Annotated in this window: 40 protein-coding genes and 1 tRNA gene; 21 read left to right on the top strand and 20 right to left on the bottom strand. The window is 46.4% G+C overall.

Annotation, left to right across the window (positions count from 1 at the left end):
• The 7 genes from QUA57_RS18420 to QUA57_RS18390 all read left to right on the top strand — a co-directional run.
• On the top strand, window positions 1–893 hold an 893-nt coding region (locus QUA57_RS18420; protein ID WP_333251244.1), incomplete at its 5' end, for a tetratricopeptide repeat protein.
• Window positions 894–1041: 148 nt separating this feature from the next.
• Complete coding sequence (locus QUA57_RS18415) at window positions 1042–1260, top strand: DUF3285 domain-containing protein (protein WP_333062727.1); 219 nt, start codon at window positions 1042–1044, stop codon at window positions 1258–1260.
• A gap of 206 nt (window positions 1261–1466) precedes the next feature.
• The gene (gene ybeY, locus QUA57_RS18410) at window positions 1467–2003 is read left to right on the top strand and encodes an rRNA maturation RNase YbeY (RefSeq protein WP_333062729.1); all 537 of its coding nucleotides are present in this window, start codon (window positions 1467–1469) and stop codon (window positions 2001–2003) included.
• 161 nt (window positions 2004–2164) lie between these two features.
• Window positions 2165–2674 (top strand): diacylglycerol kinase family protein, encoded by a 510-nt coding sequence (locus QUA57_RS18405; protein ID WP_333062731.1) that lies wholly within the window; start codon window positions 2165–2167, stop codon window positions 2672–2674.
• Between the two features lie 181 nt (window positions 2675–2855).
• Entirely contained in the window at window positions 2856–3443 is a 588-nt protein-coding gene (locus QUA57_RS18400) for an aminodeoxychorismate/anthranilate synthase component II (protein WP_333062732.1), read from the top strand.
• A gap of 323 nt (window positions 3444–3766) precedes the next feature.
• Window positions 3767–4546, top strand: coding sequence for an MBL fold metallo-hydrolase (locus tag QUA57_RS18395; RefSeq protein ID WP_333062734.1), 780 nt, complete (start codon window positions 3767–3769; stop codon window positions 4544–4546).
• A gap of 165 nt (window positions 4547–4711) precedes the next feature.
• Window positions 4712–5407, top strand: a complete 696-nt coding sequence (locus QUA57_RS18390; protein ID WP_333062735.1) for a fasciclin domain-containing protein — start codon at window positions 4712–4714, stop codon at window positions 5405–5407.
• A 138-nt stretch (window positions 5408–5545) separates the two neighbouring features.
• Here QUA57_RS18390 and QUA57_RS18385 read toward each other — a convergent pair whose 3' ends face one another.
• Together QUA57_RS18385 and QUA57_RS18380 are read right to left on the bottom strand one after the other, a co-directional pair.
• Entirely contained in the window at window positions 5546–6481 is a 936-nt protein-coding gene (locus QUA57_RS18385) for a cobalamin-binding protein (protein WP_333062736.1), read from the bottom strand.
• A 66-nt stretch (window positions 6482–6547) separates the two neighbouring features.
• A complete protein-coding gene (locus QUA57_RS18380; RefSeq protein WP_333062737.1) occupies window positions 6548–9256 on the bottom strand; it encodes a glycosyltransferase family 39 protein in 2709 nt (902 codons plus the stop codon).
• Between the two features lie 132 nt (window positions 9257–9388).
• On the opposite strand from QUA57_RS18380, the gene QUA57_RS18375 reads away from it, so the two are divergent.
• Window positions 9389–9461, top strand: a tRNA-Phe gene (locus QUA57_RS18375).
• Entirely contained in the window at window positions 9432–9626 is a 195-nt protein-coding gene (locus QUA57_RS18370) for a hypothetical protein (protein ID WP_333062738.1), read from the top strand. The genes QUA57_RS18375 and QUA57_RS18370 overlap by 30 nt, the downstream gene beginning before the upstream one ends.
• Before the next feature lie 18 nt (window positions 9627–9644).
• Here QUA57_RS18370 and QUA57_RS18365 read toward each other — a convergent pair whose 3' ends face one another.
• From QUA57_RS18365 to QUA57_RS18350, 4 genes are all read right to left on the bottom strand, one after another.
• Window positions 9645–9800 carry a GYF domain-containing protein gene (locus QUA57_RS18365; RefSeq protein WP_333062740.1) on the bottom strand — a complete coding sequence of 52 codons (156 nt, stop codon included), beginning with the start codon at window positions 9798–9800 and terminating at the stop codon, window positions 9645–9647.
• A gap of 16 nt (window positions 9801–9816) precedes the next feature.
• Window positions 9817–10329, bottom strand: coding sequence for a caspase family protein (locus QUA57_RS18360; RefSeq protein ID WP_333062742.1), 513 nt, complete (start codon window positions 10327–10329; stop codon window positions 9817–9819).
• Between the two features lie 118 nt (window positions 10330–10447).
• Window positions 10448–14566 carry an nSTAND1 domain-containing NTPase gene (locus QUA57_RS18355; RefSeq protein ID WP_333062743.1) on the bottom strand — a complete coding sequence of 1373 codons (4119 nt, stop codon included), beginning with the start codon at window positions 14564–14566 and terminating at the stop codon, window positions 10448–10450.
• Between the two features lie 63 nt (window positions 14567–14629).
• On the bottom strand, window positions 14630–15187 hold the full coding sequence (locus QUA57_RS18350) for a site-specific DNA-methyltransferase (RefSeq protein WP_333062745.1): 558 nt from the start codon (window positions 15185–15187) through the stop codon (window positions 14630–14632).
• A 170-nt stretch (window positions 15188–15357) separates the two neighbouring features.
• On the opposite strand from QUA57_RS18350, the gene ribBA reads away from it, so the two are divergent.
• The 7 genes from ribBA to QUA57_RS18315 all read left to right on the top strand — a co-directional run bounded on the left by ribBA (window position 15358) and on the right by QUA57_RS18315 (window position 26509).
• The gene (ribBA, locus tag QUA57_RS18345) at window positions 15358–17073 is read left to right on the top strand and encodes a bifunctional 3,4-dihydroxy-2-butanone-4-phosphate synthase/GTP cyclohydrolase II (RefSeq protein ID WP_333062747.1); all 1716 of its coding nucleotides are present in this window, start codon (window positions 15358–15360) and stop codon (window positions 17071–17073) included.
• Between the two features lie 264 nt (window positions 17074–17337).
• On the top strand, window positions 17338–17790 hold the full coding sequence (locus tag QUA57_RS18340) for an HAD domain-containing protein (RefSeq protein WP_333062748.1): 453 nt from the start codon (window positions 17338–17340) through the stop codon (window positions 17788–17790).
• 48 nt (window positions 17791–17838) lie between these two features.
• Window positions 17839–19278 carry a pentapeptide repeat-containing protein gene (locus QUA57_RS18335; RefSeq protein ID WP_333062749.1) on the top strand — a complete coding sequence of 480 codons (1440 nt, stop codon included), beginning with the start codon at window positions 17839–17841 and terminating at the stop codon, window positions 19276–19278.
• A gap of 98 nt (window positions 19279–19376) precedes the next feature.
• On the top strand, window positions 19377–21110 hold the full coding sequence (locus QUA57_RS18330; RefSeq protein WP_333062750.1) for an ATP-binding protein: 1734 nt from the start codon (window positions 19377–19379) through the stop codon (window positions 21108–21110).
• 878 nt (window positions 21111–21988) lie between these two features.
• Window positions 21989–22993 carry an RNA polymerase sigma factor, RpoD/SigA family gene (locus QUA57_RS18325; protein ID WP_333035894.1) on the top strand — a complete coding sequence of 335 codons (1005 nt, stop codon included), beginning with the start codon at window positions 21989–21991 and terminating at the stop codon, window positions 22991–22993.
• Window positions 22994–23378: 385 nt separating this feature from the next.
• On the top strand, window positions 23379–23876 hold the full coding sequence (locus QUA57_RS18320) for a hypothetical protein (protein ID WP_333062752.1): 498 nt from the start codon (window positions 23379–23381) through the stop codon (window positions 23874–23876).
• Entirely contained in the window at window positions 23837–26509 is a 2673-nt protein-coding gene (locus tag QUA57_RS18315; protein ID WP_333062753.1) for a CHASE4 domain-containing protein, read from the top strand. Before QUA57_RS18320 ends, QUA57_RS18315 begins: the two co-directional genes overlap by 40 nt.
• Window positions 26510–26558: 49 nt before the next feature.
• Here the strand turns inward: QUA57_RS18315 and cobO are convergent, their stop codons facing one another.
• The 3 genes from cobO to QUA57_RS18300 form a co-directional block, all read right to left on the bottom strand.
• Window positions 26559–27194: a cob(I)yrinic acid a,c-diamide adenosyltransferase gene (gene cobO / locus QUA57_RS18310; protein WP_333062755.1), complete on the bottom strand. Its 636-nt coding sequence runs from the start codon at window positions 27192–27194 to the stop codon at window positions 26559–26561.
• A 70-nt stretch (window positions 27195–27264) separates the two neighbouring features.
• Entirely contained in the window at window positions 27265–27843 is a 579-nt protein-coding gene (locus QUA57_RS18305; protein WP_333062757.1) for a Uma2 family endonuclease, read from the bottom strand.
• A gap of 159 nt (window positions 27844–28002) precedes the next feature.
• A complete protein-coding gene (locus QUA57_RS18300) occupies window positions 28003–28620 on the bottom strand; it encodes a hypothetical protein (RefSeq protein ID WP_333062759.1) in 618 nt (205 codons plus the stop codon).
• A 117-nt stretch (window positions 28621–28737) separates the two neighbouring features.
• Here QUA57_RS18300 and QUA57_RS18295 point away from each other — a divergent pair, with 117 nt between their 5' ends.
• The 3 genes from QUA57_RS18295 to rimM all read left to right on the top strand — a co-directional run bounded on the left by QUA57_RS18295 (window position 28738) and on the right by rimM (window position 31720).
• Window positions 28738–30012 carry a molybdenum cofactor synthesis domain-containing protein gene (locus QUA57_RS18295; RefSeq protein WP_333062761.1) on the top strand — a complete coding sequence of 425 codons (1275 nt, stop codon included), beginning with the start codon at window positions 28738–28740 and terminating at the stop codon, window positions 30010–30012.
• Window positions 30013–30225: 213 nt separating this feature from the next.
• The gene (locus tag QUA57_RS18290; RefSeq protein WP_333062763.1) at window positions 30226–30858 is read left to right on the top strand and encodes a response regulator transcription factor; all 633 of its coding nucleotides are present in this window, start codon (window positions 30226–30228) and stop codon (window positions 30856–30858) included.
• Window positions 30859–31078: 220 nt separating this feature from the next.
• Complete coding sequence (gene rimM, locus QUA57_RS18285; RefSeq protein ID WP_333062764.1) at window positions 31079–31720, top strand: ribosome maturation factor RimM; 642 nt, start codon at window positions 31079–31081, stop codon at window positions 31718–31720.
• A gap of 171 nt (window positions 31721–31891) precedes the next feature.
• Here rimM and QUA57_RS18280 read toward each other — a convergent pair whose 3' ends face one another.
• The 8 genes from QUA57_RS18280 to QUA57_RS18240 form a co-directional block, all read right to left on the bottom strand.
• On the bottom strand, window positions 31892–32350 hold the full coding sequence (locus QUA57_RS18280) for a phosphate-starvation-inducible PsiE family protein (RefSeq protein ID WP_333035904.1): 459 nt from the start codon (window positions 32348–32350) through the stop codon (window positions 31892–31894).
• 360 nt (window positions 32351–32710) lie between these two features.
• Entirely contained in the window at window positions 32711–33022 is a 312-nt protein-coding gene (locus QUA57_RS18275; RefSeq protein ID WP_332948676.1) for an RNA recognition motif domain-containing protein, read from the bottom strand.
• Window positions 33023–33634: 612 nt separating this feature from the next.
• Window positions 33635–35806 carry a nitrate reductase gene (locus QUA57_RS18270; RefSeq protein WP_333062766.1) on the bottom strand — a complete coding sequence of 724 codons (2172 nt, stop codon included), beginning with the start codon at window positions 35804–35806 and terminating at the stop codon, window positions 33635–33637.
• A gap of 374 nt (window positions 35807–36180) precedes the next feature.
• The gene (locus tag QUA57_RS18265) at window positions 36181–37821 is read right to left on the bottom strand and encodes a nitrate ABC transporter ATP-binding protein (RefSeq protein WP_333062768.1); all 1641 of its coding nucleotides are present in this window, start codon (window positions 37819–37821) and stop codon (window positions 36181–36183) included.
• Window positions 37822–37926: 105 nt separating this feature from the next.
• Window positions 37927–39951 carry a nitrate ABC transporter ATP-binding protein gene (locus tag QUA57_RS18260; protein WP_333062769.1) on the bottom strand — a complete coding sequence of 675 codons (2025 nt, stop codon included), beginning with the start codon at window positions 39949–39951 and terminating at the stop codon, window positions 37927–37929.
• Window positions 39952–40118: 167 nt separating this feature from the next.
• The gene (gene ntrB / locus QUA57_RS18255; protein ID WP_333062771.1) at window positions 40119–40988 is read right to left on the bottom strand and encodes a nitrate ABC transporter permease; all 870 of its coding nucleotides are present in this window, start codon (window positions 40986–40988) and stop codon (window positions 40119–40121) included.
• 159 nt (window positions 40989–41147) lie between these two features.
• Window positions 41148–42473, bottom strand: a complete 1326-nt coding sequence (locus tag QUA57_RS18250; protein WP_333062773.1) for a CmpA/NrtA family ABC transporter substrate-binding protein — start codon at window positions 42471–42473, stop codon at window positions 41148–41150.
• Window positions 42474–42563: 90 nt separating this feature from the next.
• A complete protein-coding gene (locus QUA57_RS18240; RefSeq protein WP_445251961.1) occupies window positions 42564–44447 on the bottom strand; it encodes a ferredoxin--nitrite reductase in 1884 nt (627 codons plus the stop codon).
• 612 nt (window positions 44448–45059) lie between these two features.
• On the opposite strand from QUA57_RS18240, the gene QUA57_RS18235 reads away from it, so the two are divergent.
• Window positions 45060–45275, top strand: a complete 216-nt coding sequence (locus QUA57_RS18235; protein ID WP_333035914.1) for a hypothetical protein — start codon at window positions 45060–45062, stop codon at window positions 45273–45275.
• Between the two features lie 833 nt (window positions 45276–46108).
• Complete coding sequence (locus tag QUA57_RS18230; protein WP_333062775.1) at window positions 46109–46996, top strand: PEP-CTERM sorting domain-containing protein; 888 nt, start codon at window positions 46109–46111, stop codon at window positions 46994–46996.
• Between the two features lie 96 nt (window positions 46997–47092).
• Here QUA57_RS18230 and QUA57_RS18225 read toward each other — a convergent pair whose 3' ends face one another.
• From QUA57_RS18225 to QUA57_RS18215, 3 genes are all read right to left on the bottom strand, one after another.
• Window positions 47093–49747 carry a C39 family peptidase gene (locus QUA57_RS18225; protein ID WP_333062777.1) on the bottom strand — a complete coding sequence of 885 codons (2655 nt, stop codon included), beginning with the start codon at window positions 49745–49747 and terminating at the stop codon, window positions 47093–47095.
• Window positions 49748–50181: 434 nt separating this feature from the next.
• Entirely contained in the window at window positions 50182–50622 is a 441-nt protein-coding gene (locus tag QUA57_RS18220; protein ID WP_333062778.1) for a peroxiredoxin, read from the bottom strand.
• A gap of 329 nt (window positions 50623–50951) precedes the next feature.
• The gene (locus QUA57_RS18215) at window positions 50952–52442 is read right to left on the bottom strand and encodes a catalase (protein ID WP_333062779.1); all 1491 of its coding nucleotides are present in this window, start codon (window positions 52440–52442) and stop codon (window positions 50952–50954) included.
• Window positions 52443–52749 lie beyond the last annotated feature (307 nt).

Here is a 52749-nt window from a genome sequence, read left to right as displayed (position 1 = left end):
AAGCTGCTACTTTGCACGGTCTAGCAGGAATTTATGCCAATCAAGGGGAAGTAGCCAAGGCGATCGCATTTTATGAACAATCTCTCGAACTTACGGAAAAGATTGGCAATGTTCAAGGGAAAGCTGCTACTTTGCACGGTCTAGCAGGAATTTATGCCAATCAAGGGGAAGTAGCCAAGGCGATCGCATTTTATGAAGAATCTCTCGAACTTCAGGAAAAGATGGGCGATGTTCAAGGGAAAGCTGCTACTTTGCACAATCTAGCAGGAATTTATGCCAATCAAGGAGAAGTAGTCAAGGCGATCGCACTTTATGAAAAATCTCTCGAACTTCATGAAAAGATTGGCGATGTTCAAGGGAAAGCTGCTACTTTGCACTGTCTAGCAGGAATTTATGCCAATCCAGGAGAAGTAGTCAAGGCGATCGCACTTTATGAAAAATCTCTCGAACTTCATGAAAAGATTGGCGATGTTCAAGAGAAAGCTGCTACTTTGCACTGTGTAGCAGGAATTTATGCCAATCAAGGGGAAGTAGCAAAGGCGATCACATTTTATGAACAATCTCTCGAACTTCAGGAAAATATTGGCAATGTTCAAGGAAAAGCTGCTACTTTGCACCAACTAGCAGGAATTTATGCGGATCAAGGGGAAGTAGCAAAGGCGATCGCACTTTATGAACAATCTCTCGAACTTCAGGAAAAGATTGGCAATGTTCGAGGAAAAGCTGCTACTTTCGCAATGTTAGGACTGTTGTTAGCAGATAAGAAGAGAGATTTTGACACAGCCTTGAATTATTTACAGCAATCCTTGGACATTTTCCAGCATTTGCGATCGCCACAGGCGGAGACAGTGAGGCGAATTATTGCTGAAGTTCAGCGGATGGCTGATGGCTGAAGAAAGTTTAGCCCGATTCTCTGCAGCCCGAAACCAGCCTGCAGCAATCTGAAATCTAAAAACTCCTACACAAAACGTTACATATTTGTTAACATCGGGACGAGCCTGTCCTCAGCAGCCCCTTTGTTAACCTTCTAAACTAACCACTATGAGTCAACCTCCCTCAGCAATTCCCGCCTCCGAAGAGTCCGCCGAAACCCAGACAGCGCCGACAAACACTGCACCTCCACCTAGTTATGTCAAGCTGGCGATGCGGAACATGGTTCGCAAGCGGGCGACTTCTCTGTTTCATTTTGCCTTGACAGCGGCGGGACTTTTAGGCGTACTCGTCGGTTTGGCTTTTCTCGATCGCTATTTCAATTCTTAATCGAGGATTCCAACAATCAGCCTCTAATTTCTGCTGATGTTTTTGATCTTTCTTAATCGCGAGTTAAGCTGATTGTTCTGCCTGCCTGTTGCAATCTCTAACAGATTACTGTATCTTTCCAGCAACAGCAAAATCCCCTGCCGTTCGATCGCGCAATTGGAATTTGTAAAAAAATTGAATATATCCCTTGACAGGAGAGCAAAAAAATGTTAATTGAGGTGAACGTCGAAGACTGTTACGGGCTCGCCCAGGAGTCAGCCGACGCTTCCAACCTCCCTGAGAGTGCAGCCAGCGGGGAGATTTCAGCCGAAACCTGGGAAAATTGGTTTAGCGTTTGGCTGGAAAACCAGGAAGAGTATGTGCCAGTCGCTCCGGGCTACGAAGTCAGTCTGCGTTTAACCGCCGATACGGAGATGCAAGCGCTCAACCTCCAGTACCGCCAGCTCGATCGATCGACCGATGTATTAGCTTTCGCAGCTTTAGAGGTAGACTGTCCTCAGCTAGAGGAAATGCAGTCATCTGAACCCCTATACTTGGGTGATATCGTCATCTCGATCGATACAGCTAACCGACAAGCTCAGCAGCAAGGACATCCCCTGAAGACCGAACTAGCTTGGCTGGCAGCCCACGGTTTTTTGCATCTTTTGGGCTGGGATCACCCGGATGAAGAAAGTCTGACTCAAATGCTCGATCAACAAGAAACATTGCTGCAGGCGATCGGTCTTGCGATCCAAACAGCATAACTGAAGTTGATGGTGATTTAACAAATCATGTCAAGCCCAACATAACTTTCTGAAATTAAACCATAACTTTAGTAAAAACTTAGAAAAGTTACCTAGACTTGATGAAGTTAATTTGAAAAGTTTAGCTTTCATTCATCTCTGTAAATTAAAGTTGGTTCTTTATGACACTAGATAGACCCTCAATTTCATCACAAGTCGCACAGTTTCTGCCCATGCCTCAAGACTCTTCTAGCCAGACAGTCCACGAGCCTAAAAAAGCCTTGAAATACAACCGAGAGCTATCCTGGAAAATCGCATCTAGCTTAGCTACGAGTTTTAGATACGCTTGGGGGGGTCTGAGTTATGCTTTTGAAACTCAGCGCAATTTTCGGATTCACACTGTTATTGGCACTTTGGCGATCGGACTCGGCCTATTTTTGCAACTGAAACCTGTAGAAATATCGGTGATCGGCGTCACCATTGGCATAGTTTTAGCAATGGAACTGTTGAATACGGCGATCGAATCGGTGGTAGACTTGACAGTCGGGCAATCTTACCACGAACTAGCCAAAATTGCCAAAGACTGCGGTGCCGGAGCGGTTCTGGTATCGGCAATGGCTGCGATCATCGTCGGTACTGCACTTCTGCTTCCTCCTTTGTGGGCAGTCGTTCAAATTGCGATCGGCCGTTAGTAACTTATTGGGCGATCGCAAATTTTAGGTTTTAGATGACCAATTTGAGATTTTTAGTTTTATTCGTCTATATTGCAGCTATTTTTATCTTCGGCATCTATCTAAAATCTTGAAACCCTTGCTTTCAGACAGCGAGTTAACCTAAAATCTAAAATCTAAAACCTAAAATCTAACTTAACCCGTGATTATAGTCATCGATAACTACGACAGTTTTACATACAATTTGGTACAGTATCTAGGAGAACTGGGTGCTGAGTTGCAGGTAGCAAGCGAAGTGCAAGTCTACCGCAACGACCAAATCTCCTTAGCAGAAATTCGCCGATTGCAGCCGGCAGCAGTGGTGATTTCTCCAGGCCCGGGGCGACCGGAAGATGCGGGAATTTCTCTGGAATTAATCAAAGAATTGGGGCCGACTATGCCAATTTTAGGCGTGTGCCTCGGACATCAAAGTATTGGTCAAGTATTCGGCGGCAAAATTGTTTCTGCACCCGTGTTGATGCACGGCAAAACTTCTCAGGTAGAACACGCAGGAGTCGGAGTTTTTCAGGGCGTGGAATCGCCGATGATTGCAACTCGCTATCACAGTTTGGTAATTGAAAAGCAGAGTTGTCCAGAAATTTTGGAAATTACCGCTTGGGTTGAAGACGGAACTATTATGGGCGTGCGGCACCGGGAATATCCACACATTGAAGGTGTACAGTTTCACCCGGAAAGTATTTTGACGATTGCGGGAAAGCAATTATTGCGAAATTTCTTGGAACGGCTTTAGTTGGGTTGGGAATTTTGAGTTTTTATCTGCATCTTTCGGGTGCCGAATCCACACCTGACTGTTTAAATTATCTAAATTTTTAGGGTGGGCCCTGCGAACTTTACGGTAAAACTAGGGTGCACATTTTCGCATCTCAGGCGCCCACAAAAGGATACAAGCCCCCGAAAATGCTCGTGGTTAACCCCAAATTTTAGACGAAAGTTCCATATCCCAGATTCATCTGTGGAGTAAATCTAAAATCTAAAATCTAAAATCTAAAATCGACTGACGGTGTTTTGTGATATAACAACAAACGACCAACACCCGATAACCGCAACCACAAGATGAAACGGCGACAATTAATACGTTACGCACAGACGGGTTTGCTAGCAGCTTTAGCAACTGGTTTACCATCTGGATGGGAAAGCTATCAAGCTCAAACTGCTGATTCTTTGTCGATTCAGTGGTTGGGGCACACTTGCTTCTTGTTCGCCGGAGGCGGTGCGAGGGTGCTGGTGAATCCTTTTCGCCCCCTGGGCTGTACCGCAGGCTATCGCTCTCCTAAAGTGCCGACAGATTTGATTCTGATTAGCAGCCGGTTGCTCGATGAAGGGGCGATCGACGGATTTGCGGGCAATCCCGGCCTTTTGTACGAGCCAGGGGCTTACAGGTCTAACGGGCTGCGGATTCAAGGGATTCGGACGGAAAAAGACCGTGAGGGAGGAAGGCGATTTGGGGTCAATGTGGCTTGGCTGTGGCAGCAAGCGGGCCTTAAGATTTTACACTTGGGCGGAGTTGCTGGCCCGATCGGCATTGAAGAACAAATCTTGATCGGGCGGCCGGATATCCTGCTGATTCCCGTGGGCGGAGGGCCGAAAGCTTACACTCCGGCGGAAGCGAAGCAAACTTTGCAACTTCTCAAACCAAAGATGGTGATTCCGACACATTTCAAAACCCAAGCCGCCGATACTGCGTGCGATTTGGTGCCGCTAGATGAATTCTTGGCGCTGATGGATGGTACGCCGGTGCGCCGATTGAATAATGACACGATTTCGATCAAATCTGGTGACTTACCCCAAACTGGTTCGGTGATTGAGGTTTTGAGTTACAGATTTAGCGGTTGATGCCCGATTTCTCAGCTTGCGTTATAGTAAGGAAGTTTTGGTCGATCGGGGATGCAAGAGAAATTTCTCTCTACCTTAGCCTCTGGCAACCTTGCCTTTTGTCGAGATTTGGCTAACATAACAATTCATGTTCACTGTTTTATCTCCTAAGGAAATGCAAGCGCAATGAAAAATCAAAATTTACCTAGCTGGATGAAACAACTGACAGGTTTCGCAGGAGTAATCGGCGCTAGCGCGTTGATTGGTTTCCCGGCTTGGGCCCACATCACCTCCAACACCAATGTTGCTAATGCAACTCAAACTTCACAAGTTGCAGGAAACGTAAAAACCACTGCTTCACCGACACCAACTGGCGTTTCACAGGCACCAACTGGCGCTTCACCGGCACCAACTGGCGTTTCACCGGCACCAACTGGCGCTTCACCGGCACCAACTGCCGCTACTAAGGATATTGTTGCTATTGCATCTGGTGACGCTCAATTCAAGACGCTGACGAAGGCTTTGGGAGCAGCAGGTTTGGTTACAACTTTACAAGGAAAAGGTCCTTTCACTGTTTTTGCTCCGACTGACGCGGCATTTGCTGCTTTGCCAAAAGCAACTGTGGAGGATTTGCTCAAACCGGCCAACAAAGCCAAACTTACTAAGATTTTAACTTACCACGTTGTTCCTGGTGCGGTTTTATCTACTAGCCTGAAATCCGGCGATGTTAAAAGTGTCGAAGGCAGTTCGCTCAATGTGGCTGTTAGCGCAGGCAAAGTTACTGTCAGCGGCGCTAATGTTGTGAAAGCTGATATCAAAGCTAGCAACGGCGTTATTCACGTAATTGACAAGGTATTGATGCCCCCTGCTTCAACAAGGTAGGACGAGCGTTTTTTGCATCCATTGATGTCAGATTCGGTTAAATGAAAGCCAAATAAGGACACAATATTGTTGTGTCCTTATTTGTATCGCAGGCAATTCAGAATTAATATACATAAAGCTTTAGCTAGCTGCAGGTATTTACAAAAATGGCTGCCAACCCTTACCTCGATAGCCAAAATAGAAGATTTCGGGATGGAGAATTTCTGCTAAAATTTCTAACGAATCAACCAATCTCGGTCCCGGCCGATTAAAGTAAGAATTGCCGTCAGTTATGTAAACTTTCCCCGTTTTTACTGCTGGCAAATTAGGCCATTCTGCGTATTTAGTTATCTGCATTGCTTCGCTGCGAGTGCGGCTTAAATCAAAGCCGCAAGGCATGAAAATAATTACATCGGGATTAGCTTTTACTAGCGATTCCCATTTTAACCAAGGGGAATGTTCTCCGACAATTCCAAATAGCGAATTGCCTCCCGCCATTGCCACTAATTCGGGAATCCAGTTACCTGCCGCCATCAAAGGCTCAATCCACTCGATGCAGGCTACTTTGGGAAGTCTCTCTTTTGTGGTAATAATAGAGGATGCTTGTGTTTTCGAGGTAATAGCATCGATGCGGGATTGCAAAAGGTCGATCGCACTTTTGCCATCTACGCCCAAAGCATCAGCAACTCCCTGAATATCCGTCCAGATTTCTGCTAGCAGATTCGGCTGCAAAGAAATAATTTCCGGCTTGCTATTTACCAGCGTGCTTACCGCTTGTTCAACCTCTGTTAGAGAACAAGCGCAGACTTCACATTGAGCTTGAGTAATAATGTGAGTCGGCTGCAATTTTTCCAAAGTATCTATTTCTATTTTATACACGCTGAGGGCATTTTGCAACAATTCTGTCACGCGGTTGTGAATTTCGCTGCTAGTTCCTTCGGGATTGAATTTAGGCTGAGTGCAAACAGGTAAATTTTGGATTTCTGGGGGATAGTCGCATTCGTGGGAACGGCCCACAATTGCATCGGTTAATCCTAAAACTGCTACAATTTCGGTGGCACTGGGAATTAGAGAGACAATTCTTGGTTGGTTCATTGATTTTCTGTTTTTTACCGATTCGGAAGCACAGGCGTGACGCCCGTGCCACAATAAAAGGGATTGTTAAATTTTTAGTTTTTTTAAGTATTGCAAATCTTGCCATGCTTGAATGAGATTACCTTGCATCAGTTGCGCTACACCGTTTAAAACTCTAATTTCCGGTAGGTTGGAGTTGAGAGCGAGAGCAGGTTTTAAGGCTGTTTGAGCGGCTTTGGGATGCCAGCCGTACAGGTGTACGAAAGCGAGATAGGCGTAAGCGTAAGGGTTTTTTGAGTCGAGTTGAGTGACTTTTTCTAAGGCGGCGATCGCACTTTTGACATTCTGCTGCAATACTCTAGAAAATGCCAAAGCATAAGCCAATTCTAGATTATTTGGTTCCTGCTGCAACCGATATTCTAACGATTGTTCCGCTTGCACGGTATAATCTTGAATTGGATCGTACTGATTGATGCGCCCAATCTGCTCGAACACGGGTTCTAAACCTGGCAATCCTTTCGGTAAATTAACCGCCATCGCCCGCAATTGAGTCACCAAATCTAACTCAGGCTTATCTGTATAATCCTCGTTTCCAGGCTCTGCCTGAGAACGCATATCTAGAGGCTCTGCCTCGATTTTAACACTAACTGCCGGCCCATTAATCGGATAAGTTTCGCCGGTTTTCCGATTTAGATAAGTAGCTTGCAGATTGTAAGTTCCCGGTGCAATATTAGCAGGAGGAAGCATCGCGGTGCGATCGACAACTCGAAACCCCACAGCAAATTTATCCGCTTCCAGAATCCCCGGATGCAAAGTCGCCCCGGCGATCGCGCGATCGTGTAAAATCCTGAAAGTCTGTCCCGGTGGAATATCGCCAGACTGCTGATTTTGCCACGTTACCAACACTAAACCAGACTGCAACTGCTGCCAAGGCCCCGACCAAGTATAAGTAACCGGTAGCGCCACTCCGGGAACTGCTTTTGCAGCGACAGTAACTCGATCTAATTGTACTTGCGATCGCGCTTCATTCAACGGCTGTATTTCGACAGGCTGCACTCGCTTCCGATAAAGATTTAAATTAGTATAATCGGGCAAAATCCAAGTTTTATCTAACTCAAACTTATCACCTTTTTCAATCGCCGTTACCGCTGCATTTTGAGCTTTTTTAATCCGTTCGCGAATCGAACCTTGCGGGCCAGTTTTGGTTACAAACCAAGAGAGTGATCGCACATCTTGCGGCACTTCTTTTAAATTCGTTCCCACCTGCCGCCCGTAAACCTGAAAATTAGCCAAAGCACCGTAAAAATTCAAATTATGCTGGTTAATTTCCGGCGTCGAAGGCAACACGCCTAAAGTAGATTGCAAATAAGGTTCCCTATCAATAATTTCTGCAATTACCTCTCCGTGCGGCCACTCTTTCCCCAAGTAAGGATAGTTAGAATTGCCGGGACTGATAATTTGGGCTAAGCTATTTCCCACAGCACCTCCCAGCGGCAAGATATGGAACAGCATCGCCAGAATTGCCAAGCCAATTGTACCCCAGCGAATTTGTCGTCCCCACCGAGAAGGCCACAGCGTTAAACAGTAGGCTAAGAAAATAGATAAAACAGGCAAATAAGGTATCACATAGCGGTCGTCTTTGTTGAGATTTAGAGAATTAATTAAATAAGCTCCTACCCAGAAAACAGCCAGCCACCGACAGGAGTTGAGATGCAATATTGACGAACTATCTTGCCGGCGACGCCAATAAAGTATCAATCCTACTAAGGGAACAAGTAACAGAGGCCAAGAAACGTGTTCGGGTAAGTGTTGACCGTAGTAAATCCAAGCGTCGATCGTATTGATGCCCGGATCTCCTTCGGCGATCGCAGAATCCAGCGTTGCCCGTTTTCCCCCGGTCAAAATTAACAGCCAATTGGTTTTCGCCCACGGGCCAAACACCGCCGCCGATAGCAACAGAGCACCAGTTAATTGACCTAATCTACCCCAAGCTTTTTGGCGCACAGCACCCACAGCCAGCCACACAATCGGGGTAAACAGAAATAATACGGTAGTGTGTTTAACTAATATTGATAAGCCGAGAGAAATTCCAAAGGCGATCGCCCAAAAGAAAGATGACGGGGAGAGGGGGAGAGTGGGGGAGGGGGAGAATTTATACTTTTTCTTTGTTCGTTCCTCCAACAGAGTTCTATCGGTTACATCCGTTAAATCCGTTGCCGAACTTCCTTCTTCCTGACATCCGTTACATCCGTTACAGAATCCGTTGCTGAACTTCCTTCTTCCTTCAGAAGCCTTCCACATTGTCAGACAATAGAAAGCAAAAGTAATCGCAGCAGTGAGGGGATAGTCGAGCAAAAATTGCAAGCGGAACCGATAAAGTCCCGGTAACAAAACGCAAATTGCAGCGGCCCACAAACCGACTTGCCGGTTAAATAGTTGGACGCCCAGACTGTAGACTGAGGCGAGGAGAATAGCACTAAATAATAGATGAACGAGGGTTGCCCGATCGCCCCCAGTACCGAAAACCTGAAGAAACGGAACCGTCAAGATGTATGCCAAGGGCGGAATTTTCGTCGAAAGCAGCCAGAAGTTTGTCCACCACTCCCCGGAAAACCACTGAGGATGCTGCAACGCCTGCAAGTATTTCAGGGTGCTAGTCAGGTAGTCTGCTTGATCCCACGCCGGGACAGATCGATCGAGGGCAAACCAGAGGCGATCGCTAATTGCCCCCAGCAGCCAAATTATGCCCAAGACAAGCAGACTCTTACTCCCGCTGTCCCGATGTTGCTGTGCCATTGCGATTTTTGGATTTTAGGTTGCAGCTTTTAGCTTACAGGCGGGCGGTTCCGGGCGATCGAAAATTAATTGAGAAAAGTGCTTGCTAAATTCTGTATGTGTCTGCTAAGATAGTAAAGCGCGAAAAAACAAGCCGGGATAGCTCAGTTGGTAGAGCAGTGGACTGAAAATCCACGTGTCACGAGTTCAAGTCTCGTTCCTGGCATCGCAAAGCCCTCACAAAGTTGAGGGCTTTTTTTTAGGCAAAATGCGGGCAATGCAGTCATTTATCGAACTCGATTTGCCTGAAAGTTTAGCTTACGAGGTTGATGAATCTGTTCGACGTGAATATTTGAAGCTGTGGAGAAGCGTTCAACCCCGCCGAGAATAGTTTTTTCGGGATAGCGCCTTATTTTTGAGTCAGGTACGCCGCTAGTTCTGGAATTTCACCGGCGCGCTGCCACTCCGCTTCCCCGCGCCGGACTTGGGTTGGGGCTGTGATTTCCTGAACCTCCCATAATTGCAATTTGGTATAGGGCCCCTTGGCTTCTCCGCTGCGAAACACGTACCATTGAGGAACTTCAGGAGTTGGCTGGGTCGAGTACCCGCGTTACAACTAACTCTTTTTCCACCATTTCTTCAAGCAGTTTAGCCAATTCCAAGTCGCGCAAATAGCGTGAATAGGGTTGACCGATATCTGTGGGAACCAAAGCTTCATCTAAACCCATAGAACCCTTGACATCTTCAAAAATTGTTGTCGCCCGTCCGTCGTGACCGGAGTAGTGAATATAGACTTGATCTTGCGGTTGGGCTTTGGCTGTTAGTTCCTTGAATTTGGCAACAATATTTTCATACGTGGGTAAAAGTTCCGGGGGCTCTTGGGGTTGATTTGGATTCTCGGAAGCAGTTGCAGTGAGTTTAATAATTTGGTCGGGAGTGAGGTTCAAAGTGGTTTTTAAATAGGTTTCCACATGGTTAATATCTTGAACGCATCCCCGCAAGTTTTTGTAGTAGTTACCTTCGGGCAAACGATGGGGAAAATAGAAATCGATACCGATGAGGAGGGCGTAGAAGTTGGGGGTTTGGTCAGTCATTGTTGATGGTGGGTAAGGGGTTTTAGAAAGGTTTGATTTTTATATGAGGTTGAGGTGGCAGTTTTTATGCAGTTTTTGAGATTCACTTGTTATTTTAAACAAACTTTCTGGCAAAAGCCTATTGATTTGTGGGAATACCATCACACAGGTGTCGGTCGCTATCGCTAACATCGGGACTGCTTTCTAAATAGCCACGTACCCAGTCACAACCACGCTTGAGTAAATCATCAAAATCCAAATTCCATAAAATTATTGTTTTGTCAGAGCTGGCGGAAGCCAAAGTCTTGCCATCGGGACTAAATGCGACGCTACTGACCACATTGCTATGGCCGGCAAGGGTGGCAATCGGTTTTTGGCTTTGCAAGTTCCACAGTTTGATGGTGTTGCCATCGCTGCTGGCGGAAGCCAAAGTCTTGTCATCTCGACTAAATGCGACGCTGCTGACCCAATAGTCATAGGTGGCAAGGGTGGCAATCGGTTTTTGGCTTTGCAAGTTCCACAGTTTGATGGTCTTGTCATTGCTGAAGGAAGCCAAAGTCTTGCCATCTCGACTAAATGCGACGCTAATGACCCATTCGCTATGGCCGGCAAGGGTGGCAATCGGTTTTTGGCTTTGCAAATTCCACAGTTTGATGGTGTTGTCATTGCTTGCAGAAGCCAAAGTCTTGCCATCGGGACTAAATGCGACGCTATTGACCCAATCGCTATGGCCGGCAAGGGTGGCAATCGGTTTTTGGCTTTGCAAGTTCCACAGTTTGATGGTCTTGTCACCGCTGGCGGAAGCCAAAGTCTTGCCATCTCGACTAAATGCGACGCTATTGACCCAATCGCTATGGCCGGCAAGGGTGGCAATCGGTTTTTGGCTTTGCAAGTTCCACAGTTTGATGGTCTTGTCACCGCTGGCGGAAGCCAAAGTCTTGCCATCTCGACTAAAGGCGACGCTATTGACCCAACTGCTATGGCCGGCAAGGGTGGCAATCGGTTTTTGGCTTTGCACGTTCCACAGTTTGATGGTGTCGTCAAAGCTTGCCGAAGCCAAAGTCTTGCCATCTGGACTAAAGGCGACGCTATTGACCACACCGCTATGGCCGGTGAGGGTGACAATCGGTTTTTGGCTTTTATGGCCGGTGAGGGTGACAATCGGTTTTTGGCTTTGCAAGTTCCACACTTTGATGGTCTTGTCACCGCTGGCGGAAGCCAAAATTTTGCCATCTCGACTAAAGGCGACACTATAGACCTCATCGCTATGGCCGGTAAGGGTGGCAATCGGTTTTTGGCTTTGCAAGTTCCACACTTTGATGGTCTTGTCATAGCTGGCGGAAGCCAAAGCCTTGCCATCTGGACTAAATGCGACGCTAGGGACCCCTTCGCTATGGCCGGCAAGGGTGGCAATCGGTTTTTGGCTTTGCAAATTCCACAGTTTGATGGTGTTGTCATCGCTGGCGGAAGCCAAAGTCTTGCCATCTGGACTAAATGCGACGCTATTGACCGCATAGCTATAGCTATGGCCGGCAAGGGTGGCAATCGGTTTTTGGCTTTGCAAGTTCCACACTTTGATGGTGTTGTTAACGCCGGCGGAAGCCAAAGTCTTGCCATCTGGACTAAATGCGACGCTATTGACCCAATCGCTATGGCCGGCAAGGGTGGCAATCGGTTTTTGGCTTTGCAAGTTCCACACTTTGATGCTCTTGTCACGGCTGGTGGAAGCCAAAGTCTTGCCATCTCGACTAAATGCGACGCTATTGACCGACTCGCTATGGCCGGCAAGGGTGGCAATCGGTGTTTGGCTTTGCAAATTCCACACTTTGATGGTCTTGTCAGTGCTTGCCGAAGCCAAAGTCTTGCCATCGGGACTAAATGCGACGCTATTGACCGAATAGCTATGACCGGCAAGGGTGGCAATCGGTTTTTGGGTTTGCAAATTCCACAGTTTGATGGTGTTGTCACTGCTGGCAGAAGCCAAAGTCTTGCCATCGGGACTAAAGGCGACGCTCCAGACCGAATCGCTATGGCTTTCTAAACGGTGTTCGTTCACTCCATAAACTGCTTGTCGCAAAGCAGTCAAAACTTGCATTGAAGGTTGAGCTTTTGTGCGTTTAATTGGTATGGCTCCTCGTAAACTTGCTATAAGTGCCTCGAACTCTTGATTTTTATTAAAAAGTTCGTTTGAATACTGACTGAGAGCATCACTTTGACCTAACTGAACTCTTTGTACTTGCCACCACTGCCAATTAGCAAAAATAGCCAAACTAGAAACAACGATAAAAGCACCAGACACTCCAAAAGTAGTAAATTGCCGCCTACGTTTTTGCATCCGAACGCTAACCTGAATAAAATCTCGTTCCTCCTGCGTCATTTCACCGGCGCGTTTACGCAACCAGTCTGCTGCCACATTTAACGGTACACCTCGCAACAATGCCCCAGAGTCATGATTGTTATTTTTCCACTCCCGCAGGGCCACTTTCAGCCGTTCTTGCCAAGTCCGAAAATCACGGTTGGCATTGATCCACTCACGCAGTGTTCCCCATTCCCGAATCAGTGCTTCATGCACTACTTCTACCGTATCTTGCGGTTCTTGCCGGCCTGTAACTACCAAACGCGCTTGATATCCCGCTAAATAACTGACCAAATTCCAGTTATCTTCCCCCACTTCCGCACGAGTAGCAATGCGCCTGGTATCCTCTGTTCCTTCCCCTGGACGCACTAATTGCACAAATATTCGCTGTGCCTGCTTTTTCTCTGTTTCGCTTAGTTTTTGATAAATTTGCTCGGCATGATTAGCAATTGCTTTTTTTACCCCACCAATTTCTTCGTAAGCTTGGTGAGTTAACTCTCGGTTGATTTGCTTTTCCCACAAACGAGTCAGGGCAAATTCTAATAAAGGTAAATTTCCCGGTTCTTCCCCCACATCATCAAGAATGCGTTGGGTTAATTGAGCCTCTAACTGTACTGCCAATTTTTGAGCCGGCAATTCAATGGCTTGTTGTAATTCCTCCCGTTTCATGGAACTAAGCAATTGTGGTGTAAACTCCTGCAAAGCATCCCGAAACGGACGATAGGAAAGCACATAACCGTAAAAGTCAGCGCGTAACGTCAAAACTAATGTAATATTTTGTTGAGTAATCGCCGTTAGCAACTCATTCACAAAACGTTCCTGTTCTTCCTTCACCCGACAAAGGGTGTACAGTTCCTCAAATTGATCGGCAACTAACAACAACCTTTTACCTGGGTTACGCTCTAAAATGCGAGATACAACTTGCTGTAAAGTGATTCTCCCATTTTGTAAATCGCCGGCTAGTCCTACCGCTTCCCGCAATTTTTGAGTTTCACCCGCTTCGGGTTCTAATTGCCGCACTAAGGCAGAAGCCAAAGGCAAAAATGGTTCTTGTCCGGGACGAAATGATTCAATTAACCAATTTCCTTCTTTTCGCAATTTGGGAATTAAGCCGGCATACACCACAGAAGATTTACCACTTCCACTTGGTCCAACCACAGCTACTAAGGGTTGTGTCTGAGTGACTTCTACTAACTTATTTACAAAATTTTCTTGTCCAAAAAAGAAATTTGCATCTTCTTCACTAAATGCAGACAATCCTTGGTAAGGGTTAGGCGGGATAACTTCTTCAAAATTAATTAAAATCTCATCAATCGCAGAATCAGTTAACTTTTTTCTTTTAAAAAAAACAGGAGTTTCATGCTCTAGGAAACTCCTCATCTGCGAACGACCTAATTCATAGGCTTCTTCAACTTCACATCCTGCGAAAATCCCATCATAAAATGCCACCGCAAAGGCAAGTGCTGCTCTATCTCCCACGGCTCTATTCATGCCAACTACATACTTAACGTATTGGCTAATTGCATCAGCTTGTACTTCCGAATAACAAGCATTGAGAATTACGCACTCTACCCCTTTTTTGGAAAATATTTTAAACATACTAGCGAGGGCATTTGTCTGCACCAGCGCCATTTTTCCCGTATCATCTTCTAGGACAATTCCATCTTCTCCCGCACCATGCCCGCAAAAGTGAACAGTGTGCGGTTGATAATCTAAGATAGCCCGGTAAAAGTCACGGGAACGCACCGCCCATTTTTGTTCTAATTTATACTGTTCTCGTTTGTTTGCCCTTCGCAATCCTTCGTCAATTTCCCGGATTTCGTGATCCAATCGCAAGGGAACCGTATTTTTGGGATTGGCTGCCAGAATCAGAATTGTTTTGACCGGGGCGTTATTACTCATAAGACAAACGAATGATAGGATAATTTTTTAATAGCCTATACGGTTCTCCCGAGTTTTAGGTGATTATAAAAATAAAACTTCCCGTGGTACAGGCCCGAAAGCCTGCGCGAGCGAGACGCTCACACTATCCTTTCCACCACAAACCCAGAATAGCCCTTCATCCAAATTAAATGTATACTTGTATTGATTTTTTACATACCAGAGAAACTTTTCATTGCGGGGTGAAAAGAACTTGCTGCCCGCAACTCCCGCGCCGTAATTCCATACAACTTCTTGAATCAGATAAAAAGGCACTTTGTCCCAAAGCAGGTAGGAAATCGGAATTGCTTTTGCCCGATCGCGAATTGACAAATAGCCTAAATTCAGCCAAAATGCTCCTCGATCGAGCGTTACCCGGTAAACCTCGGCTATCCACTGCTCGCACCAGTTTAAATACTCATCTAACACCAAGGATTTTTCGTACTCTTTGCCGATGTTATAAGGCGGGCTGGTAACGGTTAAATCTATCAATTGATCGGGCAGCAGCTTCAATCCTTCCAAGCAATCCATGTTATAAATTAAGCAATTAGGAGCTTGAAAGTACGGTTTACCTAAAATCTTCGCGATATCAGTCAAGCTCATGAAATATTGGGGAGATATTTTGTTGACAAAGTGTAAAATTTATAGTAAGTGAGTTTAGAAATATTGTCAAACTCATCTGGACTGGGGAATCGCCCTGTCGGAAACAAAAGGTTACAATCACAAATACATTCTATTTCCATAACATTACTGTTTATAGCTTGAACTCCTCAGTGCCAAATAACAACACCTCAACTCAATCCTTTCAATTTGACTCGATCGACAGCGCCCTCGCAGACCTCAAAGCAGGTCGCATGGTGGTAGTAGTCGATGACGAAAATCGCGAAAACGAAGGCGACGTGATTTGTGCCGCCCAATTCGCCACCCCCGACAACATCAATTTCATGGCCGTGAACGCGCGGGGTTTGATTTGTCTGGCATTGAGCGGCGAAAGGCTCGATCGCCTGGAATTGCCCCTCATGGTCAGCAAAAACACTGACAACAACCAAACTGCCTTCACTGTTAGCATCGATGCAGTCAACGGCGTCAGTACCGGTATCTCCGCCGAAGACAGAGCCCGCACGATCCAAGTAGCCATTCACCCGGACACCAAACCTCAAGACTTGCGCCGTCCCGGTCACATTTTCCCCCTGCGGGCGATCGACGGTGGCGTCCTCAAACGCGCCGGTCACACCGAGGCCTCGGTTGACCTTGCCAGACTCGCCGGCCTGTATCCCAGCGGCGTCATCTGCGAAATTCAAAACCCCGACGGTTCGATGGCGAGGTTGCCCGAATTAATCGAGTACGCTAAACTCCACAACCTCAAAATAATTAGTATTGCCGACTTAATTAGCTACCGACTCAAGCACGATCGATTCGTCCGCCGCGAAACCGTCGCCAAATTGCCCACTCAATTCGGCGAGTTTATGATTTACGCCTACCGCGACACCCAAGACAATTCAGAACACGTTGCTATTGTCAAGGGCGACCCGGCAGAATTTAAAGACAAACCCGTGATGGTGCGGGTGCATTCCGAATGCCTGACCGGCGATGCTTTGGGTTCCCTGCGCTGCGACTGCCGGATGCAACTGCAAGCGGCACTGAAAATGATTGAAAATGTCGGTTCTGGCGTCATAGTTTACTTGCGCCAAGAAGGTCGAGGTATTGGATTGGTAAATAAACTAAAAGCTTACTCCCTGCAAGATTTGGGATTGGATACGGTAGAAGCCAACGAACGGTTGGGATTTCCCGCCGACTTGCGGAACTACGGCGTCGGAGCACAAATGCTCAACGATTTGGGAGTTAAAAAAATTCGGTTGATTACCAACAACCCGCGCAAAATTGCGGGTTTGAAAGGTTACGGCATTGAAGTAGCCGATCGCGTCCCCTTACTAATTGAAGCCACAGATTACAACTCGATCTATCTGGCAACAAAAGCCGAAAAACTCGGTCATATGCTACTGCAAACTTATTTAGTAACAGTGGCGATTCAGTGGAACGACACAAAGGAAGAAGGTAGAAGCCAGAAACCAGAAGGAAAAGAGGAAGATTCTGCCATTCAAAATCGGTACGAACACCTCGAAAAACTGCGGCATTTGGCGGCTAACCAGCACTTGCTGCTGCAAGAAGAAGCGCGGCCGGTGGGAATAGCCCTTTTCGGAGAAGGCTCCCTCATCGTTCACCTCGGCTTCGATCAACCCGGACTCGCAGCCCCCGACTGGTACAAAGATCCAAACCATCCTTACGTCAGGGCGATCGGTCAAATTTTGGGCGAAATCAGCACTGAGCCGAATTTGCAAACATTAGAATTCATGGTTTCCTCCGGTGGAGATCCGCTCAAGACCCTGCAAGTCCAGCTCGATCGCGAGACATTTCTTTTGTCGGAATTAACCGGAATTTGCGATCGGCTCGAACCTCAAAAAATCTACAGTTTTGCTCCTCTTGCCTGAAGGCAGAAGGTAGAAGCCAACCCCCCCTACCCCAGCAGGGGGGAAGGCCGAAGCCAAGAAAAACTGTGAATTTCAGAATAATACTTGTTGATACCAGCATCTTCCTTTCCTTAGAAAGCAGCCACCAATAAAAACAGTGAATAACAATGTTGATTGCAGTCTAAAAAGTCGATGTAGCGAACAATTGAGAGAGAATCGTCGCTGCACATTATATTATTCAGCAGTATTAATACTCATTAAATGATTCACTAGGACTTTTAGTTAATGTTAATTTTTTTAGACATTGATGGTGTACTTATTCCTGACAGAAGAAATGGATCGAGTTTGCAAACAGATATAATGAAATTTAATTCAGTTTGCCTTAATCACTTTGAAAATGTTCTTCGTTCCTATCCTAATGCGCGAGTAGTAATTTCATCTTCCTGGCGTGAAATATTCCCATTCGAGGTAATCCCGCCATTATTTTCACCAGATATCGCTATCCGTATTATCGGATTCACCCCTTTTCTCAACCCAAAAAATATTCACCAACACAAATATTTACGACACCAGGAAGTTCTTGAGTATCTTCGACAAAATCAAGCAGAAAAATCACCTTGGGTAGCCATTGACGATATTCCAGAACACTATCCGCCAGATGCACCAGTTGTGGCTATTGATGATTACAATGGTTTTGACCAGAACTCAGCAAAGATACTTTCAGAATATCTAACTTGATTTCAAAGGTTAGGAAAAAAGTATCGGAATAGAGAGGGTGAATTTGACATGGAAATGAACGTTGGTGACTTTCTGCACCGACTCGATCTCAGGGGACAAGCACTTAAAGGCACCAACCTTGGCGGTGCGGAACTCCGGGGAGCCAACCTCCGAGGCACGGATCTCCGAGAAACCAACCTCAGCGGCGCTATGCTCAGGTATGCAGACCTGATCGAAGCCGACCTCAGCGGCGCTAATCTCAGCGGGGCGGATTTAGCTGAATCATTTCTTAATTTAGCTAACCTCACTAGAGCCGATTTGACTGGTGCTTTCCTCCGAGAAGCTAATCTCGTAGGAGCCGAATTCACGGGCGCCAACCTCAAACAAGCAAGTTTGATCAAAGCTAATTTAGTTGGAGCAAATCTCCACGAAGCCAACTTAACCAGAGCCAACCTCAGTGGGGCCGATTTGCGCGGTTCTCAGTTGAGCGGCGCCATTTTAGACAAGGCGGTATACAACAACCGGACTATCTTTCCCGAGGATATCGATCCGGGTGCAATGGGAGCATTTTTGCTAGCTCCCAATGCTTCGCTCCCTGGCTTAAATCTGGCTATGGTAGATTTGACCGAAGCCGATTTAAAAGGAGCCGATTTGCGGCGGACAAACTTATACAAAGCTATTTTATTTGGCGCAAAACTCGATCGGGCAAACTTAGCAGGAGCCAACCTCAGCGCAGCGGACTTGAGGGAAGCTAGTTTGAGCGGTACGATTTTGGAGAAAGCTGTTTACAGCAACAAAACATTGTTTTCAGAAGGCATTGACCCCGCTCTGGGCGGAGCTTATTTAATTGCTCCCAATGTATCGCTGCAAGGGGTAAACTTAACCGGAGCCGACTTAAACGGGTCAGATTTAAGCGGAGCTAATTTGAGCGCTTCTAACTTAAGTTCGGTCAATCTCAAAAATGTAGATCTCAGCAGAGCTAGCTTAAAAAAAGCTTACCTCAAAGGTGCAAACTTGGAGCAAACAGATTTGAGAGGAGCCGATTTAAGCGGCGCAATTTTACACCAAGTAAACTTGAGTTCTGCTGACCTTCGGGGTGTAGACTTAACAAGGGCTGACCTCAGCGGTGCTAATTTAAGAGATGCCGATTTGAGGGAGACAGATTTCACCGGAGCTACTTTGCTGTTCGCTAACTTGAGCGGGGCCGACTTGAGAGGTGTAGACTTGACAAAAGCTAACCTCAGTGGCGCTAAGTTAAACGAAGCTGATCTCCGAAAAGCAGATTTGATGAGAGTAAATTTGGAGGGAGCAGATTTAACTGAGGCAGACTTGAGCGATGCTCATTTATTCCGAGTTAATCTCAGAGGTGCTAACCTGAAAGGTACTAACCTCAAAGGCGCAAGTTTAAAAGGGGTATTTTTGACCGACGCTTATTTGAGCGAAACGGATTTGACCGATATACATCTGAGTCCGAGTTTTTTTGAATTGCCATTAGAATCGGAATGGTAATTAGTTGACTGTTAACAATCAAAAATCTACAATCAAAACTCGCCCCGCGAAAATTGCCCGATTATTAACAATCGAAAATCTAAAATCTAAAATCTAAAATGGATCGACCGTTAGGCTCTGTTATTCAAGGTTCCCTGAGCAAGGGATTAGAAGTGCGACTGCACGCCGATGTTTCGGTGGAAGATATGAGGGTGGGGAAATTTCTAGTAGTGCGGGGGGTGCGATCGCACTTTTTCTGTATGCTCACCGACGTGTCTCTCGGAACTTCTAGCGCCCGCATTTTATCGAATCCTCCCAATCCCGACGACGATTTTCTGCTCGCAGTGCTAGCAGGTAGCAGCACCTACGGTACGATCGAATTGTCGCCGATGTTGATGTTGACTGCTGAGAGAGAAAAACAGCAGGCAATTTTCGACCCGACGAAAAACGGGGGAGTTCGCGAGAATAAGCTGGCGTTAGGAAATTTGGCTTCTTTTGAGTCACAAACCGGCGCGGATATTGAGTTGCTGCCTGTCAAAACTATTCCCAGCCACTTTTCCCAGGTGTTTGATGCCAAAGAAACCGATTTTCGGGCAGTTTTTGGCTGGGAAGATGACCCGTATCGCCGCAATTTTGCGATCGGCAAACCGATTGACATGGACGTTGCTGTGTGCTTGGATTTAGACCGATTTGTGGAACGCAGCAACGGGGTTTTTGGCAAGTCGGGAACGGGAAAATCTTTCCTGACGCGCTTGCTTCTATCGGGAATTATTCGCAAGCAAGCTGCTGTCAATCTAATTTTTGATATGCACTCGGAGTACGGGTGGGAAGCGGTTTCGGAAGGGAAACAGTTCAGCACTGTTAAAGGTTTGCGGCAGTTGTTTCCCGATAAAATGCAGATTTATACCCTCGATCCAGAATCGACAAAACGCCGGGGAGTCCGCGACGCTCAAGAGTTATTTTTAAGTTTCGATCAAATTGAAGTGGAAGATATCGCGCTAGTGCAACGCGAGCTAAATTTGTCGGAAGCTAGTATCGAAAATGCGATTATTTTGCGAAATGAGTTGGGAAGTGGTTGGATAAACAAGTTGCTGGAAATGAGCAACGAAGATATCCAAATGTTTTGCGAAGAAAAGCGGGGAAATAAGTCTTCGATTATGGCTTTGCAGCGAAAGTTAGAGAGATTGAATGATTTAACATACATTCGGAAACGCTGTCCAAAAAATTATGTAACTGAAGTTTTGCAGTGTTTGGATGCTGGGAAAAATGTAGTAATTGAGTTTGGTTCGCACTCGGATTTGCTGTCGTATATGTTGGCGGCAAACGTGATTACTCGTCGCATTCACGGATCTTACGTGCGAAAAGCTGAGAAGTTTTTGCAGAGCAAAAATCCGTGCGATCGCCCGCAGCCGTTGGTGATTACCATTGAAGAAGCTCACCGCTTTCTCGATCCGGCGATCGTGCGATCGACTATTTTCGGGACAATTGCCAGAGAAATGCGAAAATACTTTGTCACCCTACTGATTGTAGACCAGCGTCCCTCCGGCATCGATGCCGAAGTCATGTCGCAAGTAGGCACCCGCATTACAGCCTTGTTAAACGACGATAAAGACATCGACGCTATTTTCACCGGCGTTTCAGGAGGGCAGAGTTTGCGTTCAGTGTTGGCAAAACTCGACTCCAAACAGCAAGCATTAGTTTTGGGGCACGCCGTACCGATGCCCGTAGTCGTGCAAACTCGCCCCTATGACGAGCAATTCTACAGGGAAATCGGGGATATTGACTGGCAAGAAATGCCCGATGAACAAGTATTTGCCGAGGCAGAAGCTGCTAAAATGGATTTGGGATTTTAGATTGACAACTGCTAGATTCATTACAGAACTTAGGCAAAGGTTACTGTAAATTAGTCGGGGCGCAGAATTGGCGATCGCTGGCAATGACAGAAATATCAGATTTTTGCCTCAGTTATAAACGAAAAAGTGCGATCGAACCTCAAAAAAATTCGCCCCCAGCTTTCCGTCAGAAGCTTTTCCCCTTTCACCCCCTCACCCCTCATCCCTAACTGCCCAAAATTTGCCTAAGCTTAAACATGATGGAGATGATGGAGCCTCGCAGCACAATGAAAGTCAAACAGGGCAACAGCCAGCCTTTATACACCTTGTCGTTACTCGTAGCAGAATTGGATTAGCATATTTAAATAAAAATGTCAAGAAATATTTTAAACAGTTACTCCCATCTAATACGGCGATCGAGTTCGGTTATCTCGCATCCCACCATCTAGGCAGCGAGAAAATTTCAAGCGATGATGGAACAGAGAGCAAAACAAAGCCCTCGAATTGCATGAGTCTGTTTGCATGAGTATTGTGAAGTTGAGTGGCAGTTAAAACTAACAGGGAATTCAAAACCTTAAGGAAAAATGTAGAATCTTGACCTTAAGACAGAGGTTTTTACCCTTTACGATCCTCAAAATTGGGAATAATATTGAGAAAACTAAACTCTTGCTTCACTTCGCCTTGAACTAGCCGTTAAAGCTAGCGAGCTACCGAAAATCGACAGGGATTACTGGAAAATCCAGCACAAAAGTAATCCCAAACAAAAAGCTTCTACCGATCGTCACCGATAAACAGGAGGGGAAACATCCCCTTTGTCGCAGTCTTTATCCCACTTGCAAAAGTGGGACAGGGTATCACCAACTTTTTATCTGTTGTTACAAGGAGTGCAATACTCACCCATGTCCACCACAACCCCCAAAAACAAAACAGTGAAAGCCGATCGCATGGGCAGCCGGCCATACTCCTCAACGGATACGGTTCGTACCTATCTGCACGAGATCGGTCGCGTACCCCTGCTAACCCGAGAAGAAGAAATTGTTTTCGGGAAGCAGGTGCAGCAAATGATGAAATTAATCGAAGCAAAACAAGCACTTGCTAAAGAATGGCAGCGGGATCTGACGAATCAAGAGTGGGCTGCCGAAATGGAGTTGACCGAACCTGAACTTAGCCGCATCTTACACATAGGGCGGCGGGCAAAGCAAAAGATGATTGAAGCGAATTTGCGGCTAGTAGTGGCGATCGCCAAAAAATACCAGAAACGCAATATGGAATTCTTGGATTTAATTCAAGAAGGCACCCTCGGTTTAGAACGAGGAGTCGAAAAATTTGACCCGATGCGGGGATACAAATTTTCTACATACGCCTACTGGTGGATTCGCCAAGCAATTACCCGCGCGATCGCCCAACACGCCCGCACAATTCGATTGCCAATTCACATCACCGAAAAACTCAACAAAATCAAAAAGGTGCAGCGGGAACTCACGCAGCAGTTGGGCAGATCTCCCTCCCCCGGGGAAATTGCCGCAGCCTTGGAACTGCACCCTTCCCAAATTCGGGAATACCTGCTGATGGCAAGACATCCAGTTTCTTTGGACTTGCGGGTAGGAGACAACCAAGATACCGAATTGCAAGAACTCTTAGAAGACGAAACGGCATCTCCAGACAACTACATTACCTCGGAATTACTGCGGCAAGACCTCAATACTTTGATATCAGAACTTACCCCCCAGCAGCGAGATGTAATAATTCTGCGCTTCGGTTTGGAAGACGGCACGGAAATGTCTCTGGCGAAAGTCGGAGAACGGTTAAATCTCAGCCGGGAACGGGTGCGGCAGCTAGAACATCAAGCCCTTGCCCACCTGCGGCGCCGCCAATCTCAAGTCCGAGAATACTTGGCTAGTTAGTCACTAAAAAAGTTGAGATTTCCCAAAATCTCAACTTTTTTTTTCATGTTGGCGCTGCTGGGAAGGATACTTTTCCAGTTAAAAAAAGAATGCAACTGTAGACCCGTGATCCAAACCCTTATGAAATACGTCACGCCAAATTATTCAATTCTTTAATCTAAAATTAAAAATCTAAAATGGTATTATTTGAGGGGTCGATCGCGCGATCAGGGCGGAGGCAAAATTGGTCCAAACTAATCTTAGATTTAAGTTCAGGAACCGGGCGGGCGATCTTTCCTTCAAGTTAATAGCCAACATTAAGCCAAATACCCGGTTTCTCTCCGATCTTTGTGAAACTGGTACAAGAGGCGCTTGGAACCAGCTATTTTAAATTTTGGGGTCTGGAGTGGTTTTGACTTATTTGATATTGACAGGAAGTTTAGAAGCGATCGCGATCGTGCTTGCTCTCTCGCCCGGTAACTTGAGCATCGCATTCCCCGCACACCGATCACAGGACTCGGAAATCAAATCCGACATTTTGAGCTGGCAATCCCCCCTAAATCCTGCGCCAGATACAGTTACCACAGGTTTAGCAGAGGGAATTTACCTCTACGGCCAGTCGAGCAACCCAGATGAAATTAAACAAGAATATTTTGTATTTGAAATGCGGCAGAGTAAGGTAGTAGGCGCTTTTTACCTGCCTCGGTCTGCTTTTTACTGTTTTTACGGCACAAGCGATCGAACTCAGTTAAATTTAACAGTAGTGGACACTTACGACGGCAGTCGCTCTCCCTACTCCGTAAACCTGGAACAGTATTACCCAATTTCTACCATCAGCGAGAACGATAGGCGCATCTTGGGTATTTGCAAAGAATCTCACAAACAGCAGGTGTGGGAAAAGTAGGAAACACGCGCTGCGCCACAAGTCAGGGTTCAGGAAACAGTAGTAAAATTGCTCCTGAGTTGAGAATTTCGGACGGACACCACACACAGGGCAAGATGAAACTGCGTCGGAAAACACTATCGATCGTTGGCATTACCATCGCTGCATTGACTGGCATTCTGTATGTCGCCTCCTCAAGCATCCTCTTGGGCAGCCTGATCAAAGCAGAGGAACAAGAAGCCACACAGGTTGTCAAGGGAGTGCTCAGCGTGTTCGGGCAAACCGCAGATGACTTCAACTCGCGCTTTGCCGACTGGTCGTCCTGGGACGACACCTACACTTTCATCCAAAACCGCAACTCAAAATTCATTGCCTCCAATTTAATTCCAGAAGGGCTGGCTAATATAAGAGTTAATATAGCCATTTTTGTCAATACTTCTGGCAAAATAGTTTACAGTACGGGTTTCGACAGCCAAAAGCTGAAACTAACGCCTGTTCCAGAAGCATTAAAACGCCGCATTTCTCTCAGCGACCCGCTGTTGCAGCACCCCAACGCCAAAAGCAGCCTCGCTGGTATCCTGCTACTACCGTCAGGGCCAATACTGATTACTTCCCGCCCAATTCTCACGACTAAAGGCACCGGCCCGATTCGCGGTACGCTGGTATTCGGGCGCAATTTGGATGCTGCGAGCATTGCGAAGGTTTCTAAAATTACTCGCTTGCCACTCATTGTACACAGCGTTAATGAGGCTCAGTTGCCTGCAGACTTCGAGAAAGCGCGGGAGAAACTGTCGGAAAAAAAACCGATTTTTGTGCGTCCTTTAAGCGAAGAGTCGATCGCGGGTTACGCCCTGATCCGCGATATTTACAACCAACCTGCGCTGCTGTTGCGGGTGGATATCCCCAGAGAAATATATCGGCAAGGTCAAATTAGTTTGCTGTACCTGCTGGGGTCTGTAGCGTTAGCGGGAGTTGGGTTGGTCGGCTGCACTCTGCTACTGCTAGAACGTCTGGTGCTGTCTCGGTTGAGCGGTTTGTCGAAAGCAGTGAAGCGCGTCAGCAGCAGCCAAGACCTCTCGGTGCGACTGCCGGTTACGGGTGAAGATGAGTTGTCAGACCTTGCCCATACTATCAACGGAATGTTGAGTGCGATCGCCCAAGCCGAAAGCGAACAACTTGAGGAAAAAGCCCGCTACCGAGCCGTAGTCGAGCAAGCTACAGATTGTATATTCCTGTGGGACGCTCAAACCAAAGGCCTTTTGGAAGCCAATACAGCGTTTAGAGACTTGCTCGATTACAGTCCTGAGGCGATTTCGCAACTAACTATTTACGATATCATCGCTTACTCTAAAGACATAATTGACAACAATATCGAGTTGCTGCTGACGGACAAACAATTCAGAATTGGCGAAGTTCTCTACCGCCGCCGAGACGGTTCCTGCGTGGACGTGGAAGTGAGCGGGAGCGTGATTTCCTACGGCGGCCGCGAGATTATTTGCACGGTTGTCCGCGACATTACCGAGCGCAAACAAGCCGAAGCCAAACTGCGAGCCTCGGAAGAACGCTACAGACTTTTGTTTAAAAAAAATCCCCATCCGATGTGGGTTTACGATTTAGAAACTCTGGAATTTATAGCCGTCAATCAGGCTGCTGTCCAACACTACGGCTACACTCGCGACGAATTTCTCAACATGACCGTTGCGGACATTCGTCCCCCCCAAGAGCTGCCGAGATTGCTAGAAAATATCTCCCAAGTAGATGCCGGTATTGAGTTTGCAGGTGTGTGGCAGCACCAGAAAAAAGATGGAACAATTATTGATGTAGAAATTACTTCTTATGCTCTGGTATTTGATAGCAGAAATGCTGAATTAGTGCTTGCTCACGACGTGACCGACCGCTTGCAAGCCGAGGCAGAACTCTACAAGGCAAAGGAAGCCGCAGAAGCAGCTAGTTTGGCTAAAAGTCAGTTTTTGGCTAACATGAGCCACGAACTGCGAACTCCTCTGAATGCGATTATCGGTTACAGCGAGATTCTGCAAGAAGAGGCTTTAGATTTGGGCGAAGAAAATTTTGTATCGGATTTAGAGAGAATTCACAGTTCAGGCCAGCTTTTACTTTCCTTAATTAATGATATTCTGGACTTGTCGAAGATTGAAGCCGGTCACGCGGAACTTGAATTAGAAACTTTTGACGTGTCGGAGGCAGTTCAAGATGTAGCCAGAACTGTTGAACCCCTATTTTTGCGAAATACTAATCGCCTCAATGTGGAGTGTCCAAATAATATGGGCGAATTGTATTCCGATCAAATTAAGTTTACTCAAATTTTGTTTAATTTGCTCAGTAATGCAGCTAAGTTTACTCATAAAGGAACAGTTACACTCAGCGTGGAAAAAATTAAAAATGACGAGAATATTAGGGATTCGGAACTGTTAATTATTAAGTGTACTGATACGGGGATTGGGATTACTCCTGAACAGCTACAAAAATTATTTCAACCTTTTACGCAAGCTGATGCTTCGACTACCCGCAAGTACGGAGGTACGGGTTTGGGTTTGGCAATAGCGCAGAAATACTCTCAGATGCTGGGGGGAGAAATTACTGTGAGTAGCGAGTTTGGCAAGGGATCAACTTTTACTCTGATGTTGCCAGCATAGCTCTTTTTTAAATTTTAGAGGGGCGCAAAAGTCTTGACTACAAACAACATTAATACTCAATGCCTGGTTGAGCTTTAATCCCTTGTTCTCGGAATGGATGCTTAACTAAAGTCATTTCTGTCACCAAGTCTGCCCGTTCAATTAGCGCTGGCGGGGCGCCTCTGCCTGTTAAAATAATGTGGGTTTCTTCTGGTTTTTTGTCTAACCCGGAAAGCACTTGCTCGACTTGCAAATAACCTAGTTTTAATGCTATATTGACTTCATCTAGAAGAACTAATTTAAATTCGGGATTACAGATAAAAGTTAGGGATTTTTCCCAGGCTTTTTGAGATGTTTCAATATCTCGGTCGCGGTCTTGCGTGTCCCAGGTAAAACCTTCTCCCATTGCGTGAAATTCTAGCTGTTTTTCCCAGAGTTGAAAAACGGCTTTTTCTGCGGGTTCCCAAGCTCCCTTTATAAATTGTACTATGGCGACGCGGTATCCGTGACCGAGCGATCGCACAACCATTCCCAAAGCGGCCGTGGTTTTGCCTTTACCGTTACCCGTATTGACTATAATTAAACCTTTTTCTTTGGAGGAGTTAGCGATTCGCTGTGATTGCACTTCTTGGCGCCGCTGCATTTTCTGTTTGTGTTGTTGGGCTGTTAACCCAGTGGTTGCAGTGGTTTCTATATTGGTTTCCATAGTATTTTTTAACCGCAGATGAACGAGAAAGATGAACGCAAATAAACGCTGATAGATGCCATATGTCTAGTTATTGCCACAGTGTTTTCAAGTTTAGCACGAAACCGGGCAAAACATCTTCTCCTGAAAGTTCTGTTGGACATTCCAAAACTTCTATTTCTTGTCCTTGCCGATAGATTTCGACTCTGCGGGTTTTGCGGTTGATTAACCAGCCGAGTTTTACTTGATTATTCATGTATTCTTGCATTTTGTCTTGGGTATCTTTTAAACTGTCGGTTGGCGACATTAACTCTAAGACAAAATCCGGGGCAATGGGAGGAAATTTTTGTTTTTGTTCGGGAGTGAGTGCATCCCATCTTGATTTTTCAATCCAAGAGACATCGGGAGAACGATTGGCACCGCTTGGCAGTTTGAAGCAAGTTGAAGAATCGAAACAAATTCCCAGTTGAGTTTGTCGGTTCCAAATCACAAAATCCGCATTAATTTCTGAATTGTAATTTCCGGTTTCTCCTCCTGTGGGTGGCATGACGATTATTTCTCCTTTGGCGTTGCGTTCAAATTTGACATCGGGGTTTTCGCGACACAGTTGATAAAATTGGTCGTCGGTTATTTTGGCGATCGAGTTGAAGTTGATGGTAACTGCTATCATGGTATTTTATCAGGATGCGTGGGGATTTTTAAGCCACATAATGTATATAAAGGCGGATAAATGCCGATCAATGCAGATGTTGTAAATATTATTAATGGTTAAGAGGATTTCAGGGATATCTTTTTATGCACTTGCGCTCATTATATCACATCGTTATAACTAGCTATTAAAAGTTTTATCAAACGCTTTTTGGAGGAAACAGTTACAGACATACCAATAATAAAATGCAATGTTGATTTCGCTAAGCAATTTAGGTACTCCCTCTAGTAAAGTGGAGAATATCTTGTTTTTTAAATGCAGGGAATCCACGCCGATCGCAAAAAACAACAAGCCTACACCCGCTAACAATATTTGGTAGGGAGTTAACTGTAGTTCTCGCCGAAAAAACCATCCGTAGGAAGACAAAACCACGGCGTATAAAAGACTTACTCCTAGCTTAGGAATTCCCCCTGCTACCATATATATATGAATTCTGTAAATTTCATTTAGTAAAAATCCACCTGTTAACAAAGCCGAAAACAGAATAAATCGATTGTCTGAAGTGCGCGGTTGAATACTTTGAGCTAATTTATAGGTGAAAGTACAAACAATGACGGGTACAGAACATAAAATTTGGAAAGTCCGAGTTAACAAGGCGACATTGGGATGGGGATAAGAATAAGGCGGAAAGAATAAATCGCTGACTTTTAACCCTGAAAGCTGAGTGAAAAATATCAGTATCGCCACCAAAAATAAGGATAAACAATTGAGTCTAACAACCAAACGAGAAATAGTCATAAGCAATTAACACCAAAAATTAGGTTGACTGCCCAAATACAAAAAAATTATATCACCAATATCTGTGGATATTTTGCTAAACTTAATCATGAGTGTTATCAAAACAAGGAGACAGTCATGCTGTCAGTGAAAGAAGCAGAATCGATCGTTCTAAATTTGGCGCAACCCCTCGACAGTCAGCGGGATGTAGAAACTGTAGACTTGCTGGCAGCATCGGGGCGAATTTTGGCTGCACCAGTCACTGGTTCCCTGGATTTTCCTTATTGGGACAATTCGGCAATGGATGGGTACGCGGTGCGGTTTGCTGATGTGGAAAACTGTAGCGCCGAAAAACCAGTGGTACTCGAAGTAGTTGAAGAGATTCCAGCCGGATATCAGCCTCAAAATACCGTTCAATCGGGGCAAGCGGCGCGAATTTTTACCGGTGGGGTGATGCCTGCCGGTGCTGATACGGTGGTAATGCAGGAAGAAACGAGGCGTGAGGGCGATCGCATTTTTATCTTAGTTTCTCCTGAAAAACCGCAAGCATTTGTCAGGCACAAAGGCGCTTTTTATCAAACAGGAACACCTTTGCTAACTCCCGGTACAGTTATCAACGCCCCAGAAATGGCGGTGTTAGCAACTGCCCAGTGCATTCAAGTTCCAGTTTATCGGCGGCTGCGGGTGGCAATTTTTTCTACGGGTGACGAATTGGTATCGCCTGACGAACCTTTGGCACCGGGGAAACTGGTAGACTCGAATCAGTATGCTTTGACAGTTTTGTTAACCCAAATGGGATTTGAATCGGTTCGATTGGGGATTGTTCCTGATAATGAAGATGCCTTAAACAAGGCGATATCCCGGGCGGTTGCGACGGCGGATGTGGTGCTTTCTACGGGGGGCGTCTCGGTAGGAGACTACGATTATGTCGAGAAAATTTTGGCGGATTTGGGAGGAAAAGTTCACATTAGTTCTGTCGCGATTAAGCCAGGGAAACCTTTAACGGTTGCTGAGTTTAAACGAGGTGAAAAAAGTGATGATTCTCCGAGTTTTAGTTCGGATTGTCTCTATTTTGGTTTGCCGGGAAATCCGGTTTCTGCTTTAGTCTGCTGTTGGCGGTTTGTTGTGCCTGCTTTGAGAAAAATTTCTGGGCTTGCCGCCGATGCTTGGGGGCCGGAGTTTGTCAAAGCTAGGTGTAATGCTGAATTGCGATCGCCCGGCAAGCGCGAAACTTATGTTTGGGGTAAACTACATTTAGTTGCGGGAGTCTGGGAATTTGAACCTGCTAGCGGCAGCCAAAATTCAGCGAATTTAATTAATCTCGCCAATACAAGTGGTTTAGCAGTTTTGCCACCGGGGGACACCGGGATTTTACCAGGCGAATTCGTGGAGGTTTTAAAAGTTAGTCATTAGTTAGTTGTTATGGGTTATTTGTTATTGGTTCGGTATAAGTTCATGTAAAATATTAACAACTAAGTAATCTTCCTTCTTCCGACGGACATCGGACTGACATCCGTTACATCCGTTACATCCGTTACATCCCGTACATTGCTCGTTGCCGAACTTCCTTCTTCCTTCTATCCTTTACATCCGTTACACAATCCGTTGCCGAACTTTCTTCGTATTATGAAAATTTTAATTGTTGAAGATGACCCGATGATGCAACTGGGATTAGAGCAAGTTTTGGCCGATTCCCCAGAAATAGAAATAGTAGGACAAGCAGAAGATGGCTATTTAGGCGTAGCAGCCGCACTGAAACTCAAACCTGATATTATTGTAATGGATATCGGTTTGCCGCGGCTAGACGGCATAGCAGCGACGCAGCAAATTAAAGCACAACTGCCAGAAGTTCGAGTAGTAATGTTAACTTCTCACACGGCAGAAACTGAAATTATTGCTGCCCTTTCTAGCGGGGCTGATGCTTATTGTATTAAAGGTGCTTCCGTAGACAGGCTGTTAGCAGCGATTGCAGCCGCAGCAGAGGGCGCTACATATCTTGATCCTCAAATTGCCCGGACTGTCATCGAACACCTGAAACCCCCGACACCTGCCTCTACAACTACTTTTGGCCAGTTGTCGCAGCGGGAATTGGAGGTGTTAAAATTAATGGTGGAAGGTAACAGCAATCCAGAGATAGCAGCGGCGCTTTACTTGAGTCCAAATACTATTAAAACTCACGTTCGCGGTATTATGAATAAGTTGGCAGTGGATGACCGCGTGCAAGCAGCAGTTGTAGCACTGAGAACAGGATTGGTGTAAAGAAGGAAGTTCGGCAACGGATTGTTTAACGGATTTAACGGATGTAGCCGATGGATGTTGATGGAAGAGGGAAGTTCGGTAACGGATTTAACGGATTTAACGGAAATCCGCAAGAGGTTCGATGGAATAATTCTTAGTTACCAATTCCTAATTACCAATTACCAATTAGCAATTTCCAATTACCAATTATCAATTACTAGCAATTAGAGTGATATAATCTATGTCTGAATGGATAGAAATCGGTAAAATTGTAGCAGCTCAAGGTTTGGACGGGGAAGTGCGAGTCTATCCCGATTCTGATTTCCCCGAAAGGTTTATCGAACCGGGGAAGCGGTGGATTTTGCGCCCTAACAAAAGTGAACCGGAACCGATCGAGTTTTTGGGCGGTCGCTACATTCCCGGCAAAGGGCTGTATGCTGTAGAGGTAGAGGGTGTGGAAGACCGCGACGGTGCTGAGGCGCTGCGGGGCTGTAAGTTGTTTGTTGAAAAGACCGATCGACCTTACCTCGAATCTGATGAGTTTTACGTCCAAGATTTGATCGGTATGGAAGTTTTTAACCAGTTAACCGGGGAAATCCTAGGCAAGGTAAGTGATATTATTCCCGCAGGTAACGACCTTTTAGAAGTAGAAACGAATCTAACGGCGCCGGAAACTGTCGCCGCAGAATTAGAAAAGCCAAAACAGCCTGAAACTCCACAAGCCAACGCTGACCCCAGAAATACCCGCAAACCACGGAAAATTCGCGTTAAAGAGCCTAAATCCACAAAAATATTGATTCCTTTTGTGGAAGAGATTGTGCCAGTTGTTGACTTAGAACAAGGCAGAATTGAAATTGTGCCGCCTCCTGGTTTATTGGAATAATATCATTTCTGGTCAATCGACCGGATATGATAGATCAATTCTAAATAAGTCGTAAATTTTTTACTCCACCCCAACCCTCCCCGCGGGTTCGGGGAGGGAGTAAGAAATTCACAAATGATGCGAGGATTGCTATATTAGTTTTTTTAAATTCCCACTTCTCAATTCCCGATATTAATCCTTTCCTCTATTTGTGCACCGCACTATCAAGTAACTGATAGAAAGCGCGAAAATTGCAATCGCCAAACCAATCAAGTCGGCTGCTGTTTTCTTTTCCAGGTCAAGAATGATGATTTTTCGAGATACTGCTATCAAAGAAGTTACAATAACTAGCTCTACTTGAATTACGTGCTTTTTCAGATAAGCTGTAATATTTTCCAAGATTTCCAGAGCAATTAAAACATTTAAAAATAACCCAAATATGACAAACAACGTGTCTTTTAACAAATTATCAGTGTGGTTTACCAATTCTTTTGCTAAAAAAATCAGCAAATCGCAAACGCTGAGGAGAATTACCCAAATCATCGCCAGTGATAAAATTTTCGATATTACTACTTCTACACTTTCTGTAAAATGCAGAAAATTTTCATCACTACTTGACTTAGAAATTTGCCTAAATATTTTTTTCAGCATAAAAGTGATTTAGTCTTTATTCTTAATGATTCTGTCATTGTTCGGTACACTTTGCAAGCGCCAAACTCTGTGATTGCCTGGTTTTACGGGGCCACCCGGGCACTGGGGAAGGCGACTCTCTCTGCTTGTTATATTTTCTAGTTTTTCCTGTCAGCTAGGAATCGATCGCACGCCATCGACCTCCTAATTAATATTTTTTGCCATAAAAAAACCTCAAACTATTGTCTAGCAATATTTTGAGGCTTTTAAGGCGCGGTGCTACCACTGAGCTAATTATCTATTCTCAACAGAGAATGATTGTTGACTCCCAGCTTGCTCCGACGGAATACACAAGTGAGCTAAAAATTTAGCTCGGGTGGTTTAGTAGCGACGAGAATTGCCACCGCGATCGTTGTTACCCCAGTTACCGCTGTTAGAAGAACCACGTTCTTCGCGGGGTTTTGCCTTATTGACCTTGAGGTCGCGACCCATCCACTCAGCACCGTCAAGAGCCTCAATGGCTGCAGCTTCTTCGGCTTCAGTAGACATTTCTACAAAAGCGAAGCCCCGCATCCGACCTGTTTCCCGGTCAGCAGGCAACTGAACGCGCTTTACTGTTCCGTACTCTCCAAAAGTTTGGTTGAGGTGCTCCTGCGTTACTTCGTAGGATAAATTGCCGACATAGATTGACATTGAACATTCTCCAGAATCAGAGGGTGTAGAGATTTAAATCCGGAGGAACGCCGATCGAACGAACTGTACTGCCGAAAATAAAGCCTTGTAAAACGATTATAGCACCTATAGGTGCAAACTGCAATTGTCTGACTCAATTAATTAAAAAGAACGCACAAGGCATCCACCAGAAGACATTCTCCCGAAGGAAAAACCCCCCATCAAGAAGGAACAACTCAGAATAAATAAATTTAATTTTCCTTGTTTCCGAGCTCTGGCGGGGAAACGCAGTTTTTAGGCTGCGTAATGGCATAACGATTTTAGCTTTTAGATCTGGGATTTGGGATTTAAGATTTATGTGTAGGGTATGTCCGGGTTCAAAATTGCTCGATCGAGAGAGGTTGTTACCCCAAAAACGGATACAAGCCCCGGACTCCTGTCGCGAAGAGTGCAAAATTTTAGAGTCTTGTTCAAGAGCCCAGATTCATCTTTGGAGTAAATCTCCAATAGTTCGACTGAGGGCGATAGACTGAGCGCTCGCCGAACGCCAACCACGTTCCTCCCCATGTCGATCGCCCGCGGCTTCCCGCTCGTTCTTCGGTGATTTGTAACATCCAGTAGTTGGGCGGCAGCTCAAGAAGTGACGGCCAGGGTGGATTTTGCCCAATTAAATTCCTCAACTTCTGCTGATGTTTCTGCCCCAACCAGCACCAACTGCACCGCACAAGCTTTTAACTCGGGCTGTTTGGAATCTGGACAGCTTGCAGCATGAGTCATAGCATTGGCTTCAGCACCTTCAGCCCACAGAGAACCCCAGTGCATCGGTACAAATAGCGTACCTGGGGCGATCGCCTTTGTGACTTTTGCTGGAAACTGCGCCTTGCCGCGGCGCGATCGAACTTCCAGCAAATCCCCCTCCTTAATCTGCAATTTGGCAGCATCGCGGGGGTGAATTTCCAAAAACGGATCGGGGTGCAATTGATTAATTTTTTCTGTTCTACCCGTCCGCGTCATCGTGTGCCAATGTCCGTAAACTCTTCCTGTCGTCAACACAAACGGATAATTCGGATCGGGAGGTTCTGCCAGTCCCCGCGAGTGATAAGCCGAAAACCTCGCCCGCGCGTCAGGAGTGTGAAAACGCCTGTCAGTGTACAGCCGTTTCGCTTCTTGGGCGGGATGCACAGGCTCGTTTTCCCGGCAAGGCCACTGCTGCGGGCCTTCTTGGCGGATGTATTCGTGGCTCAGACCGGTCATGTCGCAAGGCTGGCCCCGCGTCAACTGCGCGTACTCTGTAAAAACCTCCGCACTGTTGTCGAAAGCAAAGTGTTCGGCAAAACCCAACCGCCGTCCCACCTCGGCGAAAATCCTCCAGTCGTCGCGGGCTTCCCCGGAGGGAGTGTCGAAACCGGGACAAAACGTAACGCGGCGTTCGGAATTCGTCATCACCCCAGTTTTTTCGCTCCACTGCGTTGCCGGCAGCAGGATATGAGCGTAGGCGGAGGTTTCAGTGGGATAGTAAGCTTCTTGATAAATAGTAAAGGGCGATCGCAGCAAAGCGGCTTTAGTGCGTTCCAAATCCGGCATACTCACCACCGGATTCGTAGCTGCAATCCACAGCAACTCGACTTCGCCAGTTTCCAAACCGGTAATCATCTCCCAAGCTGTGCGGCCCGGATTCGGGGAAATGCTTCCCGGTGCGATTCCCCAAAACTCCTCGACTTGGGTTCTGTGTTCAGTATTTTTCACAAATCGGTAGCCTGGGAGCAAGTGAGACAGTCCTCCTGCTTCCCGCCCTCCCATCGCGTTTGGCTGGCCGGTGAGGGAAAACGGGCCACTTCCCGGTTTGCCGATTTGACCAGTCATCAAGTGCAAATTAATCAGCGATCGCACCTTTGCCGTGCCTTCCGACGACTGGTTCATTCCCATCGACCACAGCGACAAAACCCGCTGCGACTGTTCCCAGTAGTTTGCTGCCGTTTCTAACTCGCTGACAGTAATGCCGCAGCGCGAGGCTACAAACTCCGGCGTGTAGCTGCTAATAACTTCAGCAAAAGCTGAAAAATTCGCCGTGCATTCTTCAATAAACTCAGAATCTATTGCTTGTCTGCGTAACAGCAAATATGCAATTCCATTAAGCAAATCTATATCCGTACCCGGTGTAATTGCTAAGTGCAAATCCGCCGCTTCAGCAGTCGGAGTCCGCCTTGGATCTACCACAATCATTTTGACATGGGGATGCTTTTTGTGATATTTTGCTAATCTATTGAATACAATCGGATGGCATTCCGCTGCATTGCTGCCAATAATAAAAGCGCAATCTGTTAATTCTAAATCGTCGTAACAGCAAGGCGGCCCGTCCGAGCCAAAACTTTGAACGTATCCAGAGACGGCTGAAGACATACACAAGCGAGAATTAGCATCAAAATTATTAGTACCCAGACAACCTTTCATTAGTTTCTGGGCAACATAATAATCTTCTGTAACGAATTGACCCGACCCGTAAACGCATAAAGCATCGGGGCCGCTGGTGCTGCGAATTGTTTGGATGCGGTTAACAATTGCATCGAGAGCTTCGTCCCAGCTAGCGCGGCGGAACGGTTGGTCGAGAGTATCTCGCATCATCGGATACAGTAGCCGATCGCTCCGAATGGACTCTGCTACGGTTGCTCCCTTAATACAAACCATGCCCTGACTCGATGGGTGATTGCGATCGCCCCGCACTTTCCAACTTTGTTTTTTGTCGGGAACAACTTCTAGACCGCAACCTACACCGCAGTATGGGCAAAGAGTTTTTATAGTTTCCATCTGGTGATTTTAGATGCTAATTTTTGAAAGCTAATGGGTAATTAGTAATTCGTTATTATAGTCGGAACTGAGGGCTCCTGCAAATAACGTGAGAATAATTACTAAATTTCCGCATATATGCTTCCCAGAAACGGACAATACCCTGATTTAAAATTACCCGCTATCTTACTAAAAATCCCGCTCGTTCTCGCTTTTAGTCAGCTTCTGGCTGCTACTAAATCTTCTTCAAACAGAGGAAGTTCCCACCTAACTCTTGTCACCCCCAAGGATGGGGGATAGAAGTAATTTTTGCATAAGTCAAACAGCGGGCAGGTAATACTTTTGACCTACTTGTTGATAGCAATGTGAGATTTAGTGCGGGACTATTATGTCGCCTACTTCCCTGGTTTAACTTCAAATACGCCACCGTTGGTCGGGCTAAAAGTTACTTGGAACTCAGCAGTTTTTTCAGCGCCTGCTGCGGCACCTGCAGGAGTTTGCAAAACCGGCAGAGGAGTTTCTTTGACGAAATCTTTAGCTGGTTTATTTGTGGGATCGAACTGTAGGATATCCCCGTTTTGTTTGACTTTGACCCGATAAGTCAAGCTTTCAGTAAATGTCGGAGTTGTTCTCCAGGTTTGGTCGATTTGTGCATACAACTGCTTTCCGATCGCATCGAGTTCGGCTTTGTCAGAAATCTCTGATGTGGCAGTGGTTGCTGCATTTGCCGCGCCCGCGCTGTTAGCGGCAGCAGCGATGGCAGCAGGACTAGCAGCGATGGGTGCAGGGCTGGCATTCGGTGCAGGACTAGCAGCGATGGGTGCAGGGCTAGCATTCGGTGCGATCGAACTTGCTGCAATTTGCGGGCTGGAGGGTGAACTCACAACCGCCGCCGCAGTCGCCGCCTGCGGTGCAGTTTCTTCTAGTTTCGCTTGCTTTAGCTGGCTGGAAATAGCAGACATATTGACGGCAGCTAAAGTAACCATTGCTACGAACCACGAGGCTGCCAGGATGCCGCGTTTGATCGGCGAAGCTTCTAGGGGTTCAGCAGCGTGAGACACAAAAGGTGCAGGTGCGATCTGCCTGTCAGCAATCGCAGGCTTTTTGCTAGCAGGTAATGGCATCGGTAGCGCGACGGCTTCTGTCTCCGAGTCCGTTGCTTCACCTTCTTCGTGGTGGGCATAGCGAGAAAACAGGAACTCCAAAGCAAAGTTGCGAAGTTCGTAGTATTTCGGGTCTTCCATAATCCGCGCCCGGTTGCGGGGACGGCTAAACGGAACGTGCATATCTTCGCCGATGGAAGCTGCTGGCCCGTTGGTCATCATCACGATGCGATCGGCCAAAAACAAAGCCTCATCAATATCGTGAGTAATCATAATGACGGTAATTTTTTCCTTCCGCCAAATTTTCAGCAATTCTTCCTGCAACTCTTCCCGGGTAATCGGGTCTAGAGCTCCGAAAGGTTCGTCCAAAATCAACAGTTTGGGACGAGTTGCCAGAGCTCTGGCGATCGCCACCCGCTGTTTCATCCCCCCGGACAATTGGCCTGGTCTTTTGTTACAAGCTTCGGTCAGCCCCACTAATTCCAAGTGTTCCTTGACGATCGTATTGTGTTCGTCTGCGGACTTTTCCGGGTAAACATTTTCAACGCCGAGGTGAATATTTTCAGTAGCAGTCAGCCACGGTAGCAGCGAGTAGTTTTGAAATACCACCATGCGATCGGGGCCTGGTTCAGTAATCTGCGAACCTTCCAGGGCTACTTCTCCGTTTGTCGGCCCGTTGAATCCCGCAATCATATTCAGCAAAGTTGATTTGCCGCAGCCAGAGTGACCGATCAAACAAATAAATTCGCCTTCATTAATAGTCAGGTTTACACCGTCTAGAACGACGTAAGGGCCTTTAGGAGTTTGGTAGACTTTCGATACATCTTTAATAGTAAGAAAGTCTTGCTTGGGCGTTTGAATTTCGGTTGTTTGGGGGGTTTTTAGAGTTTGCATATTTTCAGGATTGGGATTTTGGATCGGGGAATTAGACATGACAACTTTCGATTGAGAATTTGAAATTATGGATGTGAGGAAGCGGAAAATGTGGAGTCTTGTTTCCTGATTTCTTACTCCTCATTCCCTATTCCTATTTGCTGATTATGCTGGCAGTTTGATGGAACATTGACTGCCTATTTGTTCAATTAAAATTTCTTCAATGCGGAGGCCGCGTTTGATTTTGACATTCTGAAGATAGTCGATCGGGTCGTCGAGATTAAACACAGTGCCGTCAAATAGCTCGATCGTCCGGCGATCTCTGGCGATATCCGGCAAACCCAATTCGCGCACGGCTTGACCGAAAACATCAGGCCGCAAAACTCGATCGACCACTTCCACCCAGTTTTTCGGGAACGGAATCAGTCCCCAGCGAGCCATCTGCGCCATCACCCACACCATTTCTAGGCGGTCTGGAAAATTGGTTTTGTCAACGTAGAACTGGTTGAAGTTGTAAAGCATTTCGGGTTCTGCCTCCGTACCGGAGTTGTACGGATCGAGGAACCCCGGACGGATGTCTTTCGGATTGGCGCCGATGTATTGCTCTTGGCTAATCAATCCTAGGACTTCTTCGCGGTTGCGGCGGTCGTCGCAGTATTCGCAGGCTTCCAAAAGCGCTTTGACGAGCGCGAGGTGGGTTTGAGGATATTTCTGAGCCCAATCTTCGCTAACACCGAGAACTTTTTCGATGTGTCCGGGCAAAATATCGAGGGAACGGGCCATGACAAAACCCGTACCACTGTTGACTGCGTGGGAGTTCCAGGGGTCGCCTGAGCAGTAGCCGTCAATGTTGCCTGCTTTTAAATTCGCTACCATTTGCGGGGGCGGAATCACGGTCAAGCCCACGTCGAGGTCGGGGTCGATGCCACCGGCTGCCAGCCAGTAGCGGAACAGCAGATTGTGCATGGAGGCCGAGTGGACCATGCCCAAGGTGTGAACTTTATCGGGACTCTTGGCGATCGCAGCTTTGAAATCCTCTAATGTCCGAATGCCTTGTCTGTAAAGGTCTTTGTTGAAAATAATCGAATTGCCGTTGCGAGAGAGCGTCATGGCGCTACAGACGGGTACAGGGGCTTCACCGTCGAGGCCCAACAGCATCCCGATCGGCATTCCTGCGACCATTTGCGCCGCGTCCAGCCGTCCTTCGGCGACTCCTTTGGCGATCGCTTTCCAGCTCGGTTCGCGGCTGAGAGTAACTTCTTCCAAGCCGTGCGCTTTGAAGAAGCCTTTTTCTTTAGCTACTACTAAGGGGGCGCAGTCGGTGAGGGGAATAAAGCCGATGTCGAGGTTGATTTTTTCCAAGCCGTTGCGGGCGATGACAGGCGGTTGTTGTTTGGCCCGGCGCTGTTTGACCCGCTTTTGCTGGTTGAGGAAGTAAACCATTTCGTTACGTAGCGCGTAGTAACTCGGATGGTTGACAACTTCCATGCGTTTGCGGGGGCGGGGAATGTTCACTTCGAGGATTTGCCCGATTTGCGCTTCCGGGCCGTTGGTGAGCATTACAATGCGATCGCTCAGTAATAAAGCCTCATCCACGTCGTGAGTTACCATCACGCTGGTGACTTTGCTTTCCTCGCAAATTTTCATCAACTGGTCTTGCAAACCGCCGCGAGTTAAAGCATCGAGGGCGCCGAAGGGTTCGTCTAGCAGTAGCAATTTCGGGCGAATTGCTAGGGCGCGGGCGATCGCAACTCTTTGTTTCATCCCCCCAGAAATTTCGCCTGGTCGTTTGTCGGCCGCGTGTCCGAGTCCGACCAATTTAATGTGGTGTTCGATCACCAACTCGCGATCTTCTTGAGAGTTACCGCTGTAAATTTCATTTACTGCTAGGGCAATATTTTCGCGCACCGTCAGCCAAGGTAGCAGCGAGTAATTTTGAAACACCACCATTCTGTCCGGGCCTGGATCGCGGACTTCGCGTCCTTCTAAAGTAATCCCCCCCTGACTTGCTTTGTCGAGGCCGGCGATGATATTTAACAGCGTAGATTTGCCGCAGCCAGAGTGTCCGATTAAGGTGATGAATTCTCCTTTTTTAATTTTCAGTTCGATATTTTTAAGAGCGATGTATTGCTCTCCATTGGGCAAGTTAAATACGCGGTCAACGTGGTCTACTTCAACAAATACTGACATGGTAATTTTAGGTTAGTTTGTAATTTGTATGATGCTGATTATTAATTGGGCATTGGGCATTGGGCATTGGGCATTAATTTACAACTAATTTCTACCAGTTTGTAGTTGGCAACCATTCCCCATTCCTCATGCGCCATGCCCTATGCCCAATACCCGATGCCCAAATTCTATTTCTGTTCTTCAGGAACAACTTTGGACGCGATGAAACCAACGATTCTGTCTAAAATCAAACCGACGATTCCTACATAAAGCACTGCCAAAATCACGTGGCTGAGTCTAGAACTGTTGTAAGCGTCCCAGATGAAGAAGCCGATGCCGACGCCGCCGACTAACATTTCCGCAGCTACGATCGCCAGCCAAGACAAACCGATGCCAATTCTCAAGCCAGTGAAGATGTAAGGAACGGAAGAGGGCAGCAGGATTTTCCAGAAGTATTTTTGGTTAGGGAGGCGCAAAACGCGGGCGACGTTTCTGTAATCTTGGGGTATTTGTTGAACGCCTACTGTTGTGTTAATTAGAATCGGCCAAATTGCTGTAATTAAGATTACGAAAAGTGCTGAAACTTCGTTAGCTTTCATCCCCAGACCTTCAAAGGGATTGAACTGTTGAAATACAGCCAGGGCGATCGGCAGCCAAGCCAAAGGCGGGATAGTTCTGAATACTTGAAACAGCGGGTCTAAAGCATCGAACATTAGAGAGTTTGTGCCGATCAATATTCCTAAACTAATGCCGAGAGCTGCTGCCAAACTAAAGCCGATCGCCACCCGCTGCAAGCTTGCCGCCAGTTGCCAAAATAAGCCTTTGTCGGTGCCACCTCTGTCAAAGAACGGGTTGATAATCAGCTCCCAGCTTTCTTGGACAGCTTTGATTGGCCCCGGCAAGCTGGACTCTGGACTGTGGCAGAGGATTTGCCAGATTATGAGCAGAACAGTGATCGCAACTAGCGGGCGGATGATTTTTCGCCTGTTTTTTTGAACCTGATCCAGAACGAAATTTACTGGATTTTTGCTTTTAGTAACAGCGAGGTTTGTTGCCATTTTTGTTTTTGCAGTATTGTGAATAATCGATTATTTGTAGATACTTTGAACAGAGTTCAGCAGGTTTGGCCCGTCGAACGCCCCCTCCGTTTCACTCTGTCCAACACCATCACTTTTAGGGGTTTGTAAACTGTCAACAGTCAACAGTCAACCAACTAATTATGCTTTTTTGATTGCCAGACTCTTCAGATATTCTTCGGGTTTTTCTGGGTCAAACTTTACGCCGTCAAAGAAGGTTTCGACACCGCGAGAACTGGTAGTAGGAATTTGGGCTGCGGGAACGCCAAGTGCTGTCGCTGCTGCTTTCCAAATATCTTCGCGGTTAACTTTATCAACCGTTGCTTTGATGTCGGTAGTTGCCGGGATATAACCCCAGCGAATATTTTCAGCTAAGAACCAAGCATCGTGACTCTTGTAGGGATAGGAAGCATTGTCAGCCCAGAATTTCATGGCCACTGGGCTGGCAGCTTCAATGCGGCCGGTACCGTAGTCAATTTGACCTTTAGAGCGACCGATAATATCTGCTACGGGTACTTTTAACCACTTATCTTGAGAGATAATTTGGCACATTTCATCCTGATTTTCTGCCTTATCGCACCACTGCTGGGCTTCCAGTACGGCCATTGTAATTGCTTTAGCAGCTTTGGGGTTTTTCTCAACCCAATCTCCTCTTAAAGCTAAAGCTTTTTCTGGGTGGTCTTTCCAAAGTTCTCCGGTTACTAAGGCTGTGTATCCTACCTTTTGAGTAACTAGCTGAGCATTCCAAGGTTCGCCTACGCAAAAGGCTTCCATGCTGCCAGATTTCATGTTCGCTACCATTTGGGGCGGCGGTATGGGAATCACGGAAACATCTGTATCTGGATTAATACCGCCGGCTGCTAGCCAGTAGCGCATCCACAAGTCGTGGGTACCGCCGGGAAAAGTTATAGCAACAGGAACGTTTTGGCCAAAAGCTGCTTTCAGGGGTGCGCTGTCTGTACCTACTTTTAAATCTAGGTATTTTTTGCTGATCGAAATTGCCTGACCGTTAGTATTTAACCGCGCCACAAGGTTCATCGGCACTGGCTGATTGCCTTTGGTAATAGTGCCTAATGTCATGTGGTAAGGCATCGGCGATAAGATGTGGGCCCCGTCAATGCCGCCTTTGTCGGAACCGAGTTCTAAGTTGTCGCGAGTAACTGGCCAAGATGCTTGTTTGGTAACTTGTACGTCTTTCATGCCGTACTTGGCAAATAGCCCTTTTTCTTGGGCAATGATTAAGGGTGCTGCGTCGGTGAGGGCGATGAATCCGAGTTTGGCTGCGGTAACTTCTGGGGCGTCGGCAGGGTTGATGTTGACTGCTGGTGCGGCGCTGGGTGATGCGCCGTTGGGAGTTGCGCTAGATGTGGTGGAAGTGGAAGCGGAACTGCAACCGTGGGCGAGAAGGGTGCCGGCTGCTGTTGCTCCAGCGGTGATGATGAATTTTCTTCTGGAAAGGTTGCTCATTTGTCTTGAATTGTTGTTGTACTTGAGATGGTGGAAATGTGAGATGTGAGATTGATTCGCGACCTTCGCATTGCATCTCACATTGTGAGATTAGGCGTCGATCGACACTTTGCCGATCGCCCGCGCGCTGCAAGTTAAAATGAACCCTGGTTCTAAGTCTCGGGCCGCGTCGGGTTGGCTGTCGTAGACTGTTTGGCCTTCTAGGAGTTTTTGCTGGCAAGTGCCACAGCTTCCCGACCGGCAATTGCTGTCAAGTTCGACTCCGGCCCGTTCGGCAACATCGAGAATGAACTCATCTTCGCTGCAAGCAACTTCTTTGCCCGATCGAGCGAAAATGACAGTAGATGTCTGAGGTTTGGCTGCGGGGACTGCCGTTTCGTCCCTGTCAACCGTCAGTTGCAGTTGCCGGTTCAGCACAGCTACATCCCCTGTAATCTCTTTGGGAACTGCCCCAAACTGCTCGACTAACAATTGATGCAGCACTGGTTTGAGGTCTTCGCAAGGGATGCTTTTTTGGACGCAAGTACCCAAATGAGCGTCTTTTCCGACTGTGCCTCCCATGTAAATGTCTACACCTTCGAGGGTTTTGCCGTTCTTGCGAACTTTTGTTCCCATCAAACCAATGTCTGCTACTTGGGGTTGACCGCAGGAATTGGGGCAACCCGTCCAGTGAATTCTGACCGGTTTGGGTACTGAAAGTTCGGCTTCGAGTTCCTCAATCATTGCCACGGAGCGGCTTTTGGTTTCGATGAGGGCGAAGTTGCAAAACTTGGCGCCAGTGCAGGAAACCAAGGCTCGTGTCAGCGGTGCGGGATCGAGGGAAAAACGCTGCAACAGCGGTTCTTTGACCAGCGATTCAATCCGCGAGTCGGGAACGTTGGGAATAATCACGTTTTCTTCGACAGTGAGCCTGAGCTCACCGCTGCCGTAAACCTCGGCAATTCTGGCCAAATCGAACAAATCGGATGCCTGCAGCCGTCCGACTGGAACGTGCAGCCCTACATAGTTGAGTCCTGATTGTTTTTGGGGGTAGATGCCGATGTGGTCGCGTTTTTCCCAGATGATTTCATCTTTGGGCGCGGCTGGGGGCAAAGTGCGCCCTAATTCTCGTTCGACTTCGGCTCGGAATTGTTCGATTCCGAGTTCGTCAATCAGCCACATCAGCCGCGATTTTTGGCGGTTTGCTCTCGGGCCTTGATCGCGAAACACAGTTAAAATTGCTTTGCACAAATCTACAACGTCGCTGGGACTTGCCCATGCGTTGAGAGGAATTGCAGCTTCGCAGCGTTTGGCGGAGAAGAAACCGCCGACTAAAACGTTAAAGCCGATGTTGCCGTCTTTGTAAGCGGGTACGAAGGCGATGTCGTTGATTTCTGCGTGGACTGAGTTGTCGCGGCAGCCTGCGATCGCAATATTAAACTTTCTCGGCAAATTTGAAAACGCGGGGTTGCCTTCGCCGCTGTTCGTAATCAAATCTTGAACTTGGTTCGCCAGTTCCCGCGTATCTATCAGTTCGTCGGCGTCCAGGCCCGCGACTGGGGAACCCGTGATGTTGCGTACGTTGTCCATGCCAGACTGGATGCTGGTCATGCCCGCTTCTTTGAGGCGGCGGAAGATGTCGGGTACGTCTTCGATGCGAATTCCGCGCAATTGCAGGTTTTGTCTGGTGGTGATGTCGGCGCTGCCGTCGTCGCCGTAGCGTTGGACGATTTCTGCTAGCGTTCTGGTTTGATTGCTAGTAATGATGCCGTTGGGCAAGCGCAGCCGCATCATGAATTTGCCGGGAGTTACTGGCCGAAAGAAGATGCCGAGCCATTTGAGGCGGTGCTCGCGATCGATTTCGTCCATAGCTTCCCAGCCAATTGCGGCGAAGTGGTCGAGTTCGGCTGTTAATGCTAAGCCATCTTTTTCGGCTTTGAGTTTTTCAAACTTGTTCAGGCTCGCTTGGGCTTTGGGTTCAATTGTTTGGGTCATCGGTTTACCCTCGCTGCTGGCTTGTGTGGGGAGGTATTGACTTGGAGCATAAAGTGTGTGTTTCCTGCTAACCTTAGTGACTGTATGGATTTAAAACTGTATATTTAGTTACTAGATGGAATTTCTTTTAAGCATGGTTGGTTTTCTGTAAACTTGAGCTTGACTGGGCGCTGGCTCGAACGTCGCCAAACTATTTATGGTTATAGTTGCTACCGATGATTCGGTCGATCGCTGCGTTTCGATGCACCTTTGTTATGAGCTAATGTAAAGCCCACGATTGTAAATATTCGTAGCTATTTTTACAAAATATTGAGTTTTATGAATATTTCGCATAAGGCCGATGCGTTTTATACATGGGAAATGGGTAAAGACACCCAAAAAACCGAAAAATCTCTCTAAATCTTTAGATTTACGACGGAAGAGGGGGAAATTGGAATATCTAAGATTAATGTTGTGAGTGCGATCGCAGACTTAAAACGAGATCGTCACAACATTAGAGCGGTCGCTGTCACACAGTTTGCCTCAAAACATCACGTTATGTGCTATGCCAGCGTCACTATTAATTTTCGGAGAACGAGAGATGATATAAGTATCGAATTCAGGGAACGTCTCATGTTTTCAGTTCAACTTATCCCCGGCGCTATTTCCGAAATGCTTGCTTCTGTTACGGATACAGGTTGTTTGACTCTAGCCGATCGCTACGGCTTGATGGCCGCTGTTTTGGATGACTCTCTCGACGAGGAACAGAGACATTCGATCAACCGCCTGCTGCGTTCTGTGCTCAAGGGAAGAGTCAAGATTGTCAACGAACTGTCGGCGATATATTAACAGCATTTAAAAATTTGATTGATTTATGCAGCGCATAAGAGTGCAGAAACCATCGGCCGAGTTAGAATGAACCCACGATGCCTGCAGCGGATGTAGGGCCGGAAGTTGATTGGGTGTTCTCAAAACTTGCGATCGTTCTTGCCGTATGATTTTTGTTGATTCTCTAATTATCCTTTTGTGCGGCACTTACAGAAAAAGTGGTGATTCACAGTTTTGACGCTCAATTGAGAGCCTCTTGGGTGGAACGCTGATGGTAAAATTAGTAAAATTGTTGTGCGCGATCGGCATTTGAGGAGTTTGAGGAGTTTGAGGAATGAAGTCATCCCAACCAACGTAATTATAATTATTGAACAGGGCTGGGGATGAAAGACTATTTATTAAAATTATTAATCAAAGAATCGAATTATTAATAAAATCCGGCCTCGGCATCCATAACCTCACGCCCCCAATTGTCAAAATTAATTGGTAATTAATAAAAAATCAATTAAGTGGCTCAGCATGAAAAAACAATAAGATATTGTAGAGGCGGGTACCGCCTAGATCAGAACTAGCAGGCAGTTTATTGCTGTTCTCAACCGCCCCAACCCGGTAGTCGGTTTATTTGCACCTACAGGACTTATGCAGCCCCACTATAATACTGTGCCTGCGTAAGTCTTGTATTTAGCTACGGGCATGCGTTGGTTGTTTTAACCAATCTAGTTGATAGGATGTAGCCCGACCAAATTTTTAGCAAAACTTTAAGAAATTCGGTCAGAAGGTATGATTTACTAAAAATTAAAAACAGTCGAGCGAGCAGACTTGACAATTTAACAATGATTCCTAGGGAGCATTTTATGAAATCCATTGCTAAAAACAGCATCCACTGGACTTACTCAGTGGCTATTTTCTGTGCCCTTTTCGCACTACAGCAACAAAAAGCTACAGCAGCAACGCTATCTAACGGCTGGAATTATGCGATCGATTCCTTCAACGACGGCGTGACAGGGGCACAAATCGGCGGCGGGGAATTTGAATTTTACGGCATCGCCATCAAAGAAACATCAGATACAGCTTTCATCGCCATCAACTCTAATCTAAGTTTAGCAGGATATGCCGACCCACTAGCTCAAAGAGGCAACATCAACTACGGCGATTTATTCTTCAATTTTTCCGGGCAAAACTTCAATACAGCTAACGCAAACGGCAGCTTGTTTGGTATCCGCTTTGCCGAAGGAAATGACTCAAGCGTAGCCACGACTGGCATTTACAGTAACGTTACTGCTAAAAACGTCACCCAAATTAACTCTGGATTTACCAATTTAAACCAATTCAATACGGTAGTGGCCTCTCAAGGCGGAACCCCATCAATGGGCGATTTAGCTGCCACAGATCCCTATTTTCAACAAACAGGAAACTATACTATTCTCAACTCAATAGGTACGGGTACAAAAGTAGGAGAAATCAATTTTTTAACGCCAGCAACTTTGAACGCTCTCGGTCTTGATTTTGCTCAGTTTAATGCAGTAGGTTCTCAAACAATTGGATTCAGTTTCAATAAATCCTCAATGCCTTCGGGTAACTATATTGCTAACTTTTTTGCCGAGTGTGCTAATGATGCGATCGCTATTCAAGGATCGTTTGAGGCTGTACCCGAACCTTCTACTTGGTTTGGTACTTTAGTAGGATTGAGCTTTTTAGGTATTGGCGCTGCAAAACGCAAAAGTAAGCGCAAGATTTCCTAAGTTAGGTAGGGTGTGCATTCAGTACCTTACGAATAGCTGTTATGCACACCTTACTAATAGGCGTAGTGCCTCAAAAATTGCAAACCGTAGAGTAGATTATGGATAGATAAAATGCGCCCAAACATTCCCATCTGGCCCAGCAACTTGATTGACGTAACTGTAGGGATACATCAACTTTCTCCCCTCAGTATCGCTGTAACCAGTGAGTGCATTTCCCCAAGGATCTTGCACGATATAACCCTGAGAATTGTAGCCAATTACAGTAAGAATGTGACCTGCCGCAGTAAAATCTCCGGCTAAAACTACTGGCCGCCGATTCAGCAATTCCGATCGCACTTCTGCCCACGTGCGAGTCGTACTAAAACTCGTCTTAAACCCGTAAGCTTGAATCAGCGCTGAAAGCACACTGTGATCCGTTTGAGAACCCTGGCCGGCATAGTCGAAACACCACTGCAACAACTCATCCTCCAACTGTCCGCCCCACTCAGAACGAAGACCATAATAATAAAGCACCATGGCGATCGAAGTTACGTTGCAAGTAGACCAGTCAAAACGCGGATTGTCCCGCTGCGAAAAATAGGGCACGTTCAATTCCACATTGTTCGGAACCGGATCGAAAATTTTATCTCCCCGCTTGAACTGAACAAAACTAGGAAAAACATAACCTGTATTGCCAAAATTAGGCAGTTCTTCAGTCAGGGAAACTTTCAGGTGAGATCCTTCCGCACCGTAGCTGTTCACGCCGTAAACTCGACCTAAAGGCAGCGTAGTTTTCTCGCTACTGCTCAGGCTAGCAGAATCTACCGGCCGTTTTTTAAAGACAGTTGCTTGCAGGATTGTCATGGTCAAAGCATCGGGGTCAAAGGGAACTTCTTTGCCGTCTTTTTTAATTTTAACGTCCTGCCAATAAATAAATCCGATATTGCCGAAACCGGGAATAGATTCGGCAAGAGTTACTCGGAAATGCCCCAAAATGCAGGCATAACCAGTGATGGCATAGGTAGTGCCTAAAAGTAGGTCAGCCATTTGATCAGCCGGCAGTTTCGATGAATCTTCGGGCTTAGCTTTAATCTGAGTTGTTTGAGTTACCAAAAGTTGAGCGCTGACGTTGCTATTCGGTACGTCGGCCAGGTTAAATTTTAGGATTTGAGTACCTTTGGCTAACTGAACGTCGGGTTCATAAAAATAGCCAAAAGTGCCGACAGACCAAATTGCTGAATCCAGAACCACCTTGAGATGCCCGTCAATAAATCCGTATTTGCTAACGGCCAACGTCTGGCCTGCTTTAACAAAAACTTTTTGCTGATTGTTGAGCCGGGAAGAATCAAGGGGAGCTACCTTAAACAAAGTGTCAGAAACTATCTTTAAGGTCAAACCTTGTCCGACAGTTAGCGGATCGGAAGTTACGGTAATGTAAATTATTTGGCTGCCAGTAACGTTGCCTTTGCTGTCAGTTGCCCGCAACCTAAGCCACCGAGCTCCCGCTACGCTAAATCCTTTAGACAAATTAACTTGCCAAGTGCTGGCTTCTTGGTTTAGAGTGACGGTTAGGGGAAATTTATCCTCAGCTATCACGTCAATTTTTGCTGCTTGTTGCCGGTCAAAAGTACCCCGAAGGACGATCGGCTGATTGACTAAAACTTCTGACGGCCCTTGATAAGTTAAATTCACAGCGGGATTAAAAGATTTGCCACCGCGGCTGAATTGCACAAAATCGGGATAAATGAAACCCGTATTGCCAAATTGCGGCAAATTCTCGGTCAGCGAGACTTTAATGTGGCTTTGTTCGATCGAGAATCCGGCAATTCCGTAAATCATTCCCGCCGGCAAGGTAATTTTTTCTTGGGGTGGCAGGCTAGCGGCATTTATCGGCCGCTTTTTAAACACAGTCGTTTTGATGATTGTCATCGTAACTGCATTTCTATCATACTCAATTCCCCTGCCTTCTCGCAAAATTTGGACGTGCTGCCAGTACAGAAATCCCGATTTTCCTAGGTTAGGAACTGCCCGATCAAAAGCGACTCGGAAATGGTTTTCCACGCAAGCGTAGCCAAGAAGATTGAAAGTTTCTCCCAGGTTAAATTGTAATTTCTGAGTTGATCCTAAAGTTCCAGAATCTACGGGGGTGAACTTTAACCAGGTCTTTTTTATCACCCACAGTAACTGCATTCCAGGCGGCGGAACCGGCAACTCAGCGCGATCGAATATGAGAATTGTTGCGCCTTTGGTGATGAGTACGTGTTTTTCGTAGAAAAAACCGGACTTTCCTACCGGATTAATTGGATTATTTAGTTGAACATTCAGATGTCCGTCTTCTAACTCGTAGTCAGTAACTTGATAAATTTTCCCTGCTGGTATGTCCGCTTTTTGCAGCTCGTTGAGATTGCTGGCGGGCAGTGTTCCGGCTTTAAATTTGGTATCTGTGAGAGTAATTAACGTGAAAAATTGAGCGGGTGACTGAGAAGCAGGATTAACTTTGATGTTAATTGTTTGTTGACCGATAACTTTGCCGGTCTTATCAGTTGCCCTCACCTGCACTGTGCGAGTTCCAGCGCTATCGAATCCTTTTTCTAAACTGATGTTCCAAATGCCTCTAGAGAGATTTATCCCCACATTCAGGACATTTGAGCCTTCTGCTGCTGAAATCGCTGTCACTAGATTTTTGCCAAAAGTGCCAACTAAGACTGCGGCTCTATTGACCTCAATTTCTCGCGGGCCTAAGTAACTTAAAATAATGTTGCTGTTTGTCATTATATATCCCCCTACCTACTTAGTTATTCAGCTAAAGCAAGGATAACTTCTGATTTTATTAAACACAATGACCTGAACTAGGACAAAATCGCCCCTAGATTCACCCTACGGGCGGTTAATGCCTTTTCCAGCATAAGTTTTTAATTATTGGCGGGAGTGGCGCCACAAATCTAACTTTAGGCGTACAATGAGCACCTTAACCGAATATATGCCTGGTTGAGAGGATTTGTGGTGCAAGTTTTGAGGGAAGGAATTTAGTTCGAGTAAGTTGCTTCCCCCTGTACCTTTGACCCCTCACTTCCTGAGTCAGGACTTACGAAAAAAACCCGGTTCCTAGGACAATATTGCCTATAGCAACGAAGCATCTAGGAAGAAACCGGGTTTTTAGCCGTTTGGTGCGTGTAGGAGTGTTAGTGCGATCGGCTAAACTTCGACTAAACTATGGTGACAAGAATATCTTGAGCGTGAGTGTCAACTTTCATGGTTTCGCCCTCATAAACTTGAATGATTTTGCCAGTACCGTCGATGACGAAAGTAACGCGCTTGGCATAATCGCCTTTCTCGACATCGTAAGCTTTGGTAATCGTGCCATCAACATCTGCTAATAGCTGAAAAGGTAAACCGTATTTCTCTGTGAACTTTTGGTGCGACTCTTCGTTGTCTCGGCTGACACCGAGAACTACAAGATCTTTGCCCTTGTATTCTTCATAAGCTGCTTTAAAGCTTTGGGCTTGTCTTGTGCAACCGGGGGTGTCATCTTTCGGGTAGAAATACAAGATTACGGTTTTACCTGCGAATTGGGACAGGGAGACTGTGTTGCCATTAGTGTCTTTGGCGGTAAATTGAGGGGCAGCGCACCCAACTGGTAAAGTCATAGTTTTGTTTCCCTTGTTTGGTTTTTCTTGCAGTTCCTCAACTTATTTTAGTTGGTTCTGTCGCTTTGCAAGAGACCTTTGTAAAAAATCACGAGCGCCCCCAACTCCATGACGTTAAGCTTTACTGCATTTAGCTTGCACCTAAGACGCGGGCTAAGAGTGCCTATTACACGCATAGTTTCAATAGACATCTGCTTTTAAGCAGATGTCTATTAAATGTTCTCAGATTCTAAGCTATTACGCATCTAAATTGAATAGAAAGAGGGGCTTTCTTAACCATCCGACAATCCGATCGGACAAACTGACTGTCAAATTAGATGCGTAGCAGCTTACACACCAACCGGTTGACCAGCAGCGGGCATCATAGACGGATCGATCGCAATTCCTAAACCTTCTGCGACTTGGCGGCCGTAATTCGGATCGGCGCGGAAAAAATGGCAGAGTTGGCGCATCTGAATCTCCGATTTTGCTGCACTCAAACTTTCCACAATGTTAGCGACAAGCCGCTGCTGTGCGTCGGGTTTCATCAAGCGATAGAGGTCTCCTGCTTGGGTGTAATCGTCATTTCCCTTACGGTGATCGTAGCGATCGACTTTGACATTTCCTAAGTCCCAAGCTGGGTCAGCATAAACACAGTTTTGCTTCGGCGCATCCTCGTGGCTGTTGGGTTCGTAGTTGGGCCCGCTACCACCGTTGTTACCCGGTGCCATTGCGCCATCCCGTTGATAGTGCATCACCGGACACTTTGGTTGATTGACAGGCAATTGCTGATAGTTTGCACCGAGACGGTAGCGTTGAGCATCTGGATAAGACATGATGCGAGATTGCAGCACTTTGTCGGGAGAGAAGCTAATACCTGGAACGACATTAGAAGGAGAAAATGCCGCTTGTTCCACCTCAGCAAAAAAGTTTTGTGGATTGCGATTGAGTTCAAGAATTCCCACATCAATTAACGGAAACTCTGAGTGCTTCCACACTTTTGTCAAGTCAAAAGGGTTTTCGCGATACTCGGAGGCCTGGGCCTCGGTCATTACTTGAATGCAAAACCGCCATTTGGGATAATTACTTTGGTCGATCGCCTCAAACAAGTCGCGAGTGGCATGATCGGGGTCTTCGCCTTTGATCTGCGTCGCTTCTTCGGCGGTGAAATTATCAATACCTTGCATGGTTTTGAAGTGGAATTTGCACCAAACCCGTTCTCCTTGAGCATTGATGAGGCTGAACGTATGGCTGCCAAAACCGTCCATGTGGCGGTGGTTTTTCGGCGTACCGCGATCGGAAAACAGAATAGTTATCTGATGCAAAGCTTCTGGACTCAGCGACCAGAAATCCCACTTCGCGTCAGCATCTTTGAGATGCGTTTGGGGATGGCGCTTTTGGGTGTGGATCAAATCAGGGAATTTGAGGGGATCGCGGATGAAGAAAACAGGGGTGTTATTGCCTACTAAATCCCAGTTGCCTTCTTCGGTGTAGAGCTTCATTGAAAAACCTCTGGGGTCACGTTCGGCATCCGCTGAACCTTGTTCGCCGCCTACTGTAGAGAAACGGAGGAGAACCTGAGTTTCTTTGCCAACTTCTGAGAATAGCTGAGCTTTGGTGTAGCGAGTAATGTCATGGGTGACAGTGAACGTGCCAAATGCAGCGGCTCCTTTTGCATGGACAACGCGCTCAGGAATGCGTTCCCGGTTGAAGTGAGCCAGCTTTTCCATCAGGTGAAAATCCTGCATGAGGATAGGCCCGCGTTCACCAGCAGTCAAGGAATTCTGGTTATCTGCAACCGGAATTCCGCTAGCGGTTGTCAATGTTTTGTCTTCTGTCATAGTGGGTAAATTGATTGCTATATCCTAAGTATTCTATACCTTTCTGGGGCTCAGTTGTTTCTGCCGAGGTAATTATCAGATGGGCGATTGTGTGTTAAATTATTAGTATGTTTTCAAAATTTTTTGAGTCAATTAAAACTAATTTATCAATAAAATATGATTGATTTCTACACTGTAATTTTCAGATATAATGCTGATTATTATTTTTTTTAATGGCTGGGTAGGTTAAATAGGGCTTGCTGAATAATCGAGTGCATATTGCGTCGCGAAAGGTTTCGAGCGCGTGATCGAGAATAAAGTGCAAGAT

Origin of the sequence: Microcoleus sp. Pol7_B2 (genome assembly GCF_036701035.1) — a bacterium.
Lineage (GTDB): Bacteria > Cyanobacteriota > Cyanobacteriia > Cyanobacteriales > Microcoleaceae > Microcoleus.
This window is presented reverse-complemented; position numbering and strand designations above follow the sequence as displayed.

Excerpts from the sequence above, each read along its gene's own strand:
- QUA57_RS18415 (WP_333062727.1), top strand. The coding sequence starts at position 1,042 with ATGAGTCAACCTCCCTCAGCAATTCCCGCCTCCGAAGAGTCCGCCGAA.
- ybeY (WP_333062729.1), top strand. The coding sequence starts at position 1,467 with ATGTTAATTGAGGTGAACGTCGAAGACTGTTACGGGCTCGCCCAGGAG.
- QUA57_RS18405 (WP_333062731.1), top strand. The coding sequence starts at position 2,165 with ATGACACTAGATAGACCCTCAATTTCATCACAAGTCGCACAGTTTCTG.
- QUA57_RS18395 (WP_333062734.1), top strand. The coding sequence starts at position 3,767 with ATGAAACGGCGACAATTAATACGTTACGCACAGACGGGTTTGCTAGCA.
- QUA57_RS18390 (WP_333062735.1), top strand. The coding sequence starts at position 4,712 with ATGAAAAATCAAAATTTACCTAGCTGGATGAAACAACTGACAGGTTTC.
- QUA57_RS18385 (WP_333062736.1), bottom strand. The coding sequence starts at position 6,481 with ATGAACCAACCAAGAATTGTCTCTCTAATTCCCAGTGCCACCGAAATT.
- QUA57_RS18380 (WP_333062737.1), bottom strand. The coding sequence starts at position 9,256 with ATGGCACAGCAACATCGGGACAGCGGGAGTAAGAGTCTGCTTGTCTTG.
- QUA57_RS18360 (WP_333062742.1), bottom strand. The coding sequence starts at position 10,329 with ATGACTGACCAAACCCCCAACTTCTACGCCCTCCTCATCGGTATCGAT.
- QUA57_RS18355 (WP_333062743.1), bottom strand. The coding sequence starts at position 14,566 with ATGAGTAATAACGCCCCGGTCAAAACAATTCTGATTCTGGCAGCCAAT.
- QUA57_RS18350 (WP_333062745.1), bottom strand. The coding sequence starts at position 15,187 with ATGAGCTTGACTGATATCGCGAAGATTTTAGGTAAACCGTACTTTCAA.
- QUA57_RS18340 (WP_333062748.1), top strand. The coding sequence starts at position 17,338 with ATGTTAATTTTTTTAGACATTGATGGTGTACTTATTCCTGACAGAAGA.
- QUA57_RS18335 (WP_333062749.1), top strand. The coding sequence starts at position 17,839 with ATGGAAATGAACGTTGGTGACTTTCTGCACCGACTCGATCTCAGGGGA.
- QUA57_RS18330 (WP_333062750.1), top strand. The coding sequence starts at position 19,377 with ATGGATCGACCGTTAGGCTCTGTTATTCAAGGTTCCCTGAGCAAGGGA.
- QUA57_RS18325 (WP_333035894.1), top strand. The coding sequence starts at position 21,989 with ATGTCCACCACAACCCCCAAAAACAAAACAGTGAAAGCCGATCGCATG.
- cobO (WP_333062755.1), bottom strand. The coding sequence starts at position 27,194 with ATGGAAACCAATATAGAAACCACTGCAACCACTGGGTTAACAGCCCAA.
- QUA57_RS18305 (WP_333062757.1), bottom strand. The coding sequence starts at position 27,843 with ATGATAGCAGTTACCATCAACTTCAACTCGATCGCCAAAATAACCGAC.
- QUA57_RS18300 (WP_333062759.1), bottom strand. The coding sequence starts at position 28,620 with ATGACTATTTCTCGTTTGGTTGTTAGACTCAATTGTTTATCCTTATTT.
- QUA57_RS18295 (WP_333062761.1), top strand. The coding sequence starts at position 28,738 with ATGCTGTCAGTGAAAGAAGCAGAATCGATCGTTCTAAATTTGGCGCAA.
- QUA57_RS18290 (WP_333062763.1), top strand. The coding sequence starts at position 30,226 with ATGAAAATTTTAATTGTTGAAGATGACCCGATGATGCAACTGGGATTA.
- rimM (WP_333062764.1), top strand. The coding sequence starts at position 31,079 with ATGTCTGAATGGATAGAAATCGGTAAAATTGTAGCAGCTCAAGGTTTG.
- QUA57_RS18280 (WP_333035904.1), bottom strand. The coding sequence starts at position 32,350 with ATGCTGAAAAAAATATTTAGGCAAATTTCTAAGTCAAGTAGTGATGAA.
- QUA57_RS18275 (WP_332948676.1), bottom strand. The coding sequence starts at position 33,022 with ATGTCAATCTATGTCGGCAATTTATCCTACGAAGTAACGCAGGAGCAC.
- QUA57_RS18270 (WP_333062766.1), bottom strand. The coding sequence starts at position 35,806 with ATGGAAACTATAAAAACTCTTTGCCCATACTGCGGTGTAGGTTGCGGT.
- QUA57_RS18265 (WP_333062768.1), bottom strand. The coding sequence starts at position 37,821 with ATGTCTAATTCCCCGATCCAAAATCCCAATCCTGAAAATATGCAAACT.
- QUA57_RS18260 (WP_333062769.1), bottom strand. The coding sequence starts at position 39,951 with ATGTCAGTATTTGTTGAAGTAGACCACGTTGACCGCGTATTTAACTTG.
- ntrB (WP_333062771.1), bottom strand. The coding sequence starts at position 40,988 with ATGGCAACAAACCTCGCTGTTACTAAAAGCAAAAATCCAGTAAATTTC.
- QUA57_RS18250 (WP_333062773.1), bottom strand. The coding sequence starts at position 42,473 with ATGAGCAACCTTTCCAGAAGAAAATTCATCATCACCGCTGGAGCAACA.
- QUA57_RS18240 (WP_445251961.1), bottom strand. The coding sequence starts at position 44,447 with ATGACCCAAACAATTGAACCCAAAGCCCAAGCGAGCCTGAACAAGTTT.
- QUA57_RS18235 (WP_333035914.1), top strand. The coding sequence starts at position 45,060 with ATGTTTTCAGTTCAACTTATCCCCGGCGCTATTTCCGAAATGCTTGCT.
- QUA57_RS18230 (WP_333062775.1), top strand. The coding sequence starts at position 46,109 with ATGAAATCCATTGCTAAAAACAGCATCCACTGGACTTACTCAGTGGCT.
- QUA57_RS18225 (WP_333062777.1), bottom strand. The coding sequence starts at position 49,747 with ATGACAAACAGCAACATTATTTTAAGTTACTTAGGCCCGCGAGAAATT.
- QUA57_RS18220 (WP_333062778.1), bottom strand. The coding sequence starts at position 50,622 with ATGACTTTACCAGTTGGGTGCGCTGCCCCTCAATTTACCGCCAAAGAC.
- QUA57_RS18215 (WP_333062779.1), bottom strand. The coding sequence starts at position 52,442 with ATGACAGAAGACAAAACATTGACAACCGCTAGCGGAATTCCGGTTGCA.